Here is a 56,732-nt window from a genome sequence, read left to right on the forward strand (position 1 = left end):
TTACGCCTCGACGACGGCGTGGATAAGCGTACGGCAAAACCGTGTGGTCCTGGCGCCCGTTGCAGGCGTCAAGCTGTTGGAGAAGCGCAAGCGGGAACGGCAGCGACGGAGTCAACCAAGAACTCGTCTCCGGGGAGAGCACGGCATAAGCCGTAAAGCCATTGCGCAGGGAAGGCCGGGTGTTCTCCGCTGCCCTGTATGCTCGTGTGCAGCATTTCTTGTGCTAACCGCACACGGGACCGCGGGTGCAGCGCGCACCCGGTCTTCCCTGCGCCCTCATTTTCGAGGGCAAGGAAGTTTCTGGCAAAGCTCGGGCGCAATGCGTCGCGAGAATGCGAAACTGCATCTTCCGTCATTGCGAGCGTAGCGAAGCAATCCATCGCGCCGCGAAAAGGAAAGAAAGAATGGATTGCTTCGCTCCGCTCGCAATGACGACGTTGACGCCCCGTGCAAGCTGCGCCAAGCTTGGCCAAAATCAAAACAAGACCCCGGAGGTCACGCCATGCTCCGCGCCGAAGACAACGCCTTCCTGACCGAAAGCGGTGCGGGAACGGGGATGGGCGAATTGCTGCGCCGGTTCTGGATGCCGGTGCTGCTGTCGGCGGAATTGCCTGAGGCCGACGGCACGCCGAAGAAGATCATGGTCATGGGCGAGGAACTCCTGGCGTTCCGCGACAGCCGCGGCGTGGTTGGCGTGATCGATCAATATTGCCCGCACCGCGGCGCCAATCTCTGGCTCGGCCGCAACGAGGAGTGCGGCATCCGCTGCGTCTATCACGGCTGGAAGTTCGACACGTCAGGCAACTGCGTCGACATGCCGACCTCCTATCCCGATCTCAACGCCAAGGACCTGATCAAGATCAAATCCTATCCGGTGCGTGAATGGGGCGACATGATCTGGGCCTATATGGGCCCGGCCGATCAGGTGCCGGAATTGCCGGCGCTGGAGATGGCGCTGCTGCCGGCCTCGCACCGCTACGTCACCAAGAAATGGCAGGACTGCAACTGGGTGCAGGCGCTCGAAGGCTCGATCGACACCGCGCATTTCACCTTCGCGCATCTGAGCTTCGAGAAGGAAGAGAACGAGATCCTCGACATCAAGAAGCATTTTGTGAATCCGCTCACACGGGTTGCGACCGACCATATGCGCTGGATCGCCGAGGACCCGCGCCCGGTGATCAAGATCAGCTCGCACGCGGCCGGCCTCACCGTCGCCGGCGGAAGGCTCACCGGGTCCGACAACATCTACTGGCGCATCGCCCAGTTCCTGATGCCGGTGCATGCCTATGCGCCGAGCTCGATGCCGGGCGAGAACATCTTCGGCCAGAGTTTTGTCCCCGTGACCGATACCAGTTGCTGGATCTACACCTATGCGTGGAATCCGGAGCGGCCGCTGACGCAGGCCGAGCGCGACGGCTACGATCGCGGCAACGGCGTGATGTCGGAAGTCGACGAGAATTACGTTCCGCTGCGCAACAAGGCCAACGACTATCTGATCGATCGCAAGCTGCAGAAGACGAAAAGCTACACCGGCATCAAGGGCGTCTCCGAACAGGACGCCGCGGTACAGGACAGCCAGGGCCCGATCGCCGACCGGACGCGAGAACATCTCGGCCCGACTGATTTGGGCATCATGCATTTCCGCAAACTGGTGATGGAGGCCGCCCGCGCGCTGCAGCAAGGCGAGGCTCCGTCGCATGTCGCGCGTCAGGACCGCTACACCGTACGCTCCGGCGCCTGCGTCACCAGCAAGACGAAAGACCTCACCGCCGTGATGATCGAGCGCTTCGGCGATGCGGCGGGGTTCGTCGGCGGTCCCGGGCGGAATGTCGCGGCGGAGTAGGGGCGGGCTGTTTCTCTCGTGTCGTCCCGGCGAACGCCGGGACCCATACGCCGCGGCGGGCGTTGTTGAAAAAGAAAGACAACGATCAGCGTGTTAAAACAATGATCGCTGGTGGTTATGGGTTCCCCCGATGCGCAATTGCGCATCTGAGCTCAAGGCCGGGACGACGTGTGGATGGATACGGGCCTACAACGGAATCCTCCGATACTCCCGATTGCTCAAACTCGCTTCCTCCAGATCGAGGTCGCGCTCGATCCGGCGCCGGGTCTCGTCGGTGATCTTGCCGTCGCGCAGCAAGGCGTGAATGAATTTACGCTCCGTCGAGATCAGCTCGCGGGTCAGTTCGGTGCCGGCCGCCGAGGCGTCCTGCACGTCGGGATCGAACGCATCTGGCAGCTGGTTGGTGCGGGATTCGTGCCGTGCGCGGAGCAGCTTGACGACTTCGTCGGTCAATTCGCGGTCGTCGGTGATGGCATCGAGCGATTTGAGCGCGGCATCGAGCGCCTCGCGCCGCGCTGCGATCTCGGCTTCGTGCTCGGCGATGTGTTCGTCGCGGCCGGCCTGCGTCAGGCCGAGCCACCGCACCACCAGCGGCAGGCCTGACCCCAGTCCGACCAGGGTGATGAAAATGACGCCGAAGGAAACGAACAGGATCAGGTCGCGATGCGGGAACGCGTCGCCATTCGGCAGTGCAAGCGGCAGCGCCAGCGCCGCGGCAAGCGACACCGCGCCGCGCACACCGGTGAAGGCGATCACGAAGGTGTTTCGCCATGGAGGACTGGGATCGCGCGCCCGCAGGCGCGGGTTCAGCAGGCGCGGCAGATAGATGGCAGGAAAGACCCAGGCGAACCGCGCGACGATCACGATGACCGTGACCAGCGCGGTGGCGAACAGGATCTCGTCCAGCGGGAACGCCTTCGATTTCTCGAACAGCGAGCGCATCTGGAAGCCGGTCAGCAAGAACAGAAAACCCTCGACCAGATAGATCACGAGATCCCAGAAGAAGATGCCCTGCAGGCGCGTCGCCGATGAGATCAAAAGCGGCCCGTTCCAGCTCATATAGAGCCCGCAGGCGACGGTGGCGATCACGCCGGAACCACCGAAATGGTGGGGAATCCAGAAAGCGAGGTAGGGCGTGAGCAGCGACAGCGTGATCTCGACCTGCGGATCGCGGGCGCGGTGGCGCATGCGCAGGCTGAGCCAGCCTACCGCGAGACCGAACAGCAACTCGCCGACGACGATGACGGCGAAAGTGCCGGTGGCCTTCGGCAGCGAGAACATGCCGGTCAGGATCGCCGCGACCGTGAAACGATACAGAATCAGCGCGGTCGCATCGTTGACCAGGCCCTCGCCCTCGAGCACGACCAGGATCCGGCGCGGCATGCCGAGCTTGCGGGCAATCGCCAGCGGCGCCACCACGTCGGGCGGTGCGACGATGGCCCCTAACAGGAAGCCGACGGTCCATGGCAGCCCGATCAGGTAATGCGTGGCGGCGGCGACCGCGAAGGCGGTGAAAATCACGCAGCCGACGGCCAGCAGCGTGATCGGGCGGAGGTTGAACTTGAATTCGCGCCAGCTCATGGCGACGCTGGCGGAATAGATCAGCGGCGGCAGCACCACCAGCAGCACCAGTTCCGGCGGCAGTTCGATCGACGGCATGCCCGGCACGAAGGCGAGCACGATGCCGACGAGCATCATCAGGATCGCCGACGCGACATTGATTCGCCGCGCCAGCAGCGCGGTGCCCGCCAGCACGGCGAGCAGGATCAAAAAGATCTGAAATTTGGCGTCCATGATCTCCCCAATTCGCAGGGAAACCCCTCGGACGTCAATCCGTCCGGATGGACCCGCGGACGGGCGAGGCTACCCGCGCAGATCGTAGCGGTAGGACTTTGAGACGATCTTCCAGCCATCCGAGAGCTTCATCGCCACCAGATAGTCGGTGAAATAGAGCGGCGGCAATTGGCAGCGCACCTTGATGAAGGCGGTGGATTGGTCCGAACGGTCGATCGTGACGACGAAATCCTCACGCGGCTTGCCTTCGGCCTTCGCCGACGATCCAGCCAGTCGGGCATGGCGAGGACCTTCAGCCTGCCCTTCTCCAGCGAGCGCAGGTCGGCGGAGGGGTGGAAGATCGCGCCGAGCTTGTCGACGTCGCCTTCGTAGACGGCGTCGAAATAATGCTGGATCACGGCTTCGACGGTCGAACGGTCATAGCTCACGGATCGGTCCTCTCATGAAGCAGCCATCACTCGCGCAGATCGTAGCGGTAGGATTTTGAGACGATCTTCCAGCCGTCCGCGAGCTTCATCGCCACCAGATAGTCGGTGAAATAACGCGGAGGCAATTGGCAGCGCACCTTGATGAAGGCGGTCGACTCGTCCGAGCGGTCGATGGTGACGATGAAGTCCTCGCGCGGCTTGCCTTCGGCCTTGGCTGACGGGCGCTTGCGCACGCGATCCAGCCAGTCCGGTACGGTCAGCACCTGCAATTCGCCCTTCTCCACCCAGCGCAAATCGGCGGTGGGGTCGAAGATGGCGCCGAGCTTGTCGGCATTGCCTTCGTACAGGCCGTCGAAATAATTCTGGACAACGGCTTCGACGCTCGATCGGTCTTCGCTCACAATAGTCCTCCCCAAAGGTGCAGGATTGTTCGATCTGAAGTAAGCCACGAACGGATGAAATTCGCTACGGGTGAGTGCAAGACCGCGGGAGGGAATTGATCATGACGGGTTCAGTTAGTTCGAATGCTCGCATTCTGACCGGAGAATGCTTCTGCGGCGCGGTGCGTTACGCCGTGGCCGATTCATTCGAATATGCCCTCAATTGCCATTGTTCGAATTGCCGGCGGACCACCGGTTCGGCGTTCAAGCCGTTTGCCGGCATCGCGCGCGACAGGCTCAGTATCACCGCGGGTGACGATATCGTGATGATCCATGGCGACGATGCCGGTCATAACGCGCACTGTCGGCGATGTGGCTCCCCCTGCTCTATTCGGTGGTGCGCGATGGCGCCTTCGTCCATGTCGCGATGGGGACACTGGTCGATGCTCCCTCGATCCGCCCGTCCGGCCACATCTTCGTGGGTTCCAAGGCGCCCTGGTTCTCCATCACCGACGATTTGCCGCAGTACCGGGGTCACGTTGTCCGGGCTGAACGCCCGGAATAGGCGTAGCAATTGGCGGGGCGCGGCCGGACGAGCCCGGCGTTAAACATGACCGGCCAACGGGCGAACCCGTGGCCTGTTTGCCGGATTGGCGGTAAAATGGCCGCGCGATCCGGGTCGATGCGGTTCGTGACCCAACTCACAAAGCCCGGCCCTATGCCCATGATAGGTATACCCGGTGAGGCTCCGGAAGCGTCATGTTCAGATCTGGATCTCTAAAATTGCATCGATGGGTGCTTGCCGCCGCATCGCTGCTGGCTGTGTGCCAGCCGGCGTTTGCCGAGAAGCGCGTCGCCCTGGTGCTTGGCAATTCCGCCTACAGGAATGTCCCGCAGCTTGCCAATCCGGTTAACGACAGTGCCAAGATCGCCGCGACGCTGAAGGAGGCCGGCTTCGATGTCGTCGATTCCCGCCGCGATCTGCCCGCTGCCGAAACCCGGCGCGCGCTGCGCGACTTCGCCGATCGTGCCCGGGACGCCGACATCGCCGTCGTCTATTACGCCGGCCACGGCATCGAGGTGGACGGCTCGAACTATTTGATTCCGGTCGATGCAAAACTGGAACGCGACACGGACGTTTACGACGAGGCCCTGTCGCTGGATCGCGTGCTGATCGCGATCGAGCCGGCCAAGAAATTGCGGCTCGTCATTCTCGACGCCTGCCGGGACAATCCGTTTTCCAAGACCATGAAGCGGACGGTTGCCTCGCGCGCGATCGGGCAGGGCCTCGCCAAGGTCGAGCCGAGCAGCCCGAACGTGCTGATCGCCTATTCGGCCAAGGCCGGATTCACCGCGGCCGATGGCGACGGCCAGAACAGCCCGTTCACAGCAGCGCTGTCGCGCCACATCGCGACGCCGGGGCTCGACGTGCGCCGCGCTTTCGGATTTGTCCGCGACGAAGTGCTCAAGACCACCGGCAACCGGCAGGAGCCGTTTGTCTATGGTTCGCTGGGCGGCGACGACGTGCCGTTGGTGCCGGCCCCCGCCAAACCGGCGCCCGCCGCCGCGGCGCCTGCGCCCGCGCCCGCGCTCAGCGCGCAGGCCGAAGCCCGCCGCGATTACGAACTGGCGCTGCAGCTCGGCAACAAGAACGCGCTCGATGCCTTCCTCAAGCAATATCCCGACGGCTTCTATGCCAGCCTCGCCAAGCTGCAGCTCGACAAGATCGCCGCCGAGGAAATCCGCATCGCCGCCACCGAGAAGGCGCGGCTGGCCGAGCAGGAGCGGGCACGGCTGGTCGCCGAAGGGGCTCAGAGATCGGAGCAGTCGAAGGCCGAGGCTGATGTCAGGGCCACCGAGCAGGCGCGTATCGCCGCCGAAAAAGCCAAACAGATTGCGCAGGACCAGGCCGCGGCGGCCGAACAGAAGCGCCTCGCGGCTGACGCGCCGGCGTCCGCCAAGGAAGCTGTCAAGGAAAAGGCCGTCAATCTCGCGGCCCTGCCCCCGGCATCGGCCCCGGCCGACATCACCAAGTCGGTGCAGGCCGAACTGCGCCGAGTCGGCTGCCTGACCGGCGCTGCCGATGGCGACTGGAACGCGGCTTCGCAGCGCTCGCTGACGCTGTTCAACCGCTACGCCGGGACCAGGCTTGATGCCAAAGTGGCCAGCGTCGACGCGCTCGATGTGATCAAGCTGAAACCGTCACGCGTCTGTCCGCTGGTCTGCGAACATGGCTTCAGGGCCGATGGCGACCGCTGCAGCAAGATCACTTGCGCCCAGGGTTCGGTGCTGAACGACGACAATGAATGCGAAAAGCGCCGCGGCAACAAGCCGGTGGCCAAGCGCGATACCGATGATCGCCCCGAGCGTCCGGTGCGGGAACGGCCGCGGCCCGAGGTCAGTGCGCCCAGGCCTCAGGCATCCGGCCGGGCATCCGGCCAGGTCGTATGCGATCAGGCCGGTTGTCGCTCCGTGACCGCCGGCTGTCGCCTCGAATACAAGACGTTTGCCCAGGGCGGCCCGTATCCAAGCGGCGGCAATGTTGAGGTATGTCGCTGAGGCTCTAGATCGCACTCGCGGCGATGTTCACCATCAGTGCGACCAGCGCGGTATTGAACACGAACGAGATGATGCCGTGGACGGTCGCGGTGCGGCGGATGATCTTGTCGGTAATCCCGACATCGGAAACCTGCGCGGTCATCCCGATCACGAACGAGAAGTAGACGAAATCCCAGTAATCGGCGTCCTCATGCTGGTCGCCGCTCGGGAACTGCAGGCCGCCCGGTTTGCCGCCGCGGTAATACTCATGCGCGTAATGCAGCGAGAACGCCGTGTGTACCGCCGCCCATGACAGGACGATGGTCACCGTCGCCAGCACCAGCCCCGGCGCGCTGCGGTTGGAGGCGCCGAGTTCGAACACGATGGCGGCGATGCTGGCAAACGCGCCGAGCGCCGTCAGCAGCAGAATCAGGAAACGGCCGTCGTCCTGCAGCGCCGCGTTGCGGCGGATGTGCAAAATGCCGCTGCGAAACACCATGGTGAAAACCAGCACCAGATACAGCGCGACGAAGATGTCCCAGCTGACCAGCAGCCGCGTTACCAGCCGCAGCGAGCCCGGCAGCAAAAAGAACGCAACGATACCGACTGCGATCGCGATGAAGGTGCGTGGCCGCCCATAGACCACACGGAGCAGAACCGGCTTTTTCCTGAACCGGTCGAGGAGCTCGTCGAGTTCCTTCTTCTGCGATGGCACGTCAGCTCTTGCGATCGGCGACGAAGCGCGACGCGGCCTTCAGTACGTCACCCTTGGCTCCGAAGATCGACAGCGCGGAATCCGCGCGCGCCAGCAAGTCGCGCACGCGCTGCTTGGCGCCGTCGATACCGAGCTGGGTGACGAAGGTGGTCTTGCCGAGCGCCGCATCGGCGCCGGCCGGCTTGCCGAGGGCTGCGGCGTCGCCTTCGACGTCGAGCAGATCGTCGGCGATCTGGAACGCCTCGCCGAGCGCGCGGCCGTAATCGTCGAGCGCCTGATATTCCTGTTGCGTGGACTGGCCGAGGATCGCGCCCGCGATGCAGCCATAGCGCAGCAGCGCGCCGGTCTTCATCTGCTGCAGCCGCGCCACGTCGACCGGTTCGCGGTCGCCGAACCGGCCTTCGCCGGCGAGGTCGAGTATTTGTCCACCGACCATGCCGCCGATCCCCGAGGCGCGGGCGAGCGCACGGGTCAGCAGCAGGCGCACGGTGGGATCCGAATGAATCTCGTCGCGGGTCACGATGTCGAACGCCAGCGTCAGCAGGCCGTCACCGGCGAGGATCGCGGTGGCGTCGTCGGTCTTCTTGTGCAGCGTGGGACGGCCGCGGCGCAGGTCGCTGTTGTCCATCGCCGGCAGATCGTCATGGATCAGCGAATAGCAGTGGATGCATTCGAGCGCGGCGCCCGCGAGCAGCGCCGCGTCGCGCGGAACGCCGAACACGGCCGAGCTCTCGACCACCAGAAACGGCCGCAGGCGCTTGCCGCCGCCGAGGCTTGAATAGCGCATCGCGTCCATCAGCCGCTTCGGCCGCGCGATCTCGTCTGATAACAGCGTATCCGACAGCAACTTCGCCAGCAGGGCCTCGGTATCTTCGGCGGTCTGATCCAATCGTGTGGAGAAATCGGCAGTGGCGGTCGTCATTTAAGAATGGCTCCAGATCAATTTTGCCGGACAATCGTTGATGGCAGGGCGTCAGTCAATTCCGCTTCCCGGCTTGAGGCGCCTTAAAAGCGCTGGAAAACCCACGAAATATCATGGTGATGTCACCTATTAAGGGGTCTGTTGACCGATCCTTACGCCGGCTGGGCTGAACCGGAAGCATCCGAATTTGCGCTTTGTCCGAATCTTATTGCTGATTTTGCTGGTGCTGCTGCTGTTGCCGTATCTGGTGACGCCGTTCTATCGCACCGGCCATCCGGTCTCGACGCTGATGGCCTGGCGCTGGCTCAAGGGCGCGCCGGTGTCGCGGCAATGGATCGATTTCAAGGCGATTTCGCCGGCGCTGCCGCGTTCGGTGGTGGGCTCCGAGGACGCCAAATTCTGCGGCCATCGCGGGGTCGATTGGAGCGCGCTGCAGGATGCGATCGAGGATCACGAAGAAGGCGAGGTGTCGGGTGGCGGCTCCACCATCACCCAGCAGGTGGCCAAGAACCTGTTCCTGTGGCCGGGCCGCAGCGTGGTCCGCAAGGCGCTGGAGCTGCCGCTGGCGATGTGGATCGACCTGGTGCTGTCCAAGCAGCGGATTCTCGAGATCTACCTCAATATCGCCGAACTGGGCCCCTCCGGGCAGTTCGGCGCCGAGGCAGGGTCCCAATACGCGTTCGGTCGTTCGGCTACGACCCTGTCGCCGCGCGAGGCGGCCCTGCTGGCGGCGATCCTGCCCAATCCGGTCAGGCGCAGCGCTCGTAATCCCGGTCCCGGGGTGCGGCGTCTGGCCGGCACCTACATGGCGCGGGCGAATGCATCCGCGCTGCAGCGGTGCTGGAGCGAAAATCGTGCATTTTGAGCCAATTTTCGGCCGATTTAACCTTGGCAAAGCCTAGCTTTACGCCATCCCTTCCTCTATAAGCGCGGCCTTATCGGCATCGCAGCCCGTGCTTTGAAGCGCTGGGCGGTCCGCTACCAGGACGATGCCCTCCGACAACACCCCTAGAGGACCGTTATGGCCGTTCCCAGAAGAAAAACATCGCCCTCGCGGCGTGGCATGCGCCGCTCGGCGGACGCCCTGAAGAAGCCGACCTATGCCGAAGACAAGGATTCGGGCGAATTGCGCCGTCCGCACCACCTCGACCTGAAGACCGGCATGTACAAGGGCCGGCAGGTTCTGAAGGCCAAGAAGGAATCCTGATCGGGCCCAGGCTTAGCGCGGCGATTCAGCCGTGCCTGCCTGAATTCGGCCAACGGATGGGGTAAGACGGTTCCCGGTGGCGAAGCGCGATGCTTCGCCTTAGGAGCGTTCAAGTTTCCTTTAGTAAGGCCTCGCCGATGTCCATGGTCGGATTTCCGCTACTCCTGATTCCGCTCGCGATCTACAACATCATCGCCTTCCTGATGCCGGAAGTCGCTTTCAGCACGCCGCTGCTGAAGCTGATGCTGATGTCGGGCGTGGAATGGCAGGTGACGCTGAGCGACGTTCTGATCGCGGTCGGCATCTTCCTGTTGATGTTCGAAGTCATCAAAGGCGCGCGTCCCGGCGCGAAATATCTAACCGACCATCTGCTGTCGCTGATCGTGTTCGGCGCGGCCGCTGCCGAATTCGTGCTGTGGCCGAAGTTCGGCACCTCGACCTATTTCCTGCTGACGTCGCTTGCGCTGGTCGACTTCCTGTCCGGCCTTGCCTTGCGCACGCGGCGGCGCGCGGTCGTGGCGCCTGCGGTGTCCGCCAAGGGCGCCAGAAGACCTGAGCCGAAAGCTGAGCCGCAGGCCGAGCCACCGGTGGCCGAGCCGAAACCCGAGCCTGCGCCGGCACAGGCGACAGCGCCGCCCGCGGCATCGGTTGCTGAATCAGTGTTGCTGGATCACCCGGAACCGGCGTCCGCGCCGGCTGTCGCGCCCCATGCGGCCTCGCCGGAAGTCCCCTCGCCGGGGATACAGCCAGGCAGCGGTACGACACCGTCGCCGGACAAGCCGCCGCGCTGACCGGTCCGTCGGCTCAGATTTCTTGCTTCAGATGACCTGCCGGGTCCGCCGTGCCACGCTGCGGCGTTCCTGCGGGTGTGCGCCATAGGCGGCCTGCGCATCCTCGATCGAGGCACGTCGCATGCAGCGCGTCTGTGGGGCCTGGTCGGCGGTCGCGATCAGTTGGGTCAGAAAGGTCGGGTCGGGTCGCGCCATGGTCGCTTTCCGCGACCAGTGCACCGTTTGGGTCACCGGCACGAGCGCGACACAGGCCGGCGCGTCGGCGTCGGAGACGTCTACGTCCAAAATATCTTCTGATCGTTCGGTATCGAGCATCGCACTGAACCGGCTAAAACTGTCACGTTTTGGGACGTGACGCCCTACTGCGATTCGCTCTTCGCAAGGCCTATGCCGATGCGTCCCGGTTGGTTCCCTCAAGGTTTGCGACAGCCGTAAAACGTGGTTTCCAGATTATTTATGAACTTTGCCTAGCCTCTGATTCGATAGAACCACTATCCTCAGGCTAGCCAGAATCACCGTGCCTGTCTTTGGGCTGTCCCGAATCGAGGCGACTTTGATGTCCGCTGTCCCGCAAGCCTCCAGCATCCTCGCTTCGCTCGGGCAGGCCACGTTCGTCTGGGATCTCGCCGCCGACAGCATCGCCTGGAGCGACAACGCCGCCTCCGTCTTTACCGACATCGCCCCGGAAGCGCTGGCCAGCGGCGCCGCGTTCGCCAAGCTGATCGAGCCGAAAGGGTCGATCCGGTCAGACGCGCTGGGTCACACCGCCCCGGCACGCGGCGGCGAAGGTGTCGCCTACCGGGTCGAATATGGCGTGCGGGCCTCGACCTCCGCGCCCGTGATCTGGATCGAGGAAACCGGTTGCTGGTTTGCCGGCGCCGACGGCAAGCCGGCGCGCGCGCAAGGCGTCGTCCGCGTCGACAATGAGCGCCGCGCCCGCGATGAGCAGCTCGTGCGGCTCTCGCGGCACGACCCGCTGACCGGCGAACTCAATCGCACCCACCTGATCGCAGCGCTCGCCGAGGCGATCGAGGAAGCCGCGCGCTTCCGTTCGTCATGCGCCTTCATGCTGATCGGCATCGACCATCTGGCGCGCGTCAACGACGCTTTCGGCTTCGATGTCGCCGATGGCGTGATCGCGGAAGTCGGAAAACGCATTCGTGCGCGGCTGCGCGGCGGCGACGTGCTCGGGCGATTCTCCGGCAACAAATTCGGGCTGATCCTGCGCAACTGCACCGTCGACGACACCAATGTCGCGACCGAGCGGTTTCTCGCCGGTATTCGTGACGAGGTGGTGCCGACCGTTTCTGGCCCGGTGTCGGTAACGGCGTCGATCGGCGCGATCAGCATCCCGCGTTATGCCCGCAGCGCCGATGAGGCCGTCACCCGCGCCCAGGAAACGCTGGATGGCGCCAAGAGCCGCCGGGCCGGATCATTTGCGCTGTGGAAGCCGAATGTCGAACGCGACGCCCAGCGCCGCGTCAACATCCGCGTCACCGATGAAATCGTCACTGCGCTGAATGAGCGCCGGATCGTGACCGCGTTCGAGCCGGTGGTCGAAGCGCGCTCGCGCCAGCCGGCGTTCTACGAATGCCTGGTGCGGATGGAGCAGGACAACGGCCAGGCGTTGCTGGCACCGGATATCGTCCCCGTCGCAGAACGACTTGGCCTGATCCGGCTGGTCGATCACCGCGTGCTGGAACTCGCGGTCGCCGAACTCGCGGCGTCACCGAACGTGCAGCTCAGCCTCAACATCTCACCCGACACCACGATGGATCCGGACTGGTCGGCTTCGATCGAATCCCTGATGCGTGCGCATCCGGGCGTGGCCGAACGGCTGATCGTGGAAATCACCGAGACCGTGGCGATCCAGGATATCGACGACATCAGAGGCTTCGTCACCAGGCTGAAGAATTTCGGCAGCCGGATCGCGATCGACGATTTCGGCGCCGGCTACACCTCGTTCCGCAATTTGCGCAAGCTCGGTGTCGACATCGTCAAGATCGACGGCGCCTTCGTGCAGAACATCGCGCGCTCGGCCGATGACCGCGCCTTCGTGCAGACGCTGATCGATCTGGCGCGGCGGCTGCAGATCAAGACGGTGGCGGAATGGGTGCAGGACGAAGAGTCCGCGGTCATGCTGCGCGAATGGGGCTGCGACTACATCCAGGGCCGCCTGATCGGCCTCGCATCACCGGAGCGGCCGTGGGCCGTGCCGGCCGAGACGGTGTTGCCGGCGGCGAGTTGATCAGCGTAGCGTTGAAATGTTTCCTCGTCCCGGCGAAGGCCGGGACCTATACGCCGGCTCATCGATGGGGCGCGGTGGTAGGCGCCCTCACGCGACAACAAAGATTTGTGGTTATGGGTCCCGGCTCAAGGCCGGGACGACGTACGGAGAGAGTGGAGCGCGGAAGAAAAACTACTCTTCCTTCTTCGGCTCTTTCGACATGCGCTCGAGGCGGTCCTGCATGTCTTTCATCTGACGGCGAAGATCATCGATATTGTCTTCGGCAGCCGCCGGCTCCGGCAGCTTCTCGGGTTCGACTGACGTCACGCCGCCGCGCGGCGGCACGAACGGCTTGAACATCGAGAACGTCTGCTGAAACAGTTCCATGTTGCGGCGGACGTGTTCTTCGAGCGGCGCAAATGGCGTTCCCGAGAACGTGTTGGTGAGCTGCTTGCGGAACTTTTCCTGCTCGCGCGTCAGCGTGTCGATCGATTGTTCCAAATATTTCGGAACCACCATCTGCATGCTGTCGCCGTAGAAGCGGATCAGCTGGCGCAGGAACGTGGTCGGCAGCAGATTTTGCCCCGCCTTGTTTTCCTGCTCGAAGATGATCTGCGCCAGCACCGAGCGGGTGATGTCGTCACCGGTCTTGGCGTCATAGACGAGAAAATCCTCGCCATCCTTCACCATCGCTGCGAGATCCTCGAGCGTCACATAGGTGCTGGTGCCGGTATTATAGAGCCGCCGGTTAGCGTATTTCTTGATCGTGGTGGGTTGGTCTGACTTGGCCATGGCCATGGGGCTCACACATCGATACCGAGAGCGGGGAACCCGACGGCATCGCCGGCGGGCAGACGAGCAACGCAACGCAGCAAAGTAAGCATTTTCAATGCGGCTCGGCTACCGTTTTGTGCGGCACGGTTAATTCCAAGGCATGGGTACTGCTATGGAAACTGCCAAGGACGCTATTTTGAATGCGCCGCGGCGTGATTTTCCCCTCTGGCCGATTGACACAGGATGCCTAGGTTAACAGGATAGTCCCAAGAGACAGGCCCGCCATCCGGCCGCCCGCCGTCGAGAAACCTCAAGCTCACAGGAGATGTCCATGTCAGACGATGTCGTCATCGTCAGCGCCGCCCGCACCCCGGTCGGCAGCTTCAACGGCGCGTTCGCCACCACCCCGGCCCATGATCTTGGCGCCATCGCCATCAAGGCCGCGCTGGAGCGGGCTGGCATCGAGCCGGGCCGCGTGTCCGAAGTCATCCTGGGCCAGATCCTGACCGCGGCGCAGGGCCAGAATCCCGCCCGCCAGGCCTCGATCGCGGCCGGCATCCCGGTGGAAAGCCCGGCCTGGGGCGTCAACCAACTCTGCGGCTCGGGCCTGCGCACCGTTGCGCTCGGCTATCAGGCGCTGCTCAACGGCGATTCGGAAATCGTCGTCGCCGGCGGCCAGGAATCCATGAGCATGGCCCCGCACGCGCAATATCTGCGTGGCGGCGTCAAGATGGGCGGCCTCGAACTGGTCGACACCATGATCAAGGACGGCCTGTGGGATGCCTTCAACGGCTATCACATGGGCAACACCGCCGAGAACGTCGCGCGGCAGTACCAGATCACCCGCGCGCAGCAGGACGAGTTCGCGGTTCACTCGCAGAACAAGGCCGAGGCCGCGCAGAAGGCCGGCAAGTTCAATGACGAGATCGTCCCCGTCACCATCAAATCCCGCAAGGGCGATATCATCGTCAGCGCCGATGAATATCCGCGCCATGGCGCCACCGTCGATGCGATGGCCAAGCTGAAGCCCGCCTTCGAGAAGGACGGCACGGTCACCGCCGGCAGCGCGTCCGGCATCAATGACGGCGCCGGCGTGGTGGTGCTGATGACCGCCAAACAGGCCGCCAAGGAAGGCAAGAAGATCCTCGGCCGCATCGCGTCCTGGGGCCAGGCCGGCGTCGATCCCAAGATCATGGGCACCGGCCCGATCCCGGCTTCCCGCGCCGCGCTGAAGAAGGCCGGCTGGAACATCGCCGATCTGGACCTGATCGAGGCCAATGAAGCGTTCGCGGCGCAGGCCTGCGCGGTCAACAAGGACCTCGGCTGGGATACCTCCAAGGTCAACGTCAATGGCGGTGCGATCGCGATAGGCCATCCCGTCGGCGCTTCCGGCGCCCGCGTGCTGGTGACGCTGCTGCACGAAATGCAGAAGCGCGATGCCAAGAAAGGCCTCGCCACGCTGTGCATCGGCGGCGGCATGGGCATTGCCATGTGCATCGCACGCGACTGAACCATAGCGTTTTCAAGCGAAGTGGGTACCGGTTCGCGTCAAGAAAACGCGTACAGATAAAAGGCAGATAGGATGCGTTGTTGATGAAAAGTTCATCTGTCAACCACGGCTCAAATCGATAAAACTGAAATGCCCGGTCTTGCGCCGGGCATTTTCATCTCTGGTGCGTTATCGAGTGAGAAAACGCGCCGCACTTTGAAGAGCAGGCTTCGTCAAAAGACCGGGACAATTCCGGCTCGTAAAAAGACCACCAAGGAGGACTACGCATGGCACGTGTTGCATTGGTTACGGGGGGCACGAGAGGCATTGGTGCTGCGATCAGCAAATCGCTGAAGGCGGCGGGCTACAAGGTTGCGGCGAGCTATGCCGGCAATGACGCCGCGGCGGAAAAATTCAAATCGGAGACCGGCATTCCCGTGTACAAATGGGACGTCAGCTCGTTCGACGCCTGTGCGGCCGGCGTCAAGCAGGTCGAGGCCGATCTCGGCCCGGTCGACGTGCTGATCAACAATGCCGGCATCACCAAGGACGGCGCCTTCCACAAGATGACGCTCGAGCAGTGGAACGCGGTCATCAACACTAATCTCGGCTCGCTGTTCAACATGACCCGCCAGGTGATCGAAGGCATGCGCGCCCGCAAGTTCGGCCGCGTCATCAACATCTCCTCGATCAACGGCCAGAAGGGACAGTTCGGCCAGGTCAATTACTCGGCGGCCAAGGCCGGCGACATCGGCTTCACCAAGGCCTTGGCGCTGGAGAACGCCAAGGGCGGCATCACCGTGAACGCGATCTGCCCCGGCTACATCAACACCGAAATGGTGCAGGCGGTGCCGAAGGACGTGCTGGAGAAGAGCATCCTGCCGCTGATCCCGGTCAATCGCCTCGGCGAGCCCGAAGAAATCGCCCGCGCGGTGGTCTTCCTCGCCGCCGACGAGGCCGGCGCCATCACCGGCTCGACGCTGACGATCAACGGCGGGCAGTACATGGTGTGATTGCTGCGGTCCCGTCGGATCCTCGCAGCCACAATCTATCAAGAAGGCGTCATGCCCGGCCTTGTGCCGGGCATCCACGTCTTTACTACTCCATAACAAGAAGACGTGGATGGCCGGGACAAGCCCGGCCATGACGGAAAAATCTCGCACCGTTGCCGGCCAAGATGACTCCCCGTACCGCCACACTTATCGGACTGACCGCGATCCTGATGTGGTCGCTGCTGTCGGTCCTCACGGTTGCGACCGGGAAAATTCCGGCGTTTCAGCTCGCGGCGATGACGTTCGCGATCGGGGCGGCGGTCGCTTTCATCAGCTTCATCTGGCGGCCCGCGGCCTTCGCCGCGTTACGGCAATCGCCGACCGCGTGGGTGGTCGGCGTCGGCGGGCTGTTCGGCTATCACGCGCTGTATTTCCTGGCGCTGCGCTTTGCGCCGCCGGCCGAAGCCGGGCTCTTGAACTATCTCTGGCCGCTTTTGATCGTGCTGTTCTCCTCGCTGCTGCCGGGCGAGCGGCTGGCGGCGCATCACATCATCGGCGCGCTGCTCGGTCTCGCCGGCACGGTGTTGCTGTTGTCAGGCAATAGCGGCGGCGGCTTTGCGCCGGCGCAGATTCCGGGACTGGCGGCGGCCTTCGTCGCCGCCTTTGTGTGGGCGGCCTATTCGGTGATGTCGCGCAAGCTCAAGGCGGTGCCGACCGACGCGGTGGCCGGCTTTTGCCTCGCCACCGCACTGCTCGCGGCTCTCGTCCACGGCATGGTCGAGACCACGGTCTGGCCTGAAACGTCAGGGCAATGGCTTGCCATTATCGCACTCGGCGTCGGTCCGGTCGGCGCTGCGTTCTTTACCTGGGACATCGGCATGAAGCGTGGCGACATCCGCGTGCTCGGCGCGGCATCCTATGCGACGCCGCTGCTCTCGACCGCGTTTTTGATCCTCGCAGGCTTTGCCACGGCGAGCGCCACGATTGCGATTGCCGCGATCCTGATCGCCGGCGGCGGCCTGATCGCGGCAAAGGATATGGTGTGGAGAAAAAGACCGTAGGATGGGTGGAGCGCAGCGATACCCATCATCTCACCGCACGGACGCAACTGATGGGTATCGCTTCGCTCCACCCATCCTACGAAGAAGGCTCCCAATCCTTCGGCGCCATCTCGAACGTTGCAAAATCGAATCCCGGCGCAACCGTGCAGCCGACCAATGTCCAGTCGCCGGTGCTCTCGGCGGCTTGCCAGGTGTCGGGCGGCACGATCGCCTGCGGCTGTTCGCCGGCGGCGAGGTTCGGGCCGAGCCTGAAACTCCATTGCCCGTCATCGTCGGCGATTTTCAACGTCAGCGCGCTGCCGGCGTAGTAATGCCAGACCTCGACGGCATCGATGCGATGCCAGTGCGAGCGCTCGCCGCGCGCCAGCAGGAAATAGATCGCGGTGGACCGCGAACGGCCGCTCGCATCGGTGCGGGAATCGCGAAACGTCTCGCGATAATGCCCGCCTTCCGGATGCGGCTTCAGCTCGAGCCGCGCGATGATCTCGGCGGCACTTGTCTCGGCAGTACTTGCCGGGAGCGTCATCAGGACTTGTTCTTGCGTTCACGCAATTCGCCGAACACGTCGGCGGCGTTGGCGCCCTTCATGTGCAGCTTGGCGGCGACCGACGGCTCGTCGGCGCGCAGGAACACGTTGGCCTTCTTTTCCTCGCCGAGCAGGGTTGGAATCGTCGGCTTGTTCTCCGCGCGCAGTCTGGACACTTCCGCGGCACGCGCGACCAATGCGGCATTGTCGGGCTCGACCGTGAGCGCGAATTTGACGTTGGAGGCGGTATATTCGTGGCCGCAATAGAGTTTGAAATCATCCGGCAGCGCGCGCAGCTTGAGCAGCGAATCCCACATCATGGGATAGTCGCCTTCGAACACCCGGCCGCATCCGATCGAGAACAGCGTGTCGGCGGCGAACAGCGCTTTTTCGCTGTCGAACACATAGGAGATGTGGTCGAGCGTGTGGCCGGGCGTTTCCAGCACGCGCACCAGGAGGCTGCCGACCTTGATGACGTCGCCATGGGCGGCGCGCAGATCGACATTGGCGATCGCGGCGGATTTGTCGTGCGGGGCGACGACGCGGCAATTGTACTTCTGCTTCAGCTCGGCGACGCCGCCGACATGGTCGTGGTGGTGATGGGTGATCAGAATATCCGTCAGCGTCCAGCCTTCGCGCTCCAGCGCCTTGAGGATGGGGCCGGCTTCCGGCGCGTCGATCGAGGCGGTCGCGTTGGTCGCGGGATCGTGGATCAGATAGCCGAAATTGTCGTTGAGGCAGGTAAAGGTGCGAATTTCCGAAGCCATGGTATCTCCACGAACAGTATGAGTGATTTCTTGCCTGAGCATGATTTCTTCGGAAAACCGGGGCCCACCCCGCCATTGAAGTGCGGGGCGCGCCTTTCCCGATCAAGCTCTAACACGCCACATATGGGCAGGAAATATGGCGTTAACGCTCCTGCGGCAATGCAAATTTCCAGACTCCGCGGGGAACAGCGGCGTGATAGATTGAACCCATGACCATCGACGTCATCGACCTCCGCGATTTCTATTCGCGCCGCCTCGGCATCGTGGCGCGGCAGCTGATCAATCGCGGCATCCGGGCGCGATGGCCTGATGCGGATGGGCTTCGCGTGCTCGGGCTAGGTTATCCCACGCCCTATCTCGGGCTGTTTCGCGAAGATTCCGAACGCTGCATCGCGTTCATGCCGGCCGCGCAGGGCGTGCTGAAATGGCCGACGGCGCGGCCGGCGCTGGCGACGCTGATCGATGAATTCTCGATGCCGTTGCCGGACGCCGCCGTTGATCGCATCCTGCTGGTGCATGCGCTGGAAATGTCCGACGATCCGGAACGTTTGCTGCGCGAGGTGTGGCGTGTGCTGGCGCCGTCGGGGCGCCTGATCGCGGTGATTCCCAATCGCCGCGGGGTGTGGACCCGCACCGACAACACGCCGTTCGGCCATGGCCGGCCCTATTCGCGCGCGCAGATCACGCAATTGCTGCGGCAGACCTGGTTCACGCCGACGGCGTGGGGCGAGGCGCTGTTCCTGCCGCCGGTCGGCAAAGGCTGGTTCCTGCGTTCGGCGATGGCGTGGGAGCGCGTCGGCGCTGCGCTGTCGCTGCCGTTCGCCGGCGTGCATATCGTGGAAGCGACCAAGCAGGTCTATCGCGCGATTCCCGCGCATCGCGAACGCACGCGGCTGATTCCTTCGCTGCAGCCGGTGCTGGTGCCATCGTCGACGACGGCGACGCGGGCATGAAAAAGGGCGGGCACGCTTGCGCGATGCCCACCCTTTGAAAACTGCCTGTGCGCAGCTGGCGCTTACGCTAGTTACTCATTCCCCGGATTGAAATCTTCGCTCGGGACCGGCGCGGCGGCTGCGTTGTCGGGACGCGGGCCGTGCGGCCGGCGGCGCCGGCGCGGGAAACGTTCACCGCCGCCATTGCCTTCGAAGGCGCCGGGCGCGGCGTTCACTTGCGGCTGCGGCCCGGTGATGAAAGACGGCAGGCGGTCGACACCGCCGGTATCGGCAATCACCGGCTGCGGCTGGGGCTGCGGCTGATATTGCGGCTGCGGACGATGTTCGCGTTGTTCGCGATGATGCTCGCGGGGCTGCTGATCGCGGTCGCGCTGGAAGGGTTGCCCCTCACGCGGCTGGAAATCGCGCTGCTGATTGTTCTCGCGTGGCACGAACGGCTGTTGCTGCTGCGGCACGAAGCCCGGCTCCTGGCCGAAATGATTGAAGTTCTCGCCTTCTTCGTCGTGCTCCTCGGCCGGCATTTCGTTTTCGGTGCGCGGCTGCGGCTGGTTCTGCCGGAATTGCTCCTGGGCGGCAGCGATCAGGCGGAAATAATGTTCGGCGTGCTGGTAGTAATTCTCGGCCGCAACCGGGTCGCCGGATGAGCGTGCGTCACGCGCCAGCTGGACGTATTTCTCCGCAACGTGGGAGGCGGTGCCGCGAATCTTGATGTCGGGTCCGTTCGATTCGAACACCCGGGTCATCGGGTTTTGACCGCGCCGGTTATTATTATTGTTGTTGTTGTTATTGTTGTTATTCCGGTTACGCATCCGCTTGTTGTTCTGACCGTTTCTCATGTCTCGCCTTTATTCCAGCCCTGAAGTTATGCCGTTGCCGTCGTAGCCTCACCGGATAGGGCACACGACTGTGCGCACCAATTCACGGTGTCGTTCAAATTCATGACGTCGATTTCGCCAACCCTCGCGTTCAACAAGGACGCGTTCCCCAACCGCCGGCGTTCACAGCCGGCCGGACCAAATGACTTAGCCTGCCAAAACCAGCCCAACAGAAACACGCCCGGCCGAAACAAGCTCAACAGCCGCTGGAGCACAGGCTCTACGTAACTGTTTTGCGTGACTGTTTCTTGCGTAGGTATTCAAGCGCAATATCAGGCTTTCGTTCGCTTTGCGGTCGAGAGCAGCACAGCTCAGGCTATTGCGCTCGATTGGACCTGCGTTTTGGAACCTTTCACTCGGCGGGCTCTCGTTTCGAGAACTCAGGCCTCCACCCGTTATTACGGGGGCGGCAACCCTGGACCGATGTTGTGAGCGGAACGTAGTCGCTCCCGGGCAATATTCCAAGAGGTTTTTTTGCGTTCCAATAGGACTTTATCTAGGCATTTTGCGTCCCGCGACCGCCCTCTGGATGCCCGCCAGATCGGCTTTGGGAGCGCCTGCAGGCGATAATCCCGCCCCTGTCATGATACCTTCAATTGGCCCGCTTTGGCCCTCGCCGGCCTCCACAACCAGCACGGCGCCCGGCGCCAGAAGACCCGCGGCCTGGGGAATCAGGGCGCGATAGGCATCCAGCCCGTCGGCGCCGCCATCGAGCGCCGCCCGCGGGTCATATTCCCTGACATCGGCGGCCAGACCCGCGATATCAGCCGAGCGGATATAGGGCGGGTTGGACACGATCAGGTCGAAGGGTGCGGACAACCCGGTGGCGTAATCGCACGCGACGAACGTTGCGCGATCGGCAAGGCCCGCATCCGCGGCGTTGGTCTCGGCGGTCTGCAAGGCCGCCACCGAAATATCGGTGCCGAACCCGTGCGCGCCTGGCAATTCCGACAACAGCGCTAGCAGAATCGCGCCCGAGCCGGTGCCGAGATCGGCGATGCGCAATGTGCGACCTGGCGCGCCGTCGGCACGCAGCAATTCCAGCGCCAGCTCGACCACCGTCTCGGTATCGGGCCGCGGCACCAGCGTCGCTGCCGAGAGTTTGAGCGGCAGGCCCCAGAACTCCTTGTGACCGACAATGCGCGCGACCGGCTCGCTTTGCAGCCGACGCTGCGCGAAATGGTCCAGCCGCGTTGCTTCATCTGCCGTGAGCTGCCGCTGTGCGGCCGTGATCAAACCAGTGAGATCGAGGCCAAGCACCGCGCCAATCAGCAAACGCGCATCGATTTCGCTGGAGTCGATCGCGCCGGTTTTGAAGCGCGCGGCGAGCGTGCGCCGCGCCGTCTCGACGGTTTGTCCGGCGAAAGCGTCGTCGGCGCTCACGCCGCCGTGCCCTGGGCGGCGAGTTGAGCGGCCTGGTGCTCGGTCGTCAGCGCGTCGGTCAATTCGCTCAAGCTTTCGCCCGCGATTACCTGCGGCAGTTTGTAGAGCGTCAGATTGATGCGGTGATCGGTGACGCGGCCTTGCGGGAAATTATAGGTGCGGATGCGCTCGCTTCTGTCGCCGGAGCCGACCTTCTCGCGGCGGTCGGCCGCGCGGGTCGCATTGATGCGCTGTTGCTCGGCGTCGTAGATGCGCGAGCGCAGGATGTTCATCGCCGAGGCGCGGTTCTTATGCTGCGAGCGGCTGTCCTGCATCATCACGACGATGCCGGTCGGGATATGGGTGATGCGGATCGCCGATTCGGTCTTGTTGACGTGCTGGCCGCCGGCGCCCTGTGCGCGCATGGTCTCGATCCGCAGATCGTCGTTCTTGATGTCGACGTCGACATCCTCGACCTCGGGCAGCACCGCAACCGTTGCCGCCGAGGTGTGGATGCGGCCCTGGGTCTCGGTGTCGGGCACCCGCTGCACCCGATGCACGCCGGATTCGAATTTCAGTTTGGCGAACGCGCCGCGGCCCTGCACCTCGGCGATGATTTCCTTGTAGCCGCCCATGGTGCCCTCGCTGGCGGAGATCACCTCGACCTTCCAGCCCTGCAGCGCGGCAAAACGCTCATACATCCGGAACAGGTCGCCGGCGAACAGCGAGGCCTCGTCGCCGCCGGTGCCGGCGCGGATTTCCAGCATCACGTTGCGGTCGTCCATCGCGTCTTTCGGTAACAGTGCGACGCGGATCTTCTGCTCGAGTTCGCCAACGCGCGTCTGCAGCATCTCGAGCTCGGCTTCCGCCATGCCGCGCATGTCAGGATCGGCCGCGGAATCCGCCAGCAACGTCTCGGTGTCTGTTATCTCGGCGCGCGCCGCGCGGTAGGCCTTGACGGCATCGATCAGTGGATTGAGCTCGGCGAGCTCGCGCGTGATCTGGACGTATTTCTCTGAGCTCAATTGACCGAGCAGCTCCGCCTCGAGCGAAGCGTGATGGGCGAGCAGGATATCGAGTTTGGCTTCGGGTAACATGTCGGAGTTCTCAATGGCGCAAAGGGAAGGGGGTGTTGCCGGGTCAGAGCCTCGCTACAACGACAACCCTTCGGCTTCCGCGAATTCCGTCAGCTTCTGCCGGATCGAGACGCTGCCGGACGGCGCTTCGAGTAGCGGCATCATGACGGCCTCGGCCTTCCTGGCATCGAGATCGAGGATCAGCGCTTTCACCGGGCCATGCGCGGTCGCCGACAGCGACAGCGAGCGGTAACCAAGCGCGATCAGCGCCAGCGCGCCGAGCGGTTTTGACGCCATCTCGCCGCACAGCGAGGCGCTTTTCTTTGCCGCATCGGCCTTGCGCACGATGTCGCGCAAGGCCCTCAAGATCGGCGCCGACATGGTGTCGAACCGTTCGGAGACTTTGGCATTGCCGCGGTCGACCGCGAACATGAACTGGAACAGGTCGTTCGATCCGATCGAGATGAAATCGACCTTCTTCAGGAGTTCGTCCATCTGGTAAAGCAGCGCCGGCACTTCGACCATGGTGCCGACGTCGATGCGTTCCGGCAGCGCGTGGCCGTGCTGACGCAGATAGGTCAGCTCGCGCTCGACGATGGCCTTGGCCTGATCGAACTCGGCGACTTCCGAAATCATCGGGAACATGATCTTCAGCGCGCGGCCGCCGCCGGCGCGCAATAGCGCGCGAATCTGGCCGCGCAACAGGCCGGGCCGGTCGAGCCCGAGCCGGATCGCGCGCCAGCCGAGCGCGGGATTTTCCTCGATCACGGTCTCCATATAGGGCAGCGCCTTGTCGCCGCCGATGTCGAGCGTGCGGAACGTGACCGGTTTCGATCCCGCGGCGTCCAGCACCGTGCGATACAGCGCGAGCTGGTCAGAGGTGCGCGGCAGGCTCTGGCCGACCATGAATTGCAGTTCGGTGCGGAACAGCCCGATGCCGGCACTGCCGGTGTCGTCGATATGCGGCAGGTCGATGACGAGGCCGGCATTGATCATCAGCTCGATCTTCTGGCCGTCTTTGGTCACGCAGGGCTTGTCGCGCAGCGCCGAATATTGCGCCTGCCGCCGCGCGCGGAATCTTACCCGCTCGGCATAGGCCGATTCGATCTCAGCCGAAGGGCGCACATAGATCGAGCCCGAGGTGCCATCGACGATGATGGCGTCGCCGGGATCGGCGAGCCCCGGCGCGTTCGGGATTTCGCCGACCGCGGGAATGCCGAGCGCGCGCGCCACGATCGAGACGTGGGAATTGGCGGTGCCTTCCTCCAGCACCAGGCCGCGCAGGCGCTTGCGGTCATAGTCGAGCAGGGCGGCCGGGCCCATCGCGCGCGCGATCAGGATCGCATTGTCGGGCAGCTGTTCGCGTGACGGCGCGTGGTCCTGGCCGACCAATTGCCGCATCAGGCGGTGGCCGAGATCTTCGAGGTCGTGCAGGCGGTCGCGCAAATAGGGATCGGTCGAACGCAGCATGCGCGCGCGGGTGTCGGACTGCACGCGCTCGACGGCGGCTTCCGCCGTGAGGCCGGTGGCGACCGCCTCGTGCAGCTTGTGCGACCAGCCATGGTCGTTGGCGAACATGCGGTAGGCTTCCAGCACCTCGCGGTGCTCGCCGCCCTCGGCGACGTCGCCGCGCTCCAGCATGCGGTCGAGATCGGCGCGCAGCTTGGTCAGCGCCGCGTCCAGCTTCTTGATTTCCTTCGGCAGGTCTTCGGCAATGTAATTGGTGATGACGACGCGCGGCTCGTGCAGCACGACGTGGCCGAGCGCGATGCCGTCGGACAGGATCGCGCCGGCCTTGTGCAGGGAATGCCGCGCCGCGGGTTCCGCGCCGGGCTGCGCCAGCGCCGCCAGCTCGCCGGAGGCGATCATCTCGGCGACCACCATCGCGGTGGTCTGCAGCGCCTCGACCTCTTCCTCGACGTAAGTGCGCTTGGCGCGATTCTGCACGACCAGCACGCCGAGCGTGTTGCCGGCGCGCAGGATCGGCACGCCGAGGAACGAATGATAGATTTCTTCGCCGGTTTCCGGGCGGAACGAGAACGCCGGGTGGGTTTGCGCGTCGGAGAGGTTGAGCGGGGTGGCCTCGCTGGCGACCAGGCCGACCAGGCCCTCATGCGCGCTCAAGACCGTTCTATGGACGGCGTCGCGGTTCAGACCCTCGGTGGCGTAGAGTTCGAGCGTGTTATCGACGCGCAGCACGTAGGTCGAGCACACCTCGGCCACCATGTTGGCCGCGATCAGGACCACGATCTTGTCCAGCCGCTCCTGGGCGGAGACCTGCTCCGCCATGGTTTCGCGGAGCCGTCTCAACAAGACGCGGGGGCCTCCCGACGTGCTCCGCATCTGTCAAAATCCTCCCCCGCGAGGCCAGCGTGCCGGGTGGCCGGGCGCTGGCGTGAAACTCAACAATAGCAACAATTTTATTCATTCGGCGCCGCCGCAAGCCGCCCCAAAACCATCGAATCGGGATCGCCAAACTGTGGCACAGTTTGCGGCAGCTCACCTGTCAGGCCGTATAGCCAATCGAGGCTTGCTTTGCCAAGCAAAACGCCTGCCAGTAGCAATAACGTCTGTGTAAGGCCAATGCTGCGGGCGCTAAGAGAAAGTAATTCTAGAGCAGAACCGATGCTCTAGGCCTGGTCGAGCCCATAGAGCGTGTGCAGCGTGCGCACCGCAAGCTCGGTATAGGCGGCGTCGATCAGCACCGAGAACTTGATCTCGGAGGTGGTGATGGCGCGGATATTGATATTTCGCGCGGCAAGTGCGGTGAACGCCTGTGCGGCGACGCCGGCATGGCTGCGCATGCCGCTGCCGATCACCGAAACCTTGGCGACGTCAGTGGCACTGTCCAGCCGCTTATAGCCGATCTTGTCCTTGGCCGAGGCGATGGTGTCCCTGGCGCGGGTATAGTCGGAGGCCGGCACCGTGAAGGTCAGGTCGGTGGTCTTGCCGTCCTCGGAGACGTTCTGCACGATCATGTCGACATTGATGTTGGCGTCCGCGAGCGGTCCGAAGATCGCGGCGGCAACGCCCGGCTTGTCCTCGATCTGGCGCACGGAAATCTGGGCTTCGTCCTTGGAGAAGGCGATGCCGGTGACGACGTGGTTTTCCATGATTTCCTCCTCGCTGCAGATCAGCGTGCCCGGCGGTGTGGCGTGCGGGTCGATATCCTCGGGCTTGTCGAAGCTGGAACGGACGAAAACCGGCATACTATGCACCATGCCGAGTTCCACCGAGCGCACCTGCAGAACCTTGGCGCCCTGGGAGGCCAGTTCCAGCATGTCCTCGAAGGCGATCTTGTCGAGCCGCCGCGCCTTGGGAACCACGCGCGGGTCGGTGGTATAGACGCCGTCGACGTCGGTGTAGATGTCGCAGCGGTCGGCATGGATGGCGGCCGCGATCGCCACCGCCGAGGTGTCCGAACCGCCGCGCCCCAGCGTGGTGATTCGGCCCGTCTGCGGATTGATGCCCTGGAAGCCGGCGATGACGGCGACTTCCTTGCGGTCCTTGAAACGGTTGATGATCTCGCTGCCGTCGATTTCGAGGATCCGCGCCGAGGCGTGCGCGTCCGAGGTCCGGATCGGAATTTGCCAGCCCTGCCAGGAGCGGGCCTGAATGCCGATCGCCTGCAGCGCGATCGCCAGCAGTCCGGACGTGACCTGTTCGCCGGAGGCCACCACCGCATCATATTCGCGGGCGTCGTGCATCGGCGAGGCGTCGCGGCACCAGTCCACCAGCTCGTTGGTCTTGCCGGACATCGCCGACACCACCACGGCGACGTCGTGCCCCGCATCGACTTCGCGCTTCACGTGACGCGCGACGTTGCGGATTCGGTCGATATTGGCGACGGATGTACCGCCGAATTTCATCACGAGGCGGCCCATGACGACGCGTGCATTCCCTGTGAGGATAAGTATGGTGACCCGCACGAAAATGGAGCGCCCGGGCCGAAAGCGGCGTATACATAGCGGCGCGTCCCGGGGCAAGCATCCGGGTGCATTTTCGGTCTAAAATGGCGCAAAATGCTGTGGTAGCGGGTTAATTCAGGTCAGGCGCAATTTAGGTCAGGTGCAAGGTTAGGTGTATGGGGCGTTATATCGACGATATCCTGCAGCCCGGCGAGAAGGTGCTGTATTCCACCAATGCACACTGGATCTTCTTCCTGCCGGCGATCGTGCTCTGGGCCGCGGCACTGGCGCTCTTCGTGGGCTCGGGAATGATCCCGGCGGGGCCCATGGTTTTGGTCCTCTGGTCGCTGTCGGCGATCGTGGCCATTGGCGCCTTGTACAAGACGGCTACCGCCTGGTTCCATCGCTGGACCACCGAAACCGACGTCACGAATTTCCGTGTCATCCACAAGACCGGTTTTGTTAAGCGGCAAACGTTCGAGATGAGCGTGGACAAGGTCGAGAGCGTCGACGTCAACCAGAGCATCCTCGGCCGCATCCTCAACTACGGCGACGTGACGGTGCTTGGGGTCGGCGAGGGTGGCAAGACCCTCGACACCATTGCTTCGCCGTTGGCATTTCGCAATGCCATCACGGCACGACCGGCCGGTGCGTAAATCATGGCCATGCAAACAAATCACGCCGGCGCATCGGGCAGCACGGTCGATCCTGCCGAAGTCGCAAAATTCTCAAAGCTGTCGGACGAGTGGTGGGACCCCAAGGGCAAGATGGCCCCGCTGCACAAGATCAATCCGCTGCGGCTGACCTATATCCGCGACGCCGCCTGCCGCAAGTTCGAGCGCAACGTCAAAAGCCTGAATTGCCTTGGCGGCCTGCGCATCCTCGATATCGGCTGCGGCGCCGGCCTGCTCTGCGAGCCGTTCACGCGGCTGGGCGCGCAGGTGATCGGGATCGATCCCTCCGCCACCAATATCGCGGCCGCCAAGCTGCATGCCGACAAGGGCCATCTGTCGATCGATTACCGCTGCACCACGGCCGAGGAGATGGACGTGCGCGAGCGCTTCGACATCGTGCTGGCGATGGAAGTGGTCGAGCACGTCACCGATGTCGGTGTCTTCCTCAACCGCTGCGCGGCGATGCTCAAGCCGGGCGGCATGATGGTGCTCTCGACGTTGAACCGCAACTGGAAGAGCTTTGCGCTGGCGATCGTCGGCGCCGAATATGTGCTGCGCTGGCTGCCGCGCGGCACCCATGAGTGGAACAAGTTCGTCACCCCCGACGAACTCGCCCAGCATCTGGCCAACAACCGGCTTGCCATCACCGAACAGGCCGGCGTGGTCTACAACCCGCTCGCCGACAAATGGAGCATCTCGTCCGACATGGACGTGAACTACATGGTGGTCGCGGAGGAGATGTAATTTTACCTCGCCCCGCTTGCGGGGAGAGGTCGGCGCGTAGCGCCGGGTGAGGGGGTACAGGTCTAGCGATACATCGTGCTCGCGGTGAGAGCCCCTCACCCCAACCCTCTAAGAGCGAGCTTTGCTCGTCTCGACCCCGTAAGAACGGGGAGAGGGAGCAGATCGCAATCCTGTCATGCGCCGTTTCGGTTGACCCCGTGCGCTGCGCCCGGCACGGTGCGGTACCCCTCCGACGGTATCCCCATGTTCACGGTCGCCTCGCTCTGGATTCCCTTCACCATCATTGCTGCGCTCGGCCAGGTCGCGCGCAATGCGATGCAGCGGTCGTTGACGGGGCCGCTCGGCACCTGGGGCGCGACCAATATCCGTTTCCTGTTCGGCTTTCCGTTTTCGATCATCTTCTTTGCGGTTGTCGTGACGGTCACCGGCGACCATATCCCGTGGCCGACGGCGGCGTTTTGGCCCTGGCTTTTGCTGGGTGCGCTGAGCCAGATCGTCGGCACCGGCATGATGCTGCTGGCGATGAACGACCGCTCGTTCGTGGTGACGACGGCGTACCTGAAAACCGAGGCGATCCAGACCGCGATCTTCGGCTTCATCTTTCTGGCCGATCATTTGACGGTGCTGAAAGTGGTCGCGATCCTGATTGCGACCGCCGGTGTCGTCATCGCGGCGCTGCGGCCGGCTGGCGGTAAGGGTTTTGCCGACCTGAAGCCGACGCTGCTGGGCCTTGGTGCCGCCGCGGCATTCGCGTTATCGGCGGTCGGCTTTCGCGGCGCTGTCATCGTGGTGCCCGGCGTTTCCTTCGTGACGGCCGCGTCCTACACGCTGGTGTTCGGCCTGTTCGTGCAGACGCTGGTGCTGTCGATCTATCTGCTGATCCGCGCGCCCGACGTGCTCCGAAAAATCCTTGGACTGTGGAAGCCCTCGATGCTGGCGGGCTTTATGGGCGCGTTCGCCTCGCAATTTTGGTTCCTGGCCTTTGCGCTGACGGCAGCCGCCAATGTCCGCACGCTGGCGCTGGTCGAGGTGCTGTTCGCGCAGGCTGTGGCGTATTATTCGTTCAAGCAACCGCTATCGGCGCGGGAACTGGCCGGCATCGTGCTGATCGTGGCAGGGGTGGCGCTGCTGGTGGCGGCGTAGCTGCCGTCATTGCTCACGCAAGCCTGGACAGCACGTCAGGCGCGATGGTTGCCAATCGGCCACGAAGCTCAGGGTTTGCAAGATCGTGTATTGCGGCCGCTATTGTCTCCTCGTGGCCGGCTTCAGACTGAATATCCTCGCGGCATTCCACAAGGTTCGCCCACTCTTCGACGACGGCAGCGTCAATCTCGCCACGGACGAATCGCTGCAGAACGGTAGCGATGTCCTGCCGTGCCAGTGTGATGGTTGGTTCAGCATCCCAGGAGATTGAAGCAAGTGCCAGCTTCAAGTCGGCCAGTGGCGCATCCAGATGGATCAGCGAGGAGAGGATCGCCTGTCGGCTCATGTCGGGGACGAGATCAGTTTCTGTCGTCCGGCAGCACCGGCAGCGGCGAGACCTCGACGCCTTCATCGATCAGGGCGCGGGCTTCGTCGGGCGACGCCTCGCCATAGATCGGGCGGTGCTCGATATCGCCGTAATGCATCTTGCGCGCTTCGTTGGGGAAGCGCTCGCCGACATTATCGGCGTTCTTTACGATGTGATCGCGCAATTCCTTGATCTTGGCGCGCAGCTCGAGTTCCTGCGCCATCAACAGCGGCGTGGCCTCGGTTGTCGCGCCTTCGGTGCTCGCGACTTCCGCAGGCGGCACGGCGCGCGCGTCCTCGCGGCCCTTTTTGCTGACGATCTGCGGAGCCATGATGGCGCGCTCGACCTTGACCGAGCCGCACGACGGACAGCTCACCAGCTTGCGCTTCTCCTGGCTCTCATAGGCCGACGAGCTCTGAAACCAGCTTTCGAAAGCATGGCCCCGTTGGCAGCGCAGGCTGTAGCGGATCATGCCGAGCCCCGGACCAGATGCAGATGTTCAGGGCCGGCCTTGGGATCGGCGATGCCAAAGCGACGTCCGTGCTGCAGCGACGGCACGGTTTTTCGTGCGGTCTCGACCCTGGAAGTGTCGATCTCGGCGAGGAACACGCCGGGTTCGACGCCGCCCTCGGCGAGGATCTCGCCCCAGGGCGCGACGATCAGCGAATGCCCATAGGTCTCGCGCTTGTTCTCATGCAGGCCGCATTGCGCGGCGGCGAACACGAAGCAACCGGTTTCGATGGCGCGGGCGCGCAGCAGGATGTGCCAATGCGCTTCGCCGGTCTTGCGGGTGAAGGCGGACGGCACGGTGAGGAACGACGCGCCGCTTTCGGCGAGCGCGCGGTAGAGCGCCGGAAAGCGCAGATCGTAGCAGATCGTGAGCCCGATCCGGCCCCACGGCAGGTCCGAGATCACGGCGGTTTCGCCCGGCTGGTAATTCGCTGACTCGCGATAGCTCTCGCCGCCGGGCAGGTCGATGTCGAACATATGGATCTTGTCGTAGCTGGCGAGCAGATTGCCGTCAGGCCCGATCAGGAACGAACGGTTGACCGCGCGCTCCGGCGAGAAGCGCAGCGCGAGCGAGCCGACATGCAGATGGATCTTCAGCTCCGCCGCCAGCGCCCGATAGGCCTTCAGCGACTTGTCGTCTTCCTCAGCTGCCAGATGCTCGAACAGCGCCTTGCGGTTCAGCTGCATCATGTTGCTCACCTCGGGGGTTTGCACATAATCAGCGCCCTGCGCCGCCGCTTCGCGGATCAGTTTCATGCCCTGCTCGAGGCTCGGCTCCGGCAGCAGGGAGGTGCGCATCTGCACCATCGCGGCGGTGAAGGTCGTGGCAGCGCTCATGACGAGGCCTTTTCTCCCGCCAGCAACGCATCGAGCCTGCCCGCGCGATCCAGCGCGTAAAGCTCGTCGCAGCCACCGACATGGGTTGCGCCGATGAAGATTTGCGGAAACGTCGAGCCGGCGCCGGCCCGATCGTACATCTGTTCGCGATAGGAAGGGTCGTTGGATACGCTGAGTTCGGTAAACGCAGCATTCTTGCGCGTCAGCAGCGATTTGGCCGCGGTGCAGTAACCGCAGCCGGGGCGGGTGTAGATTTCAATGGCAGCGGTCATGGAGCGCTCTGGTTCGCAAGTTCCGGAAATGGCAAGTCTTTGAATTATATGGGAGCCCGGTGGGTGTCCACAACCCGCGCGAATACCAGCACGTCGACCTGCGCGGCCTTGGCGCGCAATAAGGCACGGGCGCAGGCGTCGGTCGTGGCGCCGGAGGTCAGGACGTCGTCGATCAGGACCACGCGGCGGCCCTGGATGTCAGCGCTGCGGTCAGGGGCGACCTTGAAGGCGCCCTGCACATTGCTGGCACGCTGCGACCGCGACAGCCCGATCTGTTGTTCGGTCGCCCGGACCCGCCGGAGCGCCTCGGAGGCCAGTTTCACCCCGGTTTGACGCGAAATCACCCGCGCCAGCGCGCCGGACTGGTTGTAGCGGCGGCTCCAGCCACGCCGCCAATGCAGGGGAACCGGGACCAGCACGTCGGCTTCCCCAAGCAATTCCTGGCCCGCGCGGGCCATCCAGCGCCCCATCGCGGGGGCCAGATCGGTGCGGTCCTGGTATTTCAGCGAATGAACCAGCGTGCGCGCGACATCGTCGTAGCGCACGGCGGCGCGGGCGCGCTGGTAGGCCGGCGGATTGGCAATCGCCTCCATCGACAGCAAATCGGGCCCGGGGTCGTAGACAAAGGGAATGCCGAGCCGCGGGCAAAATGGCGGCGCGATGAACGACAATTTGGCCCAGCATTCCGAGCAGACGCCCTCGCCATCGACCGGCTCGCGGCAGGAAACGCACAGCGTCGGCAGCGCGATGTCGAGCGCCAGCCTTGGAATATGCGCAAACACGCCGCGCGCGGCGTTCAGCACGCCGCGCAAATGGGTGGAGATGGAGCTTGCTGGTGATGCCTCGGCGTCCATGGGGTGAGGCTAGCGCCGCGCGGCGCAGTGCTCAAGCGACGAAAACCGGTCTTCGTTCCCCGGATGCTGCGCAGCGGCGCGATGCGCTGCTGATCCGGGGTCCATCTGACTGCGAGTCTGGGTCCCGGTTCTGCGAAGCACCGCTGCGCGCTGCATCGCGCCCGGGACACGAGATAGGCGCATCCCAGATTGCCAGAGACGCGCTAACCAGCGTACCAACCGCCATGGCTCCGAACCCGACCGCCGCCCCCATCCTGTTCGACCGCGCGCTGTTGCGCGCGCGGCAGGATCGTGCGCGCCGCCTTGGGCCAGCGACGTTCCTGCTCGATCGTGTCACCGAAGACATGGAAGAGCGGCTGGCGGCGGTGATGCGGGATTTTTCCGACGTCGCCGAAATCTGGACGCCGGTCGAGCTGCTGCGCAAGCCGGTGGCGAATCGTTTCAAATCCATCACCCGGGTCGAACCGGATGAAACGGAAACGCTGCGGCTTGCGCCGGAATCGCTCGATCTTGCGGTCTCCGCGCTCGCCTTTCAATTCGTCAATGATTTGCCTGGCGTGCTGGCGCAGATCAGGCGCGCGCTGCGGCCGGATGGATTGCTGCTGGCGGCGATGATCGGCGGCGATACGCTGACCGAACTCCGGCAGTCGTTTGCGGCGGCGGAGGCCGAATGCGAGGGCGGAGTGTCGCCGCGCGTCGCACCCTTTGCCGATCTGCGCGATGTCGGCGCGCTGCTGCAACGCGCGGGCTTTGCGCTGCCGGTCACCGACGTCGATCGCGTCGTGGTGCGCTACGACAGCGCATTGGCGCTGATGGCCGATCTGAGAAGGATGGGCGCGACCAATATTCTGGTCGAGCGCCGGCGGGGACCCACCCGCCGCGCCACGCTGCTGCGGATGGCGCAGATCTACGGCGAACGCTTTGCCGATTCGGACGGCCGTATCCGCGCCACCTTCGACGTGATCTGGCTGTCCGGCTGGGCACCGCATGAGAGCCAGCCCAAACCGCTGCGGCCGGGTTCGGCGAAAGCCAGCCTGGAGGCGGCGGTGAAGGGGAAGACGAAGTAGGCCGCGCTCTGCTCCACGTCTGCTGCCCTGTGGCAGTTAACCCAGATGGGCAATCGGGCGGCGTTAGCCTGGCTGTGCACGCGCGGTTGTCACGCCGCGCGAGAACAGGACTATGCCGCCTTCAAACTCTCGATCGCGGCCTGCGGCGTGTTGCGAAAACTGATGGCCAGGCGGTTGTAGGCGTTCATCAGGCCGATCGCGATCGTGAGGTCGACGAGCTCCCGCTCCTCGAACACGGCGCGGGCGGCCTGATACGCCTGATCCGGCACCCCGGTATCGGCAACGCGCGTCACCGTCTCAGCCCATGCCAGGGCGGCGCGTTCGCGCTCATCGAACAGATTGCCGGCTTCCGCCCATGCCTGCAGCAGCGCGAGCTTCTCGACCTTCTGCCCCTTCTTGAGCAGGTCGCGCGTGTGCATGTCGAGGCAGTAGGCGCAGTTGTTGATCTGGGAAATCCGTAAGTAGACGAGATCGACCAGCACGGGGGAAAGGCCGCTCTGCATGACGTAGCCGTAGACGCCGCCCAGCGCTTTCACGCCTGCCGGTGCAATCTGGTTGTAGTCCAATCGCTTGCTCATGTTCGTGCTCCTTCTGGTCCGGAATGGTGGATCATTTGCGAATGATGGTCCTCAGCGAGTCGACGAACACCCAGAAGGAGGCGGCGAACAGGCCGACATCTTTCAGGAGGAACTGACCCGGCGCGACCGAGATCGCGGGGAAGCCGAGCTCCGGCACAACGACATCAGGCGTCGAGATCATGAAGCTGAGGGTCGTGACGAAGAGTCCGGCCGAAAGAACGCCGCCGGCTGCGGAAAAGATCGGGCTCGCCAATCTGAGGGCGATCAGCAGCCCGATGCTGAGTTCGACAACGCCGAGGAAGGTAGAGAAGCCGCGGACCGAAAGCAGGGCATAGAACCAGCCGACCAGCGGGCTGTTCTCCACCAGCGGCACCAGCCCGTTGGCCTCGTATTGCGTAAACTTCATCCCGCCGAACCAGGCGTAGATGACCGCGAGCGAGACGTAGAGGCCGGCGCGGCTGACCGGCTCGGCGTAGGCGAGCAGGTGTTCGGCATGATCGCGCCAGCTGGAGACTGCGCGCGGTGCCAGGAGTGCTGTCGGAAGCTGAGTTGTAACGTATGACATGGTGAACTCCGTTTTCAGGGTGATGGTTTCAATTCGATGTTCGGCTGGACTTGTTGCTAGGCGCTGATGCGCTCGTGGTTGCGCAAGTTGTAGCGGGGGGCCGGGATGGCGCTCGAAATCTTGTCCGACATCGCGCGGCGCGCCGCCTCATAACGATCCCATTCCGCCTGGTTGGGCAGCGACGGGATGGTCACGGTCTCGCCAAGGTCGAGGCCCGCAAGGGCAGCGTCGACCAGGTCGTTGGCCGACATCACCATCTGCTGCGGCAAATGATGAACCGGCATGCCGGCGACGTCCCAGAATTCGGTGGCCGTGGCGCCCGGCAGCACCGCCTGCACGCGGACGCCCTTGCCCGCGAGTTCGTGAACCAGCGAGTGGTTGAACGCGAGCACAAAAGCCTTGGTGCCGCCATAGACACCGTTCAGCACCTCCGGCGCGATCGCGACGATCGACGAAATGTTGATGATCGTGCCGTGGCCGCGGGCAACAAATCCGGGGACCGCTGCATAGGTCAGGCGCGTCAGCGCTGTGACGTTCAGGCTGATCATGTCGTCCATCTTGTCGACGTCGGAGGAGATCAGGGGCCCGGTGGCGCCCACGCCCGCATTGTTGACCAGCATGGAGATGCCGGCGTTGGTCCGCAGGATGTCCCCGACGCGCCGGAGATCCGCAGCGACGGTGAGATCGGCTTCGACCGTCTCGACCTTGCGGCCGGTGTCGCCCGCGATCCGGCGCGCCAGGGAGGCGAGCCGATCCTTGTTGCGGGCGACCAGAATGAGGTCATGGCCGCGCTTCGCCAGCCGGTCGGCGTAGATTGCGCCGATGCCGGTTGATGCGCCGGTGATCAGGGCGATGCCTTTGGTCTGGATCGAGGTCATGTCGGTCTCCTGGAATTCGGGGTTGGGGCCAGCCGTTGCTGTGCGTTCGTAACTAGACCCTTCCGAAAACGATGGGTATCTGGTAAAATCGGGAAAGACCCTTCCACCAGATGGAAACATCCAATGGACCGCTTCGAAGCCATGTCGCTGGTGCTGGCGGTTGCCGAGGCCGGCAGCCTGTCGGCTGCGGCGCGTCGGCAGAAAACGCCGCTCGCAACGGTCAGCCGGAAAGTCTCCGAGCTCGAAGCGCACCTGCAGACCAAGCTGTTCAACCGCTCAAGCCGTGCGCTCGTGCCGACGGATGCGGGCCGCTCCTACATTGCCGCAGCGAAACGAATCCTCGCCGATGTGGCGGAAGCCGAACGCGCAGCCTCCGGCGAGTACACGACGCCGCGCGGAGATTTGAGCGTATCGGCGCCGGTCGCCCTCGGCCGCCTGTATCTACAACCGGTCCTGGCGGAGTTTCTGGCGACATTTCCGGAGGTCGACGTCCAACTCTCCTTGCAGGACCGCGCGGCCAATCTGCTGGAGGAGCACGTCGATGTTGCCCTTCGCATCGGCGCCCTTACCCACGGCACCTTTGCCGACAGCAGTCTGATCGCCGTACGGATCGGGGAAATTCGGCGCGTGATGTGCGCGAGCCCCGCCTACCTGAAATCTCGCGGGACGCCCAAATCGCCCGAAGACCTGTCGAGGCACGACTGCATCAGCTATCCGCCGCTTCAATCGCCGTCGTCGTGGAGGTTTAGCCGGGACAAGGCTGAATACGTCGTGCCCGTGCGGTCGCGGCTCGTCGTAAGCAATCTCGAGTCGGCTTGCGATGCCGCGCGTGCGGGCATTGGAATCACCGAAGCGTTTTCCTACCACGTCGCCGAAGCGATGAAATCGGGAGAGCTCACGCCGCTGCTTCAGGATTTCCAGCCGTCACCGCAGCCCGTTGGCTTTGTCTACTCGCCAAATCGCTTCATGCCGGTCAAACTGCGCGCATTCCTTGACTTCATGATACCGCGGCTCAGGGCGCGGCTCGGCGACGTGCCGAAACGTGCCGTGCCGCGAGCGCGAGCCGGTTCGTCGCCATTGGAGTGAGGAGCGGTTCAATATTCGCTGCCGCGAGCGCTTGGCCAATCCCGACGGCCGCATCCAGGCCGCCTTCGACGTGATCGGGCTGTCCGGCCGGGCGCCGCGTGAAATCCAGACCGAGCTAGGCTCGGCGGAAGTCTCGAGGCAGCGGTAAAGCGGACGTCGAAGCAGGCTACCCGTGCGAATAGCTTCTCCGCACCATCAGGACATTGCTTGCAGCAGGGCTGCGATCTTGATGGTCGCAAAGTTGGAGTAGGTGTCGGATATGGCGTAGGGCAAAATGATCTGGTCATTGTGCCGCATCGCGCCGCAGGTATAGACCACGTTGGGAACATAGCCTTCGCGTTCTGACTGTTCGGGATGCAGCAACGGCTCGACCGAACGCGCCAGCACCCTGGACGGGTCTTTCTTGTCGAGCAGCGCCGCGCCGATCGAATATTTCCGGACCGGACCGACGCCGTGCGTGAGCAGCAGCCAGCCTTCATCCAGCTCGATCGGTGACCCGCAGTTTCCGATCTGCACGAACTCCCAGGGGAATTGTGGTTTCAGGATCGCCTGACCGCCGTCCCACTGATGCAGGTCATCCGAATAGATCAGATAGAGGTTCTCATTATCCTGACGCGCGATCATGGCGTACTTGCCGTCGATCCTGCGCGGGAACAGCGCCATGCCCTTGTTGTGGGCCGCGGTCCCCTGCAGCGGCGACATTCGAAATGACAGGAAGTCGCTGGTCTCGATCAACTCCGATCGTATCGCTCTGCCGGTATAGGCGGTGAAGGTGGCGTAGTAAGTCTTGTGGTCACCATCGCTGAATTCGACGAAACGGGCGTCTTCGATGCCCTGGGATTGAGATGCGGTAACCGGAAATATCACGCGTTCGCTGATATCCTGTTCCTCCTTGAAGGTGATCTCAACCGCTTCGCCTGATGGTCCGGATACGCGACGTCCGACCCGGGGGCTGGAGGCCAGCCGGGCGGTCGGATCGACGGCCAGGCTGCCGTCGGCGGCAATGGTGCCGGTGCGAAATGTCAGCGAAGACACGTGGCCTTCGCCAACCGCCCGGAGACTAAGCACGAAGCGGAGGCCGCCTTTCGGCGCTCCAGACTGGTCGGGATGCGGTACGATGCTGGGATTGAACAGCGCAGAGGCCTCGAACGAGTACTCGTTCAGGAAATAAGCACCGATCAACTGGCGCTGGACGCTGGAAAAAGCGCCGTGAGCCGCCAGCGCCTGTTCCATCTCGTCGGCGCGGAACTCGAATTCCTGCAGCAGGTTGCGATGCCGGCCTTGGAAGTTCTCCAGCACGTCGGCCAACAGGCTGGCTGTGACTTGCGGATCGAGTGCGAGCACGCGCTCGACGATGTGGTTGGCGCGGGTCTTGTCGGTCGGGTTGAGGTCGCGCGGTTCAGTCGTCGGCTTGAACGGGCGTACGATCACGCGCGTGGGGTCGGGGCGCAGATAGAGTGCTTGCCGATGCAGGAAAGTGGCTTGCAACAAGATGTCCTCGGTTAGTTGGAGGAAGCTGGACTCAGGCGCCGATGGCGCGAAGCGCCACGGGGGGTGTCACGCTGACATTGACGCGCGCAAGCTGACGAATATCGGCAAGACCGAGCAGATAGGACACGACCGACTCGCCGCCGCGGTTTTCGTTGGCGCGGTCGGGATGCAAGCCATCCCGGCAACTGCCGGTCTCGGGATCGACCAGCGCGATCGATAAATCGTTGCGGCCGAGAAACCAGGCGAAAACGTTGTTTGCGATCGCCTTCCATTCGGCGTCACCCTCCGCGCGCCAGGCGGTCAGGCAGGCCGCGATCGTCGCCGCCGCCTCTACCGGCTGCTGGTCGAACGCGCGCGGCGCCTGGCGCAGTTCACCGAAGCCGGCGGTGCCGACGGGGCGGAAATGTCCCATCGAGGTCGTTTGTTGTGTCATCAGCCAACGCAGGGACCGCAATCCGGCAGCGAGGTAATCGGGTGTTTGCGTGGCCATGCCTGTCAGCATCAAGGCTTGCGGCAGGCGCGCATTGTCATACGCCAGGCCTTCCTCGAACCACGACCAGTCCGGCGTTTCGACCGACGCGAGCCCCGACATCAACCTGTCGGCGAGAACGCGCCGGATTTCCCGGGCGTGCGCATCATCGCGAGCAACGGCGCAATAGCCGTCCAGACCCAGCAGGGTGAAGGCCAGTGCGCGGGGCGAACTGAAGGCCTCGACGGCCGGCAATGCCTCGGCAAACAAGGCGGCGGCCCATCGGCGTCGAGACGGGCTTGCGTCCCTGCGCGCGCACTCACCCAGCGCCCATAAGGTTCGCCCATGACTGTCTTCGGAGCCGCGATCTTCGAGCCAGGTTCGATTGAAGCCCATGAAATTGCGAAAGCGTTTGGTGTCCGGATTCCACGCATGCTGCACGAAGGCGGCAAAACGGGCCGTCAATACTTCGGACAAGCGCGTTTCGCCCGGATTGTTGAGGGCGCACGCCAGCAGCAAGGCGCGGGCATTGTCATCCACGCAATAGCCATGGGCGCGATCGGGCACCGAATGCACCGCATGCTGGAACAGGCCGGTATCGTCGCACATGGAAAGAAAGTGATCCAACTGCATGTCCGACGCCGCAGGGCTGTGCGCGATCGCGACCGGCCCGGTACGCGCCACCACCTTGAGCCAGTCCCCATGGCGCGCATGTTCGAAAGTGGCCATGTAACGCTCGGCCGTACGCTCCCATGTCATCGATCGGCTGATCGAGTAGGCACGCTCGCGCATTGCCTGCCGACGAGGGGCATTGGTGAGCAATTGCGCAATTTCCCTGCCGATCGCGACCGCGTTGCCGAAGGGAACGATGACGCCACGGCCGTCATCCAGCAGCTCCAGCGCGTGCCAATACGGCGTCGACACCACCGGCTTGCCCAATCCGAAGCTGTAGGCCAGCGTCCCCGACGTCATCTGCGCTTCATTGAGATAGGGCGTGACGTAGACATCGCACATCGAAATGAACTCTAACAACGTCGCCTGATCGACGAACTGGTCGAGGAATACGACATGGTTCTCGACGCCAAGTTCGCGCACGCGCGTCACAAGGCTCTCGCGATAGGCTTCGCCCTGGTCGCGCACCAGATTTGGATGCGTCGCGCCGAGCACGACATAGACCGCGTCCGCGCGACGTTCCAGGATCAAGGGCATGGCGTCGATCATGACCTCAATGCCCTTGCTGGGGGAGAGCAGGCCGAACGTCAGAATGACGGAGCGGTCGCTGAATCCGAGTTTGGCCTTTGCCGCGTCGGGCTCGACAAACGGAAAATCGGGAATGCCGTGCGCGATCACCTCGATCTTGTTGTCCGGTACGCGGTAAACGCTGCGCAGCATCTCGCGGCCCTTGTTGGCCATCACAATGATCTTCGAAGAAGCATCGACGATGCGCTCCATGACCGCACGCTGGGCGGCGGTCGGCTTAGCCAGCACTGTGTGCAGCGTGGTGATGACGGGCATGCTGAGGCGTGAAAGCAGCTCGAGGATGTGCCCGCCGGCTTCGCCACCGAAGATTCCGAACTCATGTTGCAGGCAGACGACGTCGAACCGGCCGGCGTTCAGGAAGGCCGCGGCACGCACATAGTCTTCAATGGTGTCATCCTTGATCTGCAAGGCAACCGAAGCGGGATAGTCGTAAGCTTGTCCGTGGTCGTTCATTGCGACAATGCTGACCTCCAGATCCGGCCGTGAACTGGAAAGCGCGCGTTCCAGATCGGTCGTGAAGGTGGCGATACCGCAGCGGCGGGGCAGCGAATTGCCGATGACGGCGATGCGGCGAAGCGGCGTCATGTTCGCGCCTCCTTGGCGCCTTCAAACTGCGGAACAGCAGGAGCAGCCGGATTGGCAGCGTTGCCCGGTGTTTCACCAAGCCTTTGCAACAGGGAATCGATCGGACGGCTCGCCGGATACGCGATCAAGGCACTCAGTCCATGGCTGCCGACCTCGATGCTGGTGCGACCGCCGGCAACGAAGATGGCCTCCCCGATCGAGGCCGCGACCAGTCCAATGGCGGCGTGACCGTTGAGAACAAGAATCCAGGTCTCCGGTTCGGCAAGCAGCGCCCAGCTTGAACCCTCGGGCAGCTCAACGCGCTCGAGAACGAAATGCCGGCTGGCGACGAGGACCGTTCGGTCCGCGGAAAGGCGCGTCGGATTGCAGGGCGTTCGAAGCGGCCATGGGTGAGCGACCGCGACCCCGTCGTCTTCGTGCAATTCGCGTTGCCGGCCATAGTCGAACAGGCGGAATGTCGCGTCACTGCGCTGCTGAATTTCGGCCAGCACAATACCGGCGCCGATGGCGTGGATGGTGCCGGCCGGGATGTAGATGACGTCGTCTTTCGCAACCGCTCGCCAGTGCATCAGTTCGGCGATCGACCCGTCCCGGATGGACGCCCGCAATTGCTGTGGTGTTACCTGGTGCTTTAATCCAGCGCCGATCTGCGTGTCGGGCTCAGCCGAAAGGATATACCACGCTTCGCTCTTGCCGTTCGGCATCCCGATCGCGCGTGCGTAGGTGTCGTCCGGATGTACCTGGATCGACAAGGGTTCGCTGGTGAATAGCAGCTTGAGGAGCAAGGCCGGGATAGGCGCATCCTTGTCGGCCCGCTCGAACCACAGCTCGCCGATGGCGTCACCAGAGCCGTCAATATTGCTCCAGGGGTGCAGATCACGGGCCCCCCAGGGCTTGTGGACGACCCGCACGGCGGCATGTTCGGTAGGCATAGGATGTCCCTGACCCATGACGCGCACGTCAGGGCGACGTGCCGTTGGCCGCGATCGTTGTTAGGATTTGGCGTGGCTAAGGCGTGGCGTACCCGCACGGGTGCTTGAAGCGGATCGGACGCCGAGTGTTCCTTAGGTGGCTACTCCACCACGCGATTACAACCTGTCGCGGCCTGTTTACTCTCCTTGCCCTCAAGCGGAAGCGGTCGCCTCCATTTCCCCGGAAGCGCAGCATCGATGGCCGAAAGACGCTGCCAATCGGTCTAACAGGGGAACCGGGGCCGTTATGGTTGGTCGAGTGTCGATGGGGTGCCAGACTTTGGTCCCCAGGAGGGACGAGGCCCGGTCCACGCCGGGAGCGCATCCCATTCGGCCCATCGCATGCGGCGCTCCTCATTTCCAACTCTGACAAAAACGAAAGCAGCGTCATCGCTGCCCGTTTTTGATCCGGCGAACATGGCCGGCACGCCATACGCGTTCCTGACAGTTGCTTTGTTGGCCATTGCGACCTTCCGATGGGTTTGTTCTGCGGTCTTGCGTGGACGGATCAACTTTGAAAAATGACCGCGGCGGCGATCAGCATGACGAAAAAGTTCGGCAGCAGCACCGGAGGCACAAGCCACTCACGGAAGCCGGATGTTGGGGGATTTGACAACGGACCGCCTGCTTGGTTGAGGCGGGAGCGCAACGCTCTCAGTCATCGATAACTGCCGGGGGCGCGCGATGATATTCCACATATAGTCTCTTTTGCCCAAATAGCGAGATGGCAACCGGCTTATTTCAGCATTTGTTTGGACGATGCCTGCGGCACTGTCGGATATTCGTTAACTGCATGTGCTTACAGTTTCCGCACATGGTCACGATTTGTGTTTCATGAACGGATTGGCGGGATACGTGCAGCAGATCGAAACCAATGACCCTACCGAGGCCCGACGCAGCCGCTACGCCCAGTATCGAGGACAAGTGGCCACGCTGACCTTTGGCTCTGCGACCGTGAGGGGCATGGTCCGATCGGTCAAGGAAGACAGTTCCAGTATTCCCGTTCGATGGCTGGTTACCGTCGTTTCGCCATAGCGGCGACCAACATTGCAGATTGATCAAATGATGCCGCGCCTCACGTTGGTGAGATTTGAACTTACGGATCTGGGTGCCGCCAGCTTCGTCTAGCCGCCCAACCGCTTCATGCCGGTCAAGTTGCGCGCCTTTCTGGACTTCATGCTGCCACGCCTCCGGGCACGCATTGGCGACCTGTCGAAACGTACCGTGCCGCGGGGACGAACCCGTTCGGCCCCATTGGATTGAGGAGCGGCCGATCCTCGCTTCGGCTGCGACGGCGCTTTCGTTCGCAATGCCCGTGGCGGAAGACCTTTGCAGGGCCTGGAATCCCTCACTTGTCCGGAAAATCACTTGCCATCCCAGGCCGCCAGCGATTTCAGGTACGTATCTGTCTGGTCGACGCTGAACTCGGTCCACATGATCAGGTGATCCGACATTTGGTAGGTGCGCCATTGCGGGAATGCCTTGGCGGTCGGTGCGCTCTTGCCGCCTTTGAATTCCTTCGGATCGTCAAAAACGTATTTGAAGAAGTCGAAGATGCCGGCATTCGTGCTTGTCACACCTACCTTCTGTTTGAAAAACGCGATCTGGTCATAGAACTTGTCCTGGGCCACGTTGCTTCCGGCAGGCAGTTTCTGCAGTGCGGCCGGCACCACGAACTTGTTCTTCGTGAGCGCCTCATACGTCTTGTCGGTGCGCGAGAAGATGTTGAAGTCGCCAAGCAACACAAGATGTTCGGGCGAATAATCAACCGGCGTCTTGGTGTTGATGTAGTCTTTCGCCTTCGCGGCAAGCAGCTTGGCGAGTGCGTTGATCTCGTCGACGCGCTTCGGATCCTCGGCCTTGCTCGTACCGTAGTAGATGTGGACCGTGCAGAGATTGAACTTGGCCCAGCCGACCTGAAAGCCACAGACGAACGGCGTGCGGGCGATCTGGCTCATGATCTCCGTCGCGCTCTTGCCGGGCAGGACCAGTTCACCGGCAAGGCCGGTAAAGCTGACCTTGGTCGTGTTGTAGACGAAGGCAAGCCGTTCGCCATTGCCGCTGTCGGCATAGCTGACATCCGTGAAGATGACGTTCCATTGCCGGCCTAGCAGCCGCATGATGTCCCTGAGCGCCTTGAGATCGGCTCGGACTTCCTGAACCGCAATCAGGTCGAAGCGGCTCATGCACTCCGCGATGTAATACATCGCGTCGGGCGTGCGTCCGCCGTATTTGGCGCCGCCGAACTCACGAATGTTCCACGTCGCCAGCAGCAGCGAGTGGTCGCTTTTGGCCGGCACCTTGCTTTTAAGTCCGGCACGCAACTTTCGCAGCCCGGCTATGATGCGTTGCCGCTGTTTCGTATCCTTGATCCACCGCAGACCTGTGTAATTCACGACGCTCTCCCCCGTTGCGAAGGTGCTCTCCGATTGCGAAATGTGGTTATACAATCACTGATTTAGGCGATCTGAAAGGGGCAATCGCGGAAAGCCACAACAACTCTCCGCAACATGCCCGTTGTTCGGTCTTTCCCGGACCTGCTGGTATCGACGATAGAAGCTCTGAATAGGCGTGATCGATCTCCACCGAAGGCTCTGCTCGCCATGACGGTGGCCGCAGACTTGCGAACCACGCGTGTCGCAATTCCTTGGCCGAATTGCGAACACCGACTGCGTCGCCTCGCGCGCAAGCGCAATCTTGCGGTCCGCCTGCGACAAATCAACCCGACGGGCAAATCAGTTCTGATTGTCAGAAATCGCGTCAAGTCTAAAATTTCCGAAAATCAAAAATATTCTTGTTTCCATGCGACCCAAATCAGTGCACATTTATGCCCATCCCGTCCCACTCAGAGGGGCGTTGGCCATCGTCACAACGAGGGGCGGGTCGCGGTGGACGCTGATGTTGCGCTTTGACGCGTGCAGCATTGGCGTACGGTGAAGTCGTGTGGTCCTGACGCCCGTAACGGCGTCAAGTCCCGCGGGAGCTAACGCTTCCGAGGGGCGACGGTGGCAATAGAGGCCGTCTCACCGGGGAGAGCACGATATAAGCCGTAAAGCCATTGCGCAGGGAAGGCCGGATGCTCTCCGCTGGACCTGTATGCTCGTGTGCGCATTCTTATGCACAATTGCACACGAGACCGCGGGTGCAGCGCGCACCCGGTCTTCCCTGCGCCCTCTGATTTCGAGGGCAAGGAAATTTCTGGCAAAGCTCGGGCGCAATGCGTCGCGAGAACGTGAAACTGCGTTTACATGATGGTGCAAGGTGCGCGCGCCAAACACCGCCGTCGTCCCGGCCTTGCGCCGGGATCCATACGCCGCGGCCCATCGATGAAAGCGCTTGCGTTAGAGACCTTCGGTTACAACGACTGCCGCGGCGTATGGGTCCCGGCGTTCGCCGGAACGACGAGAGATTTATGTATGAGCTCGCTCGCTTACCTCACAACAGCAAGTCCAGCAGATGCGGGATCAGCGGAATGTCCGCGGGAGGCATCGGGTAGTCGCGCAGTTTGCCCGCGCGCACCCAGGCCAGTTGCTGGCCTTCGCGTGCGATCACCTGGCCTTCCCAGCGCCGGCAGATGTAGAGCGGCATCAAGAGATGGAAAGTCTCGTAGGCGTGGCTGGCAAAGGTCAGCGGCGCCAGGCATGGCTCGCTGACGTCGATACCGATCTCTTCATGCAGTTCGCGGATCAGCGTCTGCTCGGGCCGTTCGCCGGGCTCGACCTTGCCGCCGGGGAATTCCCACAAGCCCGCGAGCGCTTTGCCTTCCGGACGCTGCGCCAGCAGCACCCGTTTGTCGGCGTCGACCAGCGCGCAGGCAACCACGAGGGTTAGTTTGATGTCGGCCATGAGGGGCTGTTTGCAAGATTTTTGGGCAGGCGTGGAAGATTTCATTAACGAGCCAACCTCATGTCGCCAAACGATTTGTTTGCGGCTCGGGAACCCAAATTTAATTTGATGTTGGCAGGGTGCGTCCAGTTTCGGCCCAGAACAGGCATCCTATGCGCGCTTTTACTTCTCTGCTCAACCGCTTTCGTCGCGACCGCTCCGGCAATATCGCCGTGATATTTGCAATCGCGTCGCTGCCCATCATATCGGCGGTCGGATGTGCGGTCGACTATTCGCGGGCCACCCAGTTGCGCAGCAAATTGCAGGCGGCGATCGACGCGGCCAGCGTGGGCTCGGTCGCCAAGATCGCGCCCGGCTTCATCGCCGCGGGATCGATGACCTCGGATGGGCCGATCCCGGCCGGCGTCGCCGATGCCACCAACATCTTCAACGCCAACATGAACGGCGTCACCGGCTACACGCTCAACAACATGACGCCGGCAATGACCAAGGCCGGGAGCGTCATCACCTCGACGGTTCAGTTCTCCGCCACGGTTCCGATGATGTTCCTCGGCGTGATAGGCAAGACCAGTGTCACCGTGACCGGCGCGTCGACCGCCACCACCAGCATGCCGCTCTATATCGATTTCTATCTGCTGATGGACAATTCGCCATCGATGGGCGTCGGCGCGACGCCGGCCGATGTAAGCAAGATGGTCAACAATACGTCGGACAAGTGTGCGTTTGCCTGTCACGATCTCAATAACAACAATAACTACTACAAGCTTGCAAAAACCCTCGGCGTGACCACGCGGATCGACGTGCTGCGCAGCGCGACCGAGCAGTTGATGGACACCGCGGCCGCTACCCAGACCTATTCGAGCCAGTTCCGGATGGCGATCTACGATTTTGGCGCATCTGCGGGCTCGGCCGGGCTAAGAGCCCTGTTTTCGCTGTCTTCCAGCCTGTCGAGCGCCAAGAGCGCGGCCGGCAACATCGACTTGATGACCGTCAACGGTCAGAACCAGAACAACGACCAGGACACCCAGTTCACCAGCATCATACCCGCGATCAACAGCGCGATCAGCGCGCCCGGTGCCGGCACGTCCTCGGCGCCGCTGAAGTATCTGTTCTTCGTGTCTGACGGCGTCGCCGACGAATACAATCCGGGAACGTGCATCAAGCCGACCACCAGCAGCGGACGCTGCCAGTCGCCGCTCAACGCGGCGCTCTGCACGGCGATCAAGTCTCGCGGCATCAAGATCGCGGTGCTCTACACCACCTATCTCGCGCTGCCGACCAACGCCTGGTACAACTCGTGGATCGCGCCGTTCAATACCGGGCCCTACGGGCCGTCGCCGAACAGCCAGATCGCGCAGAACATGCAGAGCTGCGCCTCGACCGGACTGTATTTCGAGGTCAGCCCGACGCAGGGCATTGCGGAAGCGATGAACGCGCTGTTCAAGAAGGCCATCGCCGACGCCCGGATCAGCGGCTAGGACCGCCGCCATTCGGGGCGATGCGAAGCACGAACCTCAGATGCGCAATTGCGCATCGGGGAATTTTGAGATTCCGGGTTCAGTCCTGCGGACTGCCCCGGACTGACCAGATCACGACCGGTAGTCGCCGTTGATGGCGACGTATTCCTTGGTGAGGTCGCAAGTCAGCACGCGGTCGCGGCCCTTGCCGAGGCCGAGGGAGACCTTGATCTGAATCTTCGGGCTTTTCATCGCCTCGGAAACCTCCGCCTCGTTGTAGGACGGATCGCGCGCGCCGCTTTTGGCGACGCGGATGCCGTTGAACGAGATCGACAGCTTGTCGCGGTTGGCGGGCTCGCCGGCCTTGCCGACCGCCATCACCACGCGGCCCCAATTGGCGTCCTCGCCGGCGATCGCGGTCTTGACCAGCGGCGAATTCGCAATCGACATCGCGATCCGGCGCGCCGAAATGCTGGTGGTCGCGCCCTCGACGATGACCTCGACCAGTTTTCGCGCGCCTTCGCCGTCGCGGGCGACTTGCTCGGCAAGATCGGCGAGCACCGCGCGGAATGCCTTGGTGAAGGCTTTCAGCCTCGGATCGCTGGCGCGCGTGATTTTTGGGGCGCCGTGGGCGGCGGCCGTTCCGGTGGCGAACGCCAGCAGCGTGTCCGATGTCGAGGTGTCGCTGTCGATGGTGAGGGCGTTGAAGGTATCCTGGACGCCGCTCTTGAGCAGCGATTGCAGCACGGCCGACGACAGCGGTGCGTCGGTAAACACGAAGGACAGCATGGTCGCCATGTCGGGCGCGATCATGCCGGCGCCCTTGGCCATGCCGTTGATGGTGACCTTGGCCTTGCCGAGTTTCACGGTCGCGGTCGCGACCTTCGGGAAGGTGTCGGTGGTCATGATCGCCCGGGCCGCGCCCATCCAGTCCGCGGGCGCAGCGCTGTCGGCCAGCGTGCCCAGCACGCCGTCGAATTTGGTGGCGTCAAGCGGCTCGCCGATCACGCCGGTGGAGGCGAGAAACACCTCATTTGGTTTGCATCCGACCGCCTTGGCGGCAATCGACGCCGTCAAGGTCGTGGCCTGCCGCCCGGTCTTGCCGGTGAAGGCATTGGCATTGCCGGAATTCACCACCAGCGCGCGCGCAAGCCCCTTGGACGAACCGCCGCCTTTGAGTTGGGCGCGGCACCATTCCACCGGGGCGCTTGGGCATTTCGATTGGGTGAAGACACCGGCCGCATTCGTTCCCTTGTCCATGATCGCGAGCAGCACGTCGGTGCGTCCCTTGTAGCGGATGCCGGCGGCAGCCGTGGCAAGCCGCACGCCCGCGATCACGGGCATGTCGGGGACTTCGGTTGGTGCGAGGGGAGAAACGGCTGATGACATGGGGGCGCCTTATCGACAGGAAGACTGGAAGCGATCTGGCCGGATCCGGAAAGCGCGAGGCGCCCAGGATTCGCGGCCATCCACGTCTTCAGCATCCGTTGATGAAGGCCCTAAGACATGGATGCCCGGCACACCTGAGTGGGCCGGGCATGATGCCTAAATACTGAAGTCGGGCGGCGAAGTCGATTTTATTTCTTCGCCGGCGCCATCTTGGAGGCGTCGGGCTTGGCAGCCTCGGCAGGCTTCGCCGCCGGCTCGGCCGGCTTGTCCATGCGCTCGACCTTGGCGGCCTCGCGCAGCTTCGCCACGTAATCGGCCTGCGCCTTGCGCGTCACATAGGTTTCGATCTGGGGCTTCACCTGCTCGAAGTCGGGCGCCTTGCGGTTGCGCTTTTCCTCGACCTTGATGATGTGCCAGCCGAACTGCGATTTGACGGGATCGGAAATCTTGCCGGGCTCGAGCACGAACGCCACGGCCGAGAATTCCGGCACCATCTGCTCCTTGGTGAAGAAGCCGAGGTCGCCGCCGTCGGAGGCGCCGGGGTCCTTGGACTTTTTCTTGGCGAGATCCGCGAAATCGGCGCCCTTTTTCAGCTCTTCCGCGACCGCCTTGGCCTCGTCCTCGGTCTCGACCAGGATGTGCCGGGCGTGGACTTCGGCTTCGCCGGTGATCTGCTTGGAGGCCTCCTCATAGACCTTCTTCATGGCCTCGTCGGTGGTTGCCGCCTTGCCTTCGGTGGCCAGCAGGCTGTCCATCAAAAGACGGCTGCGCGCGAACGCAATGCGCCGCTTGAAGTCCTCGGAATTCTCGACCTTTTTATCCTCGGCGGCCTTGGCGACGATCTTGAGGTCGATCAGGAACGCCAGCACGTTGTCCTTCTTGGTCGCCGGGTCCATCTGGGCGAGGCTGGGGCCAAGTTCCTCTTCGGCCAGCGCGACGTCGCTCTGACGGATTTCCACGCCATTAACCTTCGCCAGAACGGGGTTGTCCTGGGCGCGGGCCGGCAGGCCGGCGGCCAGAACCGCAGCCAGGCAGGTCGTCAGGGCCAGGGAGGCCAAGCCGAAGCGCAGGCCGGTTTTCGTTTCCGGGAACGGGGAGGTCATGCAAAATCCTTGTCTTGAAGATGGGAATGCCAAAGGCGGCGGGACACTCGCCCAATCATGGCACCTTGGCAACGCGAAAAGTCTGTCAAAATGATGAATTCCTTGACATCTTGGCGACGTTGACAAGCCTGTGGCCCAGCCATATCTCTGCCGGAACCAATCGATGGCGATAGCACTTATTTTACTGGGCTTTTTGCCGTTGAACCTTAGCTTGCCTGAATCCCACTCACTTGGCGGATGACCCCCGGATCGGGGCGTTTGCCGCGACGCGTCACGGTGAGTTGATAGGCAACTTGGTGGATCACGTCACGGCCGCAACGCAAGACACGGCTTAGCAAGACACGGCATAGACAGGAACTCGGCATGATCGGCGCGCTCGCCCGCAAGTTTTTCGGCTCCGCAAATGACCGGCGGGTGAAGGGATACCAGTCCCGCGTCAACGCCATCAACGCGCTCGAGCCCACGCTCGCCGCGCTGTCGGACGAGGCGCTGAAGGCCCGCACCGCCGAATTCCGCGAGCAACTCGCCAACGGCAAGACGCTCGACGAACTCCTGGTTCCGGCCTTTGCCACGGTGCGCGAGGCGGCCAAGCGCACCCTCGGCCAGCGCCATTTCGACGTCCAGCTGATCGGCGGCATGGTTCTGCACGAGGGCGACATCGCCGAGATGAAGACCGGCGAAGGCAAGACGCTGGTCGCGACGCTTGCGGTCTATCTCAACGCGCTGGCGGCTAAGGGCGTCCACGTCGTCACCGTCAACGACTACCTCGCCCGCCGCGACTCCGAATGGATGGGGCAGATCTATAATTTCCTCGGACTGAGCGTCGGCGTGATCGTCCACGGCCTCGACGATGCCGAGCGCAAGGAAGCCTATTCGCGCGACATCACCTACGGCACCAACAACGAATACGGTTTCGACTATCTGCGCGACAACATGAAGTACCGCCTGGAGGACATGGTCCAGCGCAGCCACTTCTACGCCATCGTCGACGAAGTCGACTCGATCCTGATCGACGAGGCGCGTACGCCCCTGATCATCTCCGGCCCGCTCGACGACCGCTCGGAGTTCTACAACACCATCGACACCTTCCTGCCCAAGCTCGACAAGACCGATTACGACGTCGACGAGAAGCAGCGCACGGTGACGCTGACCGAAGCCGGCATGGAGAAGATCGAAACCCTGCTGCGTGACGCCGGCCAGCTCAAGGGCGAGTCGCTCTACGACGTCGAGAACGTCTCGGTGGTTCACCACATCAATCAGGCGCTGCGCGCCCATTCGCTGTTCAACCGCGACAAGGACTACATCGTCCGCGACGGCGAGGTCATCATCATCGACGAATTCACCGGCCGCATGATGCAGGGCCGGCGCTATTCCGAAGGGCTGCACCAGGCGCTGGAAGCCAAGGAGCATGTCCAGGTCCAGCCGGAAAACCAGACGCTGGCCTCGATCACCTTCCAGAACTATTTCCGGATGTACGCCAAGCTCGCCGGCATGACCGGCACCGCGCTGACCGAAGCCGACGAACTGTTCGACATCTACAAGCTCGAGGTCGTCGAAATCCCGACCAACGTGCCGGTGGCGCGCCTCGACGAGGACGACGAGGTCTATCGCACCCAGACCGAGAAATACGCCGCGATCCTGGCCGAGATCGAACGCGCCAACGCGCGGCTGCAGCCGGTGCTGGTCGGCACCGCCTCGATCGAGAAGTCGGAAGTGCTGGCCGAGTACCTGAAGAACCACGGCTACAAGCAGATCGATTTCGGCTCGGAATCCGGTATGGAGAAGCTCTATGCCGCGGCGCGCGCGGGCAAGCCTGCGAAACTGTTCGCGGTGCTGAACGCGCGCTTCCACGAACAGGAAGCCTATATCGTCGCGGAAGCCGGCGTCCCCGGCGCGATCACGATCGCGACCAACATGGCCGGCCGTGGTACCGACATCAAGCTCGGCGGTTCGCTCGAGATGCGGATCCTGCAGGAGACCGCGCACATCACCGACGAGGCCGAGAAGGCTGCCAAGATCGAACTCATCAAGGCCGACATCGAGCGTTTCCGCGAGATCGTGCTGAAGGCCGAAGACGTCGTCGAAATCGAACCCGCCAAGGGTTCGAAGCCGGCCAAGACCATCACCAAGCCCGGCGGGCTCTACATCATGGGTTCGGAACGCCATGAATCGCGGCGCATCGACAACCAGCTGCGCGGCCGCTCCGGCCGTCAGGGCGACCCCGGACGCTCGAAATTCTTCCTGTCGCTGGAAGACGATTTGATGCGGATCTTCGGGTCCGACCGGCTCGATACCATGCTGACGCGGCTCGGCCTCAAAGAGGGCGAGGCGATCATCCATCCCTGGATCAACAAGGCGCTGGAGAAAGCGCAGCAGAAGGTCGAGGCGCGCAACTTCGACATCCGCAAGAATTTGCTCAAATTCGACAACGTCCAGAACGACCAGCGCAAGGTGATCTTCGACCAGCGCGTCGACCTGATGAAGGACGACAGCGTCGCCGAGACCGTCGCCGACATGCGCCACGCCTTCGTCGAGGACGTCGTGGCCAAGCACGTGCCCGAACATGCCTATGCCGAGCAGTGGGACGTCACCGGCCTCAAGGACGAGTTGAAGCGCGTGCTCGACGTCGACCTGCCGGTCGATGAATGGGCCAAGGAAGAGGGCATCGCCGACGAGGAATTGCTGGCGCGCATCGAGAAGCATGTCGACGAGCGCATGGCGGCCAAGGTCGCGCAATGGGGCCCCGACGTGATGCGCTACGTCGAAAAGACCATTCTGCTGCAGACGCTGGATCATCTCTGGCGCGAGCATCTGGTGATGCTCGACCATCTGCGCCAGGTGATCGGCCTGCGCGGCTACGGCCAGCGCGATCCGTTGCAGGAATACAAGTCGGAAGCCTTCAGCCTGTTCGAGGCGATGATCGCGCATCTGCGCGAGGCGGTGACGGCGCAGTTGATGCGGGTCGAGATCGTTCCGCCGGAAGAAGCACAGCCGGCGTTGCCGGTGATGGAAGCGCACAAGCTCAACCCGGATACCGGCGAAGACGAGATGGCGTTCGCCAATGCCTCGCTGGTGCCCGAGGTCAGCGCCGCCGACCGCGATCCCAAAAATCCCGCCACCTGGGGCAAGGTCGGCCGCAACGAGGATTGTCCCTGCGGCTCCGGCAAGAAGTTCAAGCACTGCCACGGCAAGTACGGCTGAGCTGCTCGTGATCGTGCGTTGACGGCGACTCTATCGTCGTCCCGGCGAAGGCCGGGACCCATAACCACGAATGTTGGTTATGGATGGGACCAAAGCCCCACTAATTTCGCGCAACATTGAGATCGGTGGCTATGGGTCCCGGCCTTCGCCGGGACGACAGCGATTTACTTCACTGCCCCGAAGCGGCTGTCGAACGAGTTCGACGAGACGATCGGCGCCGATCCGGCGACCTGCGCGGGAGCGGCCGGAGCCGGGGTATCGGTCACCGACGGTTTCAGCGGCGGCCGGGTTGCGGCTTGCTTTGGTTCGGCCTTCGGCGCTGACGTCTTCGGTACCGCAGCCTCTGCGCGCGGCGCTGGCTCGGACCGCTTGGCCTCGATAACTTTCGGCTTCACGGGTGCGGCCGGCGGTGTGCTTGAGGTGCTCGCGGTTGCATCGCCGCCGCCAATGCCGACCTTGCGGGCCAGGCTGGAGAACCATCCGTCGGATTGTGCGGCCGGCGCGGCGTTGGCGACCCGTGTCGGGGCCGGGGTCGAGGCTGTCGGTCCGGCTGTTGGCGCGCTGGCGACCGCAGCAAGCTTCGGCTCCTGCGGCGCGCCGAGCAGGAGATTGTCGGAAGGCGCGCGGGGCGGATTGACGTGGGAGGGGATGGTGCCGGGGGCGCGGGCCAGCGAGAGCGCCGCCAGTCCCTGGCTGTCGCCGCCTTCCGAGAGCCCGGTGCTGGCTTCAGGAACGCGCGCGGCGAATACCTTGTGCATGCCGCCGTCGATGCCGGTGTTGAGCCGCGCGACCGGCGTGCCCTTCGAAATCAGCTTGGCGGTTTCCGCGGCCTCGGTCTGCTGCTTCTCGCGCACAGCGTCGGCGACTCCCTCGGGGATTGCATAGGCCGGGCATTTACCTGACGCGTCGAACACCGGGTCGCGCGTGGCGTTGGGCGCCCTGATGGCGTCGAACACGTATTTCTTCTCGCAGAAATCGACCTTCGGCTCGTGCTTCGTCACCTCGAAATGATCGTAGCCTTGCTTGATCATTCTCCAGAACGGCATGTTCGGATTGTTGCGATGCTTCGCCATGTTGATCGGCGTCATCTTGAACGGATAGGCCTGCAGCTGGAACGACTTCTGGCCGCCAAAGAAGGACTCGCGCCCCAGCGAATAGATTTCCGCGATCTGCTCGTCGGTCATCGCGTAGCAGCCGCGCGAGGAGCAGTCGCCATGCACCATCAGCTGCGATCCGGTGCGGCCGAGCGCCTTGTCGAATGCGTTGGGATAGCCGGTGTTGAACGACAGATAATAGGCCGACTGCGGATTCATCTGCGCCGGCGAGATCGAATAGAAGCCTTCCGGCGCCTGGCGGTCGCCCTCTTTGATCTTCGGTCCGAGATCGCCCGACCAGCGGCAGATCGGATAGGTCTTCAGCAGCGCGAAGCGGCCGGAACGATCCTGCTTCCAGATTTCGAGTTCGGCTTCCTGCTTGAACAGCCGGACCAGGATCGGCGAATTCAGGTCCATATCCTTGGCGACCATGTCCGCGATCAGTTTCGGCGGAACCGGCTGGTTGGCCTTGGCATTGTTGGCCAGCGAAATCTCGTCGCTGTTGCAGCCGGCCAGCATGACGCTGGCCGCGAGGGCAGCCGACGTGATGAGCGCGCGAACCAGCGAGCGATAAATCAAAAGCTAAGCTCCACACCCATCGGGCAATTTTCGCACCCCAACCACAGCGTCATGCCCTGAAGCCGATGTATAAAATCTTACCCTTTAGGCCGATTTGTCGCAACTCGAACCCGCCGCACAAGCCGGTACCTTGGCGGGCATGGTCAACAGACCTTAAAGAACGCGGTCGGGGCATAATTGCGGCCAAATTCAACGATTTGGCGAAAAATCGGCGATTTTGCGATCGGGCCTGCCGCGTTAGCGGCTCGCAGCCACCTGATCTCCCCAAAAGGCAGGGAATCGAGCCCGTTCAGCCCAGTTTGCGGCCGATATCGAGGAATTTCTGCCGCCGCTGCTTGCGCACCGCATCCGCATCGAGGTTGCGGAGGTCGTTGAAGGCCTGGGCGATGGCATCGCCGGTGGAGGCGATGATGGCGGCGGGGTCGCGATGGGCGCCGCCCGGGGGCTCTTTCAGGATCTGGTCGATGACGCCGAATCGCAGCATGTCCTGGGCGGTGATCTTCATGCTGGTGGCGGCTTCCTGGGCCTTGGTGCCGTCCCGCCACAGGATCGAGGACGCCGCTTCAGGCGAGATCACGCTGTAGATCGCATGTTCGAACATCAGCACGCGGTTGGCGGTGGTGATCGCAATCGCCCCGCCGGACATGCCTTCGCCGGTGATGATCGCGACATTGGGCACGCCGAGCGACAGGCAGGCGTCGGTGGACCGCGCGATCGCTTCCGCCTGTCCGCGTTCCTCGGCGCCGATGCCGGGATAGGCGCCGGCCGAATCAACTATCGACAGCACGGGGATGCCGAACCGGTCGGCCAGCTCCATCAGGCGAACGGCTTTGCGATACCCTTCGGGGCGCGCCATGCCGAAATTGTGCTTGATGCGGCTTTCGGTGGTGGCGCCCTTTTCCTGGCCGACCACGCAGATGGCTTCGCCGCGGAAGCGGCCGAAGCCACCCATCAGCGCTTCGTCCTCGCCGAACTTGCGGTCGCCCGCCATCGGCGTGAATTCCGTGATCAGCGTGTTGATGAAATCGGTGAAGTGCGGCCGCTGCGGATGGCGTGCCACCAGCGTCTTCTGCCATGGCGTCAGGCTGGCATAGAGGTCGGTCAGCGCCTGCGACGCCTTGTCCTCGATTCGCGCAATCTCATCGCCGATGTCGCTGCCGGTTGCAGCCAGCGCGCGCAACTCGTCGACCTTGGCCTCGAGTTCGGCGACGGGTTTTTCGAAGTCGAGGTAGCTGCGCATCTGATCCGGCATCAAACCAATATAGGGAGGAACTTAGCTGCGGGCGAAGTGGTTTCGTCTTTGAGAAAGAAGATTAGTCTCTTCAACGATTTAGCTGACGTTCTGGGCGGAGGCCCATGGCGGGTAGCGATAGAGTGAGGCTGTTTCGGGGGAGAAGGCGTCGAAGTCAAGGCGGCATACTTGCTGGATACGCGGAAGTCTACTTCTCCGCCAGCGGATGCAGGTCGCGCACCAGGCTCTTGAGCCGCTCCTCGACCACATGGGTATAGATCTGCGTGGTCGAAATATCAGTGTGGCCAAGCAGCGTTTGCACGATGCGCAGGTCGGCGCCGTTGTGCAGGAGGTGGCTGGCGAAGGCGTGACGCAGCACATGCGGTGAGACCAGCCGCGGCGCCAGCCCCGAGGCGGATGCAAGCTCTTTGAGGTCGCGCGCGAAATGCTGTCGCGTCAGATGTCCGCTTTCGCCGAAGGAGGGAAACAGCCATTTCGAGGCGGGGGCGTTTTTCTTCTTCTCGGGCTTCAGCGCTTCCATCGCGGCGAGGTAATCGGCCATCGCCTGCCGCGACGCCTCGTTCAGTGGTACCAGCCGTTCCTTGTTGCCCTTGCCGCGCACCACGATCATGCGGGCGTCGCGGCGCGCCGCCGACAGCGGCAACGCCACCAGTTCGGAAACGCGCAGGCCGGTGGCGTAGAGCACTTCGAGCAGGCAATGCAGCCGCAGCGCGCGAAGCCGCTGCTGAGGCGAGGCGTCGGTTTCGGTGAGCTCCTTGGACCGCGTCAGCATGCGGTCGACGTCCGCGATCGACAGTACCTTGGGCAGGCTGCGGCCGCGTTTCGGGCCGGACAGGATCGCCGCGGGATCGTCGCTGCGGATTCGCTCATTGAGCAGGAAGCGGAACAGATGGCGCAGCGCGGAGAGACGCCGCGCGACGGTAGTGGATTTGAAGCCGCGGGAATCGAGATCAGCGAGATAGTCCCGCAGCGTCTGGGTCTCGGCACCGGCAAAACTTTGGCCGGCGCGGCCCAAAAATTCGGAACAATCCGTGAGGTCGCGGCGATAGGCGTCGAGCGTATTGTCGCCCGCCCCCTGTTCCGCCGCGAGCATGTCGAGGAACAGGTTGGTCAGCTTTGGGTCTGAATTCGTCTTCGAAGTGGTCTTGTTCGAAGTAGTCTTGGAAGTGTTCCTGGGGCCCATCCTTGAGACCATAGCGCCTATTTCTTGAGGAACTTATCCGGAGGGATCGTCACGATCATTTCCCGTGGCTTCGGATTGACGAAATTCGCCAGGGCGAAGACCACGCCATAGCCGATCCCGGCGATAATGCCGACGACCGTCAAAAAGCGGAACAGACTGGGCATCAGGGCGCCTTGAGGGCGGGCTTGAGAGTGACCTTGGGCCGCGAATTAACCATTGAAATCATCGGGGTTGGACGCACCTGACTACCTACATGTTCCCCTTGGCGTTGCAAGAGTCTCTGGCATGGGTATCGGCGGGGGTAGTATAGGTGGCGCAGAAACGCGGAAAATCCGCAGCTGACAGAGTTTGGGATGCCCGAGACCGCCATACCGGCACAAGCAAGCACCCCCCAGGAGGCCGAGATCGCGGCGGCGCTGGGGCGGCGTTCGATCGTGCTTGTCGGCATGATGGGCGCCGGCAAATCCACCATTGGCCGTCGGCTGGCGGCGCGGCTGCGGCTGCCGTTTTTCGATGCCGATATCGAGATCGAGGCCGCGGCCGGCATGTCGATACCGGACATTTTCGCGGCCCATGGCGAGCTCTATTTCAGGGATGGCGAGGCCCGGGTGATCGCGCGGCTGCTCGACAGTGGGCCGGCCGTGATCGC

At 63.3% G+C, this 56,732-nt stretch carries 50 protein-coding genes and 2 pseudogenes (1 of these 52 running past the window's edge); 19 read left to right on the forward strand and 33 right to left on the reverse strand.

Annotated elements, in window-relative coordinates:
• Window positions 1-502: 502 nt before the first annotated feature.
• Entirely contained in the window at window positions 503-1,843 is a 1,341-nt protein-coding gene (locus tag JQ611_RS32590) for a Rieske 2Fe-2S domain-containing protein (RefSeq protein ID WP_212467769.1), read from the forward strand.
• Between the two features lie 186 nt (window positions 1,844-2,029).
• On the opposite strand, the gene JQ611_RS32595 is transcribed toward JQ611_RS32590, so the two are convergent.
• From JQ611_RS32595 to JQ611_RS32605, 3 genes and pseudogenes are all read right to left on the reverse strand, one after another.
• Window positions 2,030-3,637: a Na+/H+ antiporter gene (locus JQ611_RS32595; protein WP_212467770.1), complete on the reverse strand. Its 1,608-nt coding sequence runs from the start codon at window positions 3,635-3,637 to the stop codon at window positions 2,030-2,032.
• Between the two features lie 147 nt (window positions 3,638-3,784).
• Window positions 3,785-4,065: pseudogene (locus JQ611_RS42825) on the reverse strand (nuclear transport factor 2 family protein); the annotation flags it as partial.
• Window positions 4,066-4,091: 26 nt separating this feature from the next.
• Window positions 4,092-4,466 (reverse strand): nuclear transport factor 2 family protein, encoded by a 375-nt coding sequence (locus tag JQ611_RS32605; RefSeq protein WP_192736438.1) that lies wholly within the window; start codon window positions 4,464-4,466, stop codon window positions 4,092-4,094.
• A 101-nt stretch (window positions 4,467-4,567) separates the two neighbouring features.
• On the opposite strand from JQ611_RS32605, the pseudogene JQ611_RS32610 reads away from it, so the two are divergent.
• Together JQ611_RS32610 and JQ611_RS32615 are read left to right on the forward strand one after the other, a co-directional pair.
• Window positions 4,568-5,010, forward strand: a pseudogene (locus tag JQ611_RS32610) (GFA family protein).
• Window positions 5,011-5,204: 194 nt separating this feature from the next.
• A complete protein-coding gene (locus tag JQ611_RS32615) occupies window positions 5,205-7,004 on the forward strand; it encodes a caspase family protein (protein WP_212467771.1) in 1,800 nt (599 codons plus the stop codon).
• A 4-nt stretch (window positions 7,005-7,008) separates the two neighbouring features.
• Here the strand turns inward: JQ611_RS32615 and JQ611_RS32620 are convergent, their stop codons facing one another.
• Window positions 7,009-7,698 carry a DUF1345 domain-containing protein gene (locus JQ611_RS32620; protein ID WP_212269857.1) on the reverse strand — a complete coding sequence of 230 codons (690 nt, stop codon included), beginning with the start codon at window positions 7,696-7,698 and terminating at the stop codon, window positions 7,009-7,011.
• 1 nt (window position 7,699) lies between these two features.
• Complete coding sequence (locus tag JQ611_RS32625) at window positions 7,700-8,620, reverse strand: polyprenyl synthetase family protein (RefSeq protein WP_212269858.1); 921 nt, start codon at window positions 8,618-8,620, stop codon at window positions 7,700-7,702.
• Between the two features lie 187 nt (window positions 8,621-8,807).
• Between JQ611_RS32625 and mtgA the strand changes: the two genes are divergently transcribed.
• The 3 genes from mtgA to JQ611_RS32640 all read left to right on the forward strand — a co-directional run bounded on the left by mtgA (window position 8,808) and on the right by JQ611_RS32640 (window position 10,618).
• On the forward strand, window positions 8,808-9,485 hold the full coding sequence (gene mtgA, locus JQ611_RS32630) for a monofunctional biosynthetic peptidoglycan transglycosylase (RefSeq protein ID WP_212467772.1): 678 nt from the start codon (window positions 8,808-8,810) through the stop codon (window positions 9,483-9,485).
• 156 nt (window positions 9,486-9,641) lie between these two features.
• Window positions 9,642-9,827: a 50S ribosomal protein L32 gene (rpmF, locus tag JQ611_RS32635; protein WP_027540899.1), complete on the forward strand. Its 186-nt coding sequence runs from the start codon at window positions 9,642-9,644 to the stop codon at window positions 9,825-9,827.
• 143 nt (window positions 9,828-9,970) lie between these two features.
• The gene (locus JQ611_RS32640) at window positions 9,971-10,618 is read left to right on the forward strand and encodes a hypothetical protein (RefSeq protein ID WP_212467797.1); all 648 of its coding nucleotides are present in this window, start codon (window positions 9,971-9,973) and stop codon (window positions 10,616-10,618) included.
• Window positions 10,619-10,645: 27 nt separating this feature from the next.
• On the opposite strand, the gene JQ611_RS32645 is transcribed toward JQ611_RS32640, so the two are convergent.
• Window positions 10,646-10,933 carry a hypothetical protein gene (locus tag JQ611_RS32645; protein ID WP_249133637.1) on the reverse strand — a complete coding sequence of 96 codons (288 nt, stop codon included), beginning with the start codon at window positions 10,931-10,933 and terminating at the stop codon, window positions 10,646-10,648.
• A 241-nt stretch (window positions 10,934-11,174) separates the two neighbouring features.
• Here JQ611_RS32645 and JQ611_RS32650 point away from each other — a divergent pair, with 241 nt between their 5' ends.
• Complete coding sequence (locus JQ611_RS32650; protein ID WP_212467773.1) at window positions 11,175-12,866, forward strand: bifunctional diguanylate cyclase/phosphodiesterase; 1,692 nt, start codon at window positions 11,175-11,177, stop codon at window positions 12,864-12,866.
• Window positions 12,867-13,037: 171 nt separating this feature from the next.
• Here the strand turns inward: JQ611_RS32650 and phaR are convergent, their stop codons facing one another.
• Window positions 13,038-13,637, reverse strand: a complete 600-nt coding sequence (gene phaR, locus JQ611_RS32655; protein WP_212269861.1) for a polyhydroxyalkanoate synthesis repressor PhaR — start codon at window positions 13,635-13,637, stop codon at window positions 13,038-13,040.
• Between the two features lie 313 nt (window positions 13,638-13,950).
• Here phaR and JQ611_RS32660 point away from each other — a divergent pair, with 313 nt between their 5' ends.
• The 3 genes from JQ611_RS32660 to JQ611_RS32670 all read left to right on the forward strand — a co-directional run bounded on the left by JQ611_RS32660 (window position 13,951) and on the right by JQ611_RS32670 (window position 17,161).
• On the forward strand, window positions 13,951-15,129 hold the full coding sequence (locus JQ611_RS32660; RefSeq protein WP_212269862.1) for an acetyl-CoA C-acetyltransferase: 1,179 nt from the start codon (window positions 13,951-13,953) through the stop codon (window positions 15,127-15,129).
• 266 nt (window positions 15,130-15,395) lie between these two features.
• A complete protein-coding gene (phbB, locus tag JQ611_RS32665; RefSeq protein WP_192736448.1) occupies window positions 15,396-16,121 on the forward strand; it encodes an acetoacetyl-CoA reductase in 726 nt (241 codons plus the stop codon).
• A gap of 164 nt (window positions 16,122-16,285) precedes the next feature.
• Window positions 16,286-17,161 (forward strand): DMT family transporter, encoded by an 876-nt coding sequence (locus JQ611_RS32670; protein ID WP_212269863.1) that lies wholly within the window; start codon window positions 16,286-16,288, stop codon window positions 17,159-17,161.
• Between the two features lie 76 nt (window positions 17,162-17,237).
• Here JQ611_RS32670 and JQ611_RS32675 read toward each other — a convergent pair whose 3' ends face one another.
• Complete coding sequence (locus tag JQ611_RS32675; protein WP_212269864.1) at window positions 17,238-17,687, reverse strand: cupin domain-containing protein; 450 nt, start codon at window positions 17,685-17,687, stop codon at window positions 17,238-17,240.
• Entirely contained in the window at window positions 17,687-18,454 is a 768-nt protein-coding gene (gene gloB, locus JQ611_RS32680) for a hydroxyacylglutathione hydrolase (protein WP_212467774.1), read from the reverse strand. The genes JQ611_RS32675 and gloB overlap by 1 nt, the downstream gene beginning before the upstream one ends.
• Before the next feature lie 209 nt (window positions 18,455-18,663).
• On the opposite strand from gloB, the gene JQ611_RS32685 reads away from it, so the two are divergent.
• Window positions 18,664-19,407 carry a methyltransferase domain-containing protein gene (locus JQ611_RS32685; protein WP_212213815.1) on the forward strand — a complete coding sequence of 248 codons (744 nt, stop codon included), beginning with the start codon at window positions 18,664-18,666 and terminating at the stop codon, window positions 19,405-19,407.
• A gap of 71 nt (window positions 19,408-19,478) precedes the next feature.
• Here the strand turns inward: JQ611_RS32685 and JQ611_RS32690 are convergent, their stop codons facing one another.
• The 5 genes from JQ611_RS32690 to JQ611_RS32710 all read right to left on the reverse strand — a co-directional run bounded on the left by JQ611_RS32690 (window position 19,479) and on the right by JQ611_RS32710 (window position 26,604).
• Window positions 19,479-20,243, reverse strand: a complete 765-nt coding sequence (locus JQ611_RS32690; protein WP_212415996.1) for a DUF4167 domain-containing protein — start codon at window positions 20,241-20,243, stop codon at window positions 19,479-19,481.
• 531 nt (window positions 20,244-20,774) lie between these two features.
• Window positions 20,775-21,665, reverse strand: coding sequence for a peptide chain release factor N(5)-glutamine methyltransferase (gene prmC / locus JQ611_RS32695; RefSeq protein ID WP_212269866.1), 891 nt, complete (start codon window positions 21,663-21,665; stop codon window positions 20,775-20,777).
• Window positions 21,662-22,741, reverse strand: coding sequence for a peptide chain release factor 1 (gene prfA / locus JQ611_RS32700; protein WP_212467775.1), 1,080 nt, complete (start codon window positions 22,739-22,741; stop codon window positions 21,662-21,664). The genes prmC and prfA overlap by 4 nt, the downstream gene beginning before the upstream one ends.
• A 54-nt stretch (window positions 22,742-22,795) precedes the next feature.
• Entirely contained in the window at window positions 22,796-25,063 is a 2,268-nt protein-coding gene (gene ptsP, locus JQ611_RS32705; RefSeq protein ID WP_212386490.1) for a phosphoenolpyruvate--protein phosphotransferase, read from the reverse strand.
• Between the two features lie 287 nt (window positions 25,064-25,350).
• Complete coding sequence (locus JQ611_RS32710) at window positions 25,351-26,604, reverse strand: aspartate kinase (protein WP_212467776.1); 1,254 nt, start codon at window positions 26,602-26,604, stop codon at window positions 25,351-25,353.
• Window positions 26,605-26,804: 200 nt separating this feature from the next.
• Between JQ611_RS32710 and JQ611_RS32715 the strand changes: the two genes are divergently transcribed.
• From JQ611_RS32715 to JQ611_RS32725, 3 genes are all read left to right on the forward strand, one after another.
• The gene (locus JQ611_RS32715) at window positions 26,805-27,284 is read left to right on the forward strand and encodes a PH domain-containing protein (RefSeq protein ID WP_212269870.1); all 480 of its coding nucleotides are present in this window, start codon (window positions 26,805-26,807) and stop codon (window positions 27,282-27,284) included.
• 3 nt (window positions 27,285-27,287) lie between these two features.
• Window positions 27,288-28,046: a bifunctional 2-polyprenyl-6-hydroxyphenol methylase/3-demethylubiquinol 3-O-methyltransferase UbiG gene (gene ubiG, locus JQ611_RS32720; RefSeq protein WP_192736458.1), complete on the forward strand. Its 759-nt coding sequence runs from the start codon at window positions 27,288-27,290 to the stop codon at window positions 28,044-28,046.
• Window positions 28,047-28,289: 243 nt separating this feature from the next.
• On the forward strand, window positions 28,290-29,189 hold the full coding sequence (locus JQ611_RS32725; RefSeq protein ID WP_212415989.1) for an EamA family transporter: 900 nt from the start codon (window positions 28,290-28,292) through the stop codon (window positions 29,187-29,189).
• A 13-nt stretch (window positions 29,190-29,202) separates the two neighbouring features.
• On the opposite strand, the gene JQ611_RS32730 is transcribed toward JQ611_RS32725, so the two are convergent.
• Genes JQ611_RS32730 through JQ611_RS32750 form a run of 5 tightly spaced genes read right to left on the reverse strand, consistent with a single transcriptional unit; the run spans window position 29,203 to window position 32,029 of the window.
• A complete protein-coding gene (locus tag JQ611_RS32730; RefSeq protein ID WP_212269872.1) occupies window positions 29,203-29,535 on the reverse strand; it encodes a hypothetical protein in 333 nt (110 codons plus the stop codon).
• A gap of 13 nt (window positions 29,536-29,548) precedes the next feature.
• Entirely contained in the window at window positions 29,549-30,028 is a 480-nt protein-coding gene (locus JQ611_RS32735; protein ID WP_212467777.1) for a DUF1178 family protein, read from the reverse strand.
• Window positions 30,025-30,903 (reverse strand): carbon-nitrogen hydrolase family protein, encoded by an 879-nt coding sequence (locus JQ611_RS32740; RefSeq protein ID WP_212467778.1) that lies wholly within the window; start codon window positions 30,901-30,903, stop codon window positions 30,025-30,027. Before JQ611_RS32740 ends, JQ611_RS32735 begins: the two co-directional genes overlap by 4 nt.
• Entirely contained in the window at window positions 30,900-31,175 is a 276-nt protein-coding gene (gene grxC, locus JQ611_RS32745) for a glutaredoxin 3 (protein ID WP_212269875.1), read from the reverse strand. Before grxC ends, JQ611_RS32740 begins: the two co-directional genes overlap by 4 nt.
• A gap of 44 nt (window positions 31,176-31,219) precedes the next feature.
• Entirely contained in the window at window positions 31,220-32,029 is an 810-nt protein-coding gene (locus tag JQ611_RS32750; protein ID WP_212467779.1) for a ComF family protein, read from the reverse strand.
• 224 nt (window positions 32,030-32,253) lie between these two features.
• On the opposite strand from JQ611_RS32750, the gene JQ611_RS32755 reads away from it, so the two are divergent.
• Window positions 32,254-33,096, forward strand: coding sequence for a methyltransferase domain-containing protein (locus JQ611_RS32755; RefSeq protein ID WP_212467780.1), 843 nt, complete (start codon window positions 32,254-32,256; stop codon window positions 33,094-33,096).
• A gap of 110 nt (window positions 33,097-33,206) precedes the next feature.
• Here the strand turns inward: JQ611_RS32755 and JQ611_RS32760 are convergent, their stop codons facing one another.
• The 3 genes from JQ611_RS32760 to JQ611_RS32770 are packed head-to-tail and all read right to left on the reverse strand — an operon-like array spanning window position 33,207 to window position 35,117.
• Window positions 33,207-33,674 carry a carboxymuconolactone decarboxylase family protein gene (locus tag JQ611_RS32760; RefSeq protein ID WP_212467781.1) on the reverse strand — a complete coding sequence of 156 codons (468 nt, stop codon included), beginning with the start codon at window positions 33,672-33,674 and terminating at the stop codon, window positions 33,207-33,209.
• 31 nt (window positions 33,675-33,705) lie between these two features.
• Window positions 33,706-34,239, reverse strand: coding sequence for a YkgB family protein (locus tag JQ611_RS32765; protein ID WP_212467782.1), 534 nt, complete (start codon window positions 34,237-34,239; stop codon window positions 33,706-33,708).
• Window positions 34,240-34,295: 56 nt separating this feature from the next.
• Window positions 34,296-35,117, reverse strand: a complete 822-nt coding sequence (locus tag JQ611_RS32770) for an SDR family oxidoreductase (protein ID WP_212467783.1) — start codon at window positions 35,115-35,117, stop codon at window positions 34,296-34,298.
• A gap of 123 nt (window positions 35,118-35,240) precedes the next feature.
• On the opposite strand from JQ611_RS32770, the gene JQ611_RS32775 reads away from it, so the two are divergent.
• Complete coding sequence (locus JQ611_RS32775) at window positions 35,241-36,203, forward strand: LysR family transcriptional regulator (protein ID WP_212467784.1); 963 nt, start codon at window positions 35,241-35,243, stop codon at window positions 36,201-36,203.
• A 195-nt stretch (window positions 36,204-36,398) separates the two neighbouring features.
• Here the strand turns inward: JQ611_RS32775 and JQ611_RS32780 are convergent, their stop codons facing one another.
• From JQ611_RS32780 to JQ611_RS32800, 5 genes are all read right to left on the reverse strand, one after another.
• Window positions 36,399-37,694, reverse strand: coding sequence for a glycoside hydrolase family 130 protein (locus tag JQ611_RS32780; RefSeq protein WP_212386501.1), 1,296 nt, complete (start codon window positions 37,692-37,694; stop codon window positions 36,399-36,401).
• 31 nt (window positions 37,695-37,725) lie between these two features.
• Window positions 37,726-40,008, reverse strand: coding sequence for a glycosyltransferase family 4 protein (locus JQ611_RS32785; RefSeq protein WP_212467785.1), 2,283 nt, complete (start codon window positions 40,006-40,008; stop codon window positions 37,726-37,728).
• Window positions 40,005-40,958 carry a class I mannose-6-phosphate isomerase gene (locus tag JQ611_RS32790; RefSeq protein WP_249133642.1) on the reverse strand — a complete coding sequence of 318 codons (954 nt, stop codon included), beginning with the start codon at window positions 40,956-40,958 and terminating at the stop codon, window positions 40,005-40,007. Before JQ611_RS32790 ends, JQ611_RS32785 begins: the two co-directional genes overlap by 4 nt.
• 1,385 nt (window positions 40,959-42,343) lie before the next feature.
• Entirely contained in the window at window positions 42,344-43,375 is a 1,032-nt protein-coding gene (locus tag JQ611_RS32795) for an endonuclease/exonuclease/phosphatase family protein (protein ID WP_212386503.1), read from the reverse strand.
• Window positions 43,376-44,414: 1,039 nt separating this feature from the next.
• On the reverse strand, window positions 44,415-44,825 hold the full coding sequence (locus tag JQ611_RS32800; protein WP_212035802.1) for a (deoxy)nucleoside triphosphate pyrophosphohydrolase: 411 nt from the start codon (window positions 44,823-44,825) through the stop codon (window positions 44,415-44,417).
• Window positions 44,826-44,977: 152 nt separating this feature from the next.
• On the opposite strand from JQ611_RS32800, the gene JQ611_RS32805 reads away from it, so the two are divergent.
• Window positions 44,978-46,303, forward strand: coding sequence for a TadE/TadG family type IV pilus assembly protein (locus tag JQ611_RS32805; RefSeq protein ID WP_212467786.1), 1,326 nt, complete (start codon window positions 44,978-44,980; stop codon window positions 46,301-46,303).
• A gap of 111 nt (window positions 46,304-46,414) precedes the next feature.
• Here the strand turns inward: JQ611_RS32805 and argJ are convergent, their stop codons facing one another.
• Window positions 46,415-47,671, reverse strand: coding sequence for a bifunctional glutamate N-acetyltransferase/amino-acid acetyltransferase ArgJ (gene argJ, locus JQ611_RS32810; protein WP_212386504.1), 1,257 nt, complete (start codon window positions 47,669-47,671; stop codon window positions 46,415-46,417).
• Between the two features lie 188 nt (window positions 47,672-47,859).
• On the reverse strand, window positions 47,860-48,774 hold the full coding sequence (locus JQ611_RS32815; RefSeq protein ID WP_212467787.1) for a peptidylprolyl isomerase: 915 nt from the start codon (window positions 48,772-48,774) through the stop codon (window positions 47,860-47,862).
• A 363-nt stretch (window positions 48,775-49,137) separates the two neighbouring features.
• On the opposite strand from JQ611_RS32815, the gene secA reads away from it, so the two are divergent.
• Complete coding sequence (secA, locus tag JQ611_RS32820; protein ID WP_212467788.1) at window positions 49,138-51,975, forward strand: preprotein translocase subunit SecA; 2,838 nt, start codon at window positions 49,138-49,140, stop codon at window positions 51,973-51,975.
• A gap of 164 nt (window positions 51,976-52,139) precedes the next feature.
• Here secA and JQ611_RS32825 read toward each other — a convergent pair whose 3' ends face one another.
• The 4 genes from JQ611_RS32825 to JQ611_RS32840 all read right to left on the reverse strand — a co-directional run bounded on the left by JQ611_RS32825 (window position 52,140) and on the right by JQ611_RS32840 (window position 56,247).
• The gene (locus tag JQ611_RS32825; RefSeq protein WP_212467789.1) at window positions 52,140-53,648 is read right to left on the reverse strand and encodes a murein L,D-transpeptidase family protein; all 1,509 of its coding nucleotides are present in this window, start codon (window positions 53,646-53,648) and stop codon (window positions 52,140-52,142) included.
• 289 nt (window positions 53,649-53,937) lie between these two features.
• Window positions 53,938-54,900: an acetyl-CoA carboxylase carboxyltransferase subunit alpha gene (locus JQ611_RS32830; protein ID WP_212270154.1), complete on the reverse strand. Its 963-nt coding sequence runs from the start codon at window positions 54,898-54,900 to the stop codon at window positions 53,938-53,940.
• 187 nt (window positions 54,901-55,087) lie between these two features.
• Complete coding sequence (xerD, locus tag JQ611_RS32835) at window positions 55,088-56,083, reverse strand: site-specific tyrosine recombinase XerD (protein WP_212467798.1); 996 nt, start codon at window positions 56,081-56,083, stop codon at window positions 55,088-55,090.
• A 17-nt stretch (window positions 56,084-56,100) separates the two neighbouring features.
• Window positions 56,101-56,247 (reverse strand): histidine kinase, encoded by a 147-nt coding sequence (locus JQ611_RS32840; RefSeq protein ID WP_209839018.1) that lies wholly within the window; start codon window positions 56,245-56,247, stop codon window positions 56,101-56,103.
• 189 nt (window positions 56,248-56,436) lie between these two features.
• On the opposite strand from JQ611_RS32840, the gene JQ611_RS32845 reads away from it, so the two are divergent.
• Window positions 56,437-56,732 carry the beginning of a shikimate kinase gene (locus JQ611_RS32845; RefSeq protein WP_212467790.1) on the forward strand. Its footprint extends 367 nt past the window's final position, so only the first 296 of its 663 coding nucleotides appear in the window; the start codon lies at window positions 56,437-56,439; its stop codon lies off the right edge, out of view.

The organism is Bradyrhizobium sp. AUGA SZCCT0182 (assembly GCF_018130185.1).
In the GTDB taxonomy this organism is placed as follows: Bacteria; Pseudomonadota; Alphaproteobacteria; order Rhizobiales; family Xanthobacteraceae; genus Bradyrhizobium.

Bases quoted from the DNA above. Each gene is read 5' to 3' on its own strand.
- JQ611_RS32830 (WP_212270154.1), bottom strand. From the start codon at position 54,900: ATGCCGGATCAGATGCGCAGCTACCTCGACTTCGAAAAACCCGTCGCC.
- JQ611_RS32735 (WP_212467777.1), bottom strand. From the start codon at position 30,028: ATGATCCGCTACAGCCTGCGCTGCCAACGGGGCCATGCTTTCGAAAGC.
- JQ611_RS32740 (WP_212467778.1), bottom strand. From the start codon at position 30,903: ATGAGCGCTGCCACGACCTTCACCGCCGCGATGGTGCAGATGCGCACC.
- JQ611_RS32670 (WP_212269863.1), top strand. From the start codon at position 16,286: ATGACTCCCCGTACCGCCACACTTATCGGACTGACCGCGATCCTGATG.
- JQ611_RS32595 (WP_212467770.1), bottom strand. From the start codon at position 3,637: ATGGACGCCAAATTTCAGATCTTTTTGATCCTGCTCGCCGTGCTGGCG.
- JQ611_RS32840 (WP_209839018.1), bottom strand. From the start codon at position 56,247: ATGCCCAGTCTGTTCCGCTTTTTGACGGTCGTCGGCATTATCGCCGGG.
- JQ611_RS32685 (WP_212213815.1), top strand. From the start codon at position 18,664: ATGACCATCGACGTCATCGACCTCCGCGATTTCTATTCGCGCCGCCTC.
- JQ611_RS32730 (WP_212269872.1), bottom strand. From the start codon at position 29,535: ATGAGCCGACAGGCGATCCTCTCCTCGCTGATCCATCTGGATGCGCCA.
- JQ611_RS32615 (WP_212467771.1), top strand. From the start codon at position 5,205: ATGTTCAGATCTGGATCTCTAAAATTGCATCGATGGGTGCTTGCCGCC.
- JQ611_RS32760 (WP_212467781.1), bottom strand. From the start codon at position 33,674: ATGAGCAAGCGATTGGACTACAACCAGATTGCACCGGCAGGCGTGAAA.
- JQ611_RS32660 (WP_212269862.1), top strand. From the start codon at position 13,951: ATGTCAGACGATGTCGTCATCGTCAGCGCCGCCCGCACCCCGGTCGGC.
- JQ611_RS32645 (WP_249133637.1), bottom strand. From the start codon at position 10,933: ATGCTCGATACCGAACGATCAGAAGATATTTTGGACGTAGACGTCTCC.
- JQ611_RS32800 (WP_212035802.1), bottom strand. From the start codon at position 44,825: ATGGCCGACATCAAACTAACCCTCGTGGTTGCCTGCGCGCTGGTCGAC.
- argJ (WP_212386504.1), bottom strand. From the start codon at position 47,671: ATGTCATCAGCCGTTTCTCCCCTCGCACCAACCGAAGTCCCCGACATG.
- xerD (WP_212467798.1), bottom strand. From the start codon at position 56,083: ATGGGCCCCAGGAACACTTCCAAGACTACTTCGAACAAGACCACTTCG.
- JQ611_RS32785 (WP_212467785.1), bottom strand. From the start codon at position 40,008: ATGACGCCGCTTCGCCGCATCGCCGTCATCGGCAATTCGCTGCCCCGC.
- ubiG (WP_192736458.1), top strand. From the start codon at position 27,288: ATGGCCATGCAAACAAATCACGCCGGCGCATCGGGCAGCACGGTCGAT.
- JQ611_RS32625 (WP_212269858.1), bottom strand. From the start codon at position 8,620: ATGACGACCGCCACTGCCGATTTCTCCACACGATTGGATCAGACCGCC.
- JQ611_RS32725 (WP_212415989.1), top strand. From the start codon at position 28,290: ATGTTCACGGTCGCCTCGCTCTGGATTCCCTTCACCATCATTGCTGCG.
- grxC (WP_212269875.1), bottom strand. From the start codon at position 31,175: ATGACCGCTGCCATTGAAATCTACACCCGCCCCGGCTGCGGTTACTGC.
- ptsP (WP_212386490.1), bottom strand. From the start codon at position 25,063: ATGCGGAGCACGTCGGGAGGCCCCCGCGTCTTGTTGAGACGGCTCCGC.
- JQ611_RS32775 (WP_212467784.1), top strand. From the start codon at position 35,241: ATGGACCGCTTCGAAGCCATGTCGCTGGTGCTGGCGGTTGCCGAGGCC.
- JQ611_RS32715 (WP_212269870.1), top strand. From the start codon at position 26,805: ATGGGGCGTTATATCGACGATATCCTGCAGCCCGGCGAGAAGGTGCTG.
- prfA (WP_212467775.1), bottom strand. From the start codon at position 22,741: ATGTTACCCGAAGCCAAACTCGATATCCTGCTCGCCCATCACGCTTCG.
- JQ611_RS32770 (WP_212467783.1), bottom strand. From the start codon at position 35,117: ATGACCTCGATCCAGACCAAAGGCATCGCCCTGATCACCGGCGCATCA.
- JQ611_RS32790 (WP_249133642.1), bottom strand. From the start codon at position 40,958: ATGGGTCAGGGACATCCTATGCCTACCGAACATGCCGCCGTGCGGGTC.
- phaR (WP_212269861.1), bottom strand. From the start codon at position 13,637: ATGGCCAAGTCAGACCAACCCACCACGATCAAGAAATACGCTAACCGG.
- JQ611_RS32690 (WP_212415996.1), bottom strand. From the start codon at position 20,243: ATGAGAAACGGTCAGAACAACAAGCGGATGCGTAACCGGAATAACAAC.
- JQ611_RS32765 (WP_212467782.1), bottom strand. From the start codon at position 34,239: ATGTCATACGTTACAACTCAGCTTCCGACAGCACTCCTGGCACCGCGC.
- JQ611_RS32750 (WP_212467779.1), bottom strand. From the start codon at position 32,029: ATGGACGCCGAGGCATCACCAGCAAGCTCCATCTCCACCCATTTGCGC.
- JQ611_RS32815 (WP_212467787.1), bottom strand. From the start codon at position 48,774: ATGACCTCCCCGTTCCCGGAAACGAAAACCGGCCTGCGCTTCGGCTTG.
- JQ611_RS32650 (WP_212467773.1), top strand. From the start codon at position 11,175: ATGTCCGCTGTCCCGCAAGCCTCCAGCATCCTCGCTTCGCTCGGGCAG.
- secA (WP_212467788.1), top strand. From the start codon at position 49,138: ATGATCGGCGCGCTCGCCCGCAAGTTTTTCGGCTCCGCAAATGACCGG.
- gloB (WP_212467774.1), bottom strand. From the start codon at position 18,454: ATGGCTTCGGAAATTCGCACCTTTACCTGCCTCAACGACAATTTCGGC.
- JQ611_RS32805 (WP_212467786.1), top strand. From the start codon at position 44,978: ATGCGCGCTTTTACTTCTCTGCTCAACCGCTTTCGTCGCGACCGCTCC.
- phbB (WP_192736448.1), top strand. From the start codon at position 15,396: ATGGCACGTGTTGCATTGGTTACGGGGGGCACGAGAGGCATTGGTGCT.
- JQ611_RS32755 (WP_212467780.1), top strand. From the start codon at position 32,254: ATGGCTCCGAACCCGACCGCCGCCCCCATCCTGTTCGACCGCGCGCTG.
- JQ611_RS32710 (WP_212467776.1), bottom strand. From the start codon at position 26,604: ATGGGCCGCCTCGTGATGAAATTCGGCGGTACATCCGTCGCCAATATC.
- JQ611_RS32640 (WP_212467797.1), top strand. From the start codon at position 9,971: ATGGTCGGATTTCCGCTACTCCTGATTCCGCTCGCGATCTACAACATC.
- rpmF (WP_027540899.1), top strand. From the start codon at position 9,642: ATGGCCGTTCCCAGAAGAAAAACATCGCCCTCGCGGCGTGGCATGCGC.
- JQ611_RS32675 (WP_212269864.1), bottom strand. From the start codon at position 17,687: ATGACGCTCCCGGCAAGTACTGCCGAGACAAGTGCCGCCGAGATCATC.
- JQ611_RS32590 (WP_212467769.1), top strand. From the start codon at position 503: ATGCTCCGCGCCGAAGACAACGCCTTCCTGACCGAAAGCGGTGCGGGA.